Origin of the sequence: Nocardioides sp. cx-169 (genome assembly GCF_021083605.1) — a bacterium.
Taxonomy (GTDB): Bacteria; Actinomycetota; Actinomycetes; order Propionibacteriales; family Nocardioidaceae; genus Nocardioides.
In genome coordinates this window covers 1-55,462 of record NZ_JAJNRO010000002.1, presented here as the reverse complement: position 1 = coordinate 55,462, position 55,462 = coordinate 1, and the positions used below count along the sequence as shown (strand labels likewise).

Here is a 55,462-nt window from a genome sequence, read left to right as displayed (position 1 = left end):
GGACGCGGTCGTCGACACCACCAGCATCGCCTCGCAGCGGCAGAGCGCGGCGGAGAGCTTCTTCGGCAGCGTCTCGCGCACCCTCCTGACCGCGGAGAAGCGGGCAGGAGTGGAGCACCACGTGGTGCTCTCGATCGTCGGCATCGACGACGTCGGGCTGGGCTACTACCAGGGCAAGCGGTTCCAGGAGTACATCGTCGCCGAGGGCGCGGTGCCGTGGAGCATCCTGCGCGCCACGCAGTTCCACGAGTTCGCGGAGCAGTCGCTGGACTTCATGCGGCTCGGGCCGGTCTCGCTGGTGCCGCGGATGCTCACCCAGCCGGTGGCCGCGGCCGAGGTGGCCGAGGCGCTGGTGGACCTGGCGGAGGCCGGCCCGTCGGGCCGCGTGCCCGACCTGGCCGGTCCCGAGCGGTGCGACCTGGTGGACCTCTCGCGCCGCGTGGCGCGGGCCCGCAGGCTGGGCCGCCGCGTGGTGCCGCTCCGGGTGCCCGGCGGTGCGGGACGGGCGATCCGCGCGGGAGCGCTGACCTCCTCGGGGGGCGGGCCGCGCGGACGGCAGACGTTCGCACAGTGGCTGGCCGCCACCTGAGGCACTCGCGGTGAGCGGCGTTGTCGGTGATGATGTCGCGATGCGACTGCTCGGAACCGTCTCGTGACCGCCTCCGACGCGCCCGTCGAGACCGACTCCGCCGGGCGCCCCCCGAAGTGGCGGGTCGTCGGGCCCGGCCTGGTGGTCGCCGCGACCGGCGTCGGCGCCGCCGACCTGGTCGCCACGCTCGTGGCCGGCTCCAAGTTCGGCTACACGCTGCTGTGGGTCGCCGTGCTCGGCGCGGTCATCAAGGTGGTGCTGGTCGAGGGGGCTGGGCGCTACTCGCTGGCCACCGGGCGCACGATCTTCGAGGGCTGGCGCAGCCTGGGCCGCTGGACGACGTGGTACTTCGCGCCGTACATCGTGGTGTGGGGCCTGGTCTACGGCGCCACCGCGATGTCGTCCTCGGCGCTGCCGCTGGTGGCGCTGTTCCCCGACCTGTCGCTGCGCTGGACCGCGATCGCGATCGGGCTGGTCGGCCTGGTGCTGGTGTGGTTCGGCACCTACGCGGCCTTCGAGAAGGTCATGGCGGTGCTGGTCGGGATCATGTTCGTGACCGTCGTGGGCGCCGCGGTCCTCACGACCCCGAACCTCGGCGAGATCGTCCTCGGGCTGCGGCCGATCTTCCCCGACGACTCGGTGGTCAACGTGCTCGCCATCGCCGGCGGCGTCGGCGGCACGATCACCCTGGCGGCCTACGGCTACTGGCTGCGGGAGAAGGGCTGGGCCACGCCCGCCTTCATGCGGGTCATGCGCCTCGACAACGGCGTCGCGTACGCCGTGACGGGGATCTTCGTCGTCGCGATGCTGGTCGTGGGTGCCGAGCTCTACTACTCCGCGGGGATCGCCGCCGAGACCGGCGACCAGGCGCTGGTGCAGCTGTCCGACGTGCTCGACGACCGCTACGGCGAGGTCTTCGGCAAGGTCTTCCTGGTCGGGTTCTTCGCCTCGTCGTTCTCGTCGCTGATCGGCGTGTGGAGCGGGGTGAGCCTGATGTTCGCCGACTTCGTCGGCAACCTGCGCGACCTGCCGTCGGGGCACCCCGACACCCGCACCGGCGGCCGCTACTTCCGCGCGTACATGCTGTGGCTGACCTTCCCGCCGATGCTGCTCCTGCTGCTCGACGAGCCGGTCGGGCTGATCCTGGCCTACGGCAGCCTGGGGGCGCTGTTCATGCCGTTCCTCGCGATCACCCTGCTGGTGCTGCTCAACAAGCGGCGCCCCGGCGCTCTGCCGCACTCAGCGGTGCCCGAAGAGTGGCGCAACGGCTGGCTCTCCAACGGCTTCATGTCGTTGTGCGCCGTGCTGTTCCTCGCGCTCGCGGTCAACGAGCTGCGCAACGTGCTGGAGGAGAACCTGCCGTTCTGGTAGGCCTGGGTCATGAGCGCTGCGACGTACAAGGACCTGTGCATCGACGCGGTGGACACGCTGCGTCTCGGGCGCTTCTGGTCCGAGGTGCTCGCCCGCGAGCTCCGCGAGCCGCGCCAGGACGGCCTGGTGCAGCTGACGGGACCGACCGAGCGGCACCGCGTGTGGATCAACCCGGTGCCGGAGCCGGTCTCGGTCAAGCAGCGCGTGCACCTGGACGTGCACGCGGCGTCGGTGGCCGACGTCCTTGCGGCCGGCGCCACCCCGCTCGACCTCGAGTCGTTCCCGTGGAAGGTGCTGCGCGACCCCGAGGGCGGGGAGCTCTGCGTCTTCGAGCGGGAGGTCGTCCCGTCCGAGCGGCTCTACGAGCTCGGCGTCGACAGCGCCGACCCCGAGCGCGTCGGCACCTGGTGGGCCGACGTGCTGGGCTCGCACGTGGAGGGCGACCCGGGTGAGGGCTGGGTGAGCGTGCCGGTGCCGGGCGCGCCGTTCGAGAGCCTGGTCTTCGTGCGGGTGCCGGAGCCCAAGACGGTCAAGAACCGCATCCACTGGGACGTCGACACCCCGGACGTCGCGCTGCTGGCCGGCGACGGTGCGCGGGTGCTGCGCGAGCCCGACGACGACACCTCGTGGACGGTGCTCGCCGACCCCGAGGGCAACGAGTTCTGCGCGTTCGTGGGGGACTCGTGAGCGCGAAGGCGGAGCTCGCCGAGCTGCTCGTCCCCGACGCGGCCGGCTGGCGCGCCTGGCTGCAGGAGCACCACGACGACGCCCCCGGCGTGTGGCTGGTGCTGCGCAAGAAGGGCGACACCGTCACGGAGCTGAGCTACGAGGAGGCGGTCCAGGAGGCGGTCTGCTTCGGCTGGATCGACGGCCAGGGCCGACGCCGCGAGGCCGGCGGCACCTTCCTGCGCATGACCCCCCGCGGGCCGCGCAGCAACTGGTCGGTCAGCAATCTCGAGCGCGTCGAGCGCCTCGACGCCGAGGGCCGCATGCATCCCGCCGGCCGGGCCGCCGTCGACGTCGCGAAGGCCAACGGGCGCTGGGCTGCCGCCGTGGCCGCCCGCGACGCCCGGTAGCGCTCAGGCCGAGCGCGGGGCGTACATGATCACCGCGACGCCGACCAGGCAGATCGCGGCGCCGGCGAGGTCGTAGCGGTCCGGCCGGAAGCCGTCGAACGCCATGCCCCAGGCGAGCGAGCCCGCGACGAAGACCCCGCCGTACGCCGCGAGGATGCGCCCGAAGTGGGCGTCGGGCTGCAGCGTCGCGACGAAGCCGTAGATGCCCAGGGCGATGACGCCCGCCCCGGCCCAGACCCAGCCGCGGTGCTCGCGCACGCCCTGCCACACCAGCCAGGCGCCGCCGATCTCGGCGACGGCGGCGAGGGCGAAGAGCAGCAGGGACTTGAGGACTACCATGCCCCGAGTCTCCCGCGTCGCCGCGGGTGCGGCTCAGGCCGTCCGGGTCGCCCGGGCCGCCTGGAGGACCGCGGGCAGGAGGGAGTCGGCGATGACCCGGTAGCCCGCGCTGGAGGGGTGGAAGCGGTCGGGGGAGAAGAGACCGGTGTCGGTGGCGAAGGCGCGGGAGGCGCGCTGGTCCTCGTCCGCGACGTGTCCCTGCTCGGCGCGGACCGCGGCGGCCTGGCTGGTGCGCAGCTCGTCGCCGGCGGCGCGGACGGCCTCGCGGAGGAACACCGGCACGTGCGGCACGGCGCTGAGGTCCGGGGCGGGGGCGACCACGACCTCGGCGCCGGCCGCACGCAGCCGGCGTACGGCGAGCGTGAGCGCCTGGACCGCGCCGTCCAGCGGCTCGAGGTGGGTGAGGTCGTTGGCGCCGATCACCAGGACCACCAGGTCCGGCCCCCCAGGGACGCACGCGTCGACCTGGGCGGCCAGGTCCCGGCTGCGGGCGCCGGGCACCGCGAAGACCTGCGCGGTGGCCTCGACGCCATGGACGAGGAGTCCCTCGACCAGCCGAGGGGCCAGGCGGTCCCGCTCGCGGGCCGCGCCGTGGCCCCACGCGATCGAGTCCCCGAGGACGGCGAGCTTGAGCGTCATGCGTCCAGGAGACCAGACGGCTGGTGAGGAAACCCGTCCGGGCAGCCGGCCCAGGTGTCAGTCCATGCTGACAAGGGCCGCGCGCGTCAGCCCGCGGGATGAGCCGGTCGGGCGCGCGTCAGCCACGAGTAGGGTGCGAGCCATGACCAAATGGGAGTACCTGACCGCGCCGATCCTCACGCATGCGGCCAAGCAGATCCTGGACAACTTCGGGGCCGACGGGTGGGAGCTGGTGCAGGTCGCGCCGGGCATGAGCCCGGAGAACCTCGTCGGCTACTTCAAGCGCCCGCTGGAGGGCTGAGCCGTGAGCACCCCCGAGGAGCGCCTGTCGGAGCTCGGCCTGGTCGTGCCCGAGGTCGCCAAGCCCGTGGCGGCCTACGTGCCCGCCGTACGCAGCGACGACCACGTCTTCACCTCCGGCCAGCTGCCGATGCGCTACGGCGAGCTGATGCTGACCGGCAAGGTCGGGGGCGAGGTGTCGGCCGAGGAGGCCTACGGCTGCGCGCGGCAGTGCGCGCTCAACGCCGTCGCCGCGATCAAGGCCGAGGTGGGCGAGCTGTCGGCGGTCAAGCGGATCGTCAAGGTCGTGGTCTTCGTCGCCTCGACCCCGGACTTCACCGGCCAGCCCGGCGTCGCCAACGGGGTCTCGGAGCTCCTCGGCGAGGTCTTCGGCGACGCCGGCGTCCACGCGCGGTCGGCCGTGGGCGTCGCCGTCCTGCCCCTCGACTCCCCGGTCGAGGTCGAGCTCCTCGTCGAGGTCTGAGGCGCGTGCGGATTCCGCTGCCGCCGGTGCCGCTGCCCGACCACCTGGTCGAGGTCGCCCGCGAGTTCGAGGCCGGCGCCCGCGAGCCCGCCGAGCCGCGCAACGCCGCCACCGTGGTGCTGATGCGCCCGGCCGCCGACGGCCCGGAGGTCTACCTCCTGCGCCGCCAGGTCTCCATGGAGTTCGCGGGCGGCATGTGCGTCTTCCCCGGCGGCGGCGTGGACAAGCGCGACTTCGACGCGACCGTCGCGTGGGCCGGGCCGTCGCCGGGCGAGTGGGCCGCCCGGCTCGGCACCAACGAGGACACCGCGCGGGCGCTGGTCTGCGCCGCGGTGCGCGAGACCTTCGAGGAGTCCGGCGTCCTGCTGGCCGGCACGTCGGACACCAACGTCGTCGCCGACACGACCGGGGACGAGTGGGAGTCCGACCGGCACGCCCTGGAGTCGCGCGAGCTGGCCATGACCGACTTCCTGACCCGGCGCGGGCTGGTGCTGCGCACCGACCTGCTCGGCGCGTGGGACGCCTGGCTGACCCCCGTCTTCGAGCCCAAGCGCTACCGCACCTGGTTCTTCGTCGCGACCCTGCCCGAGGGGCAGCTGACCCGCGACGTGTCGACGGAGTCCTCCTCGGTCCACTGGGCGCCCGCCCGGGTCGCGGCCGACGAGGCCGACCGGGGCGAGCTGGCGATGCTGCCGCCGACGTACCTCACCTGCCTGGAGATCGGGCAGCACAGCGAGCCCGACGAGGTGCTGGCGGTGGCCCAGGGGCGCACGCTCGAGATGTTCACGCCGTCGGTCGAGCCGCTGGGCGGGGGCTTCACCCTCTCGATGCCCGACCGGCTGCGCCCGCTGGTGGCGGAGCGGCGGCGATGAGCGCCCCGGCCTGGACCGGCGGGAGCTTCGGCGAGCGCGGCCGCTGCCTGCTGGCCCCCAACCCCGGGATGATGACCCTCGACGGCACCAACACCTGGGTGCTGCGGGAGCCGGGCGCGTCGATGTCGGTCGTCGTGGACCCGGGCCCGGTCGAGGACGGTCACCTCGACCTCCTCGACGAGGCCACCGGCGAGGTGGGGCTGATCCTGCTGACCCACCACCACTTCGACCACTCCGAGGTCGCCCAGGAGCTGGCCCGTCGCAAGAGCTGCGCGGTGCGGGCCCTCGACCCGGACTACTGTTTCTCCGCGGACCCGGTGACCGACGACGAGCCGATCGACGTCGACGGCCTGCGGCTGCGGGTGGTGGCCACCCCCGGTCACACGGCCGACTCGATCTCGCTGCTGCTCCCCGCGGAGCGGACGCTGCTGACCGGCGACATGGTGCTCGGTCGCGGCACGACGGTCGTGGCCTACCCCGACGGCCAGCTCGGGCCGTACTTCGACTCGCTGGAGCGGATGCGCGCGCTGGTCTCCTCGGGCGAGGTCGAGACGCTGTGGCCCGCACACGGGCCGGTGCTCGACGAGGCCGGCGGAGTCCTCGACTTCTACGCCGCCCACCGCCGTGATCGCCTCGGTCAGGTCGAGGACGCCCTCGCCGCGCTCGGCGCCACCCTGACCCCGGAGTCCGCCGAGGACGACGAGCTGCCGCGCCGGGTCGTCGAGGTCGTCTACCGCGACGTCGACGAGTCCCTCTGGGGCGCCGCCGAGTGGTCGGTCCGGGCGCAGCTCGCCTACCTCGCCCAGCGCGCCTGAGCGCGCCGCCAGCCCAGCCGTAACGCCAGCACGAGCGCGATCGCCGCGGCGACGCCCACGCCGATGGTGATCGAGACGCGGGTCTGCGACCACGGCCAGTCCGGCTCGGGGCGCTCGACGGTCGGCTGCTCGAGGCTGACGAGGTCGGTGGCCACGCTCAACGCCGGGACGTCGGCGTCGACCCACCCCACCGCCTCGTAGGACTGCTCGTCGCCGACCCCGAGCAGCACGAGGTCGGTCTCGCGCGTCGGCTCGTTGGTGAGGTCCCCGCCGTCTCCGGCCCGCGCCAGGAGGTGCGCCCCGTCGATCCAGCGCAGCGGCACGAGGTCCCCTCCGGCGACCTCCGGGGGCAGCGGCTGCCGGGCCGGCTCTCCTCCATGGCGGAAGACGACGTAGCCGTCCGCCTCCATCCGGACCCGGACGTCCAGGACCACCTGGCCGCGCAGCTCGGCGTACTGGGTGAACGTCGCTCCGACCTGGAGCGGCACCCAGGACGGCTCGGCCGCATCCGGCGGCAGCTCGAGCATCCGGCTGTCGCCGACCACGACCACGCGGCCGTCGTCGCCGACCGCCCAGGAGAGCAGGGCGTTGCCCCGCGGCACCGAGACCGGCTCGGAGCTCGTCGCTCCGGGTGCGATCCGGCCGCCGACCTCGGTGCTGCCGCCCAGGGAGGCCGCCGTCCAGGAGGCCAGCCGCGCTCCTCTCCACACCAGCCACTCGCCCGAGGGCGACCACCCGATCCAGGTGGCCAGCACGCCCTCGCCGCCGCTGAGCGGCACCTCGCGCACGTCTCCGGTCTCGAGGTCCAGCACCCGGATGCCGCTCGGGATCCGTCGGGTGGCGGCCTCCGGTCCGATGGTCGCCCAGGCGTAGGCGAGGCTCCGGCCATCCGGGGACAGGGCGAGGCCCGGCGCGGTGGCGGCGGTGCTCATGAACGCGTCGTTGCCGACGAAGCCGGGCAGGTCGAGCAGGTGGTAGGCGCCGTCCTCGGCGCCGATGACGACGGGGAGACCCTCCTTCATCACGTAGGCCGCGGCCGCGCGGCCGACGGCGACGTCGGTCTCCACCAGGTCGCTCGTCCACGACTCGTCCTCGCCCCCGCGCTCGGCCAGGCGGGCGGGCACCGCGTGGATCCGGTCGGGCACGGCGGCGCCCGCCGGCCCCGAGGCCACGGGGGTGGCGTCTCGCTGCGGCAGCCAGGAGACGAGCCCGGCGACCAGGGCGACGGCCGCCACCGCTGCGGCGGCCCCCAGGACCCGCTCGCGGGTGCGGGCGCGCGCGGCGCGCACCCAGGTGTCGCGTGGCACCTGCGCGACGGGCGCGTCGTCGCCGATGCGGGCGAGCTCCTCGCGGAGACGGTCGATGCTCATGACGCCTCCCCGATCAGCTCGGCGAGCTCCGGCGCGAGCGTGCGCAGCCGCCCCAGCGCCTGGCGTCCGATGGACTTGACGGTGCCCGCGCCGATGCCGAGCGCGTGGGCCGTCTGCACCTCGGTGAGGTCCTCGAAGTAGCGCAGGACCAGCACTGTGCGCTGGCGCGTCGTGAGCCGGGCCAGCGCCTGCTCCAGGCTCAGCCGCAGGTCCTGGTCGCGGGCCGGGGCCGCGGCGTCGTACCCGCCGAGCGCGGTCTCCTGGAGGCGGCGCTGGCGCCACCAGGAGACGTTCTGGGTGTAGAGGATGCGCCGCACGTACGGCTCGGGGTCACCCTCGATCCGGTGCCAGGCCTTGGCCGCCTTGAAGAGCGCTGTCTGCACGAGGTCCTCCGCGAGGTAGGCGTCCCCGGTGAGGAGGTACGCCGTACGCGACAGGGCAGGGGTGCGCGCGACGACGAACGCGTCGAAGTCGTGCTGTCGGCTCACCTCTGACCCCCTTCCACCCCTGACGACGCGGACGAGGGGGGTTTCGGGGGTCTGTCGCGCGCGAGTTTCACCGCGTACCCGGTGAAACACCGGGTACCCGGTGAAACTCGTCCGCCTCAGTTCGACGTCAGCGAGCGCGCCGCGCGAGCCGCTCCACGTCCATGATGACGACCGAGCGGGGCTCGAGGCGCAACCAGCCGCGAGCGGCGAAGTCGGCGAGGGCCTTGTTGACGGTCTCGCGGGAGGCGCCGACCAGCTGGGCGAGCTCCTCCTGGGTGAGGTCGTGGTGGACGTGCACGCCGTCGTCGGCGGTGCGGCCGAACCGGTCGGCGAGGTCGAGCAACGCCTTGGCGACCCGGCCGGGGACGTCGGAGAAGACCAGGTCGGCGACGACGTCGTTGGCCTTGCGCAGGCGGCCGGCGAGCTGGGTGAGCAGGCCTCGGGCGACGACCGGGCGGCCCTCGAGCCAGCGCAGGAGGTCCTCGTGGGACAGCGAGGCGAACGTCGCGTCGGTGACGGCCGTGACCGTGGCCGAGCGCGGGCCGGGGTCGAAGAGCGAGAGCTCGCCGAACATCTGGCCGGGACCCAGGATCGCGAGCAGGTTCTCGCGGCCGTCGGAGGAGGAGCGGCCGAGCTTCACCTTGCCGTCGAGCACGATGTAGAGCTTGTCGCCGGAGTCTCCCTCATGGAAGAGCACGTCGCCGCGGCGCAGCCGCGCCTCGGACATGGAGGCACGCAGCGCCGTCGCGGCCTCATCGTCGAGCGCGCTGAACAGCGGGGCTTGACGGAGTACGTCGTTGTCCACGGATCCTCCTGTTGTCGTGTCAGGCGTGATCCTATCCGTGGGCGATGTCACAGAGAAACCGAACCCATCCCGGTCCGCACGTCATCGCCATTTCCGGGCTCGTCCGAGGCGCGCCGTAGGCTGTGCGCGTGCCAGCGCCCGAGACCCACACCGGCCTGGTCCGGCGCGCTCGTCGCATCAACCGCGTGCTGGCCGAGACCTACCCCGACGCCCGCTGCGAGCTGGACTTCGACAACGCCTTCGAGCTCCTGGTCGTGACCGTCCTGAGCGCTCAGACAACCGACCGCCGGGTGAACGCCGTCCGGCCGACTCTCTTCGCCGCCTATCCCGATCCGGTCGCGATGGCCGCGGCGCCGCGCGAGCACCTCGAGCAGATCCTCGGCCCGCTCGGCTTCTTCCGCGCCAAGACCGAGTCGCTGCTCAAGCTGAGCGCGGTCCTCGTCGAGCGCTACGACGGGCAGGTGCCGGGCCGGCTCGAGGACCTGGTCACGCTCCCGGGTGTGGGCCGCAAGACCGCCAACGTGGTGCTCGGCAACGCCTTCGGCGTCCCCGGGATCACCGTCGACACCCACTTCGGGCGCCTGGTCCGCCGCTTCGGCTGGACCGAGGAGACCGACCCGGTCAAGGTCGAGCACGCGATCGGTGCGCTGTTCCCCAAGTCCGACTGGACGATGCTCAGCCACCACCTGATCTGGCACGGCCGCCGCGTCTGCCACGCCAAGAAGCCGGCGTGCGGCGCCTGCCCCGTGGCCCGCATGTGCCCGTCGTACGGCGAAGGGCCCACCGACCCGGTGGCCGCGGCGCTGCTGGTGAAGACCCAGGGGCCCGCATGAAGCGGCTCGCGCTCGCACTCGCGCTCGTCCTGGCCCTGGCCCTCACGGGCTGCACCAAGGAGGGCGCCGAGAAGGAGCTGTCGCGCGACGTCCTGCCCGACGTGACCTTGGGCGAGCTCCAGGGCGACGGTCAGGTCGACGTGGCCTCGCTGCGCGGCCCGCTCGTGGTGCCGCTGTTCGCCAACTACTGCGGACCCTGCCGCAAGGAGCTGCCGCTGTTCGAGCGCCTCTCCCAGGAGCACGGCGACGAGGTCCGGGTGCTCGGTCTCAACTGGTCGGACCCTCAGACGGACAAGGCGGTCGAGCTGGTCGAGGACACCGGTGTGACCTTCGACGTGCTCGCCGACCCCCAGGGCGAGACCGGTGAGCCGCCCAACCCGCGCATCGGGTACCTGCCGACCTTGTGGATGGTCGACGCCGACGGCAAGGTGACCTACCGCGAGGCCGAGAGGATCGAGAGCTACGACGAGCTGCTCGACCTGGTCGAGGAGCACCTGGACGTGGACCTGTGAGCACCGAGCTTCCCGACTGGCTGCGGCCGGTCGCCGAGGGCGCGCGCACCATCACGGTCCACGAGCTGACCCGGTTCATGCCGCCGGAGGACTCCGAGCCCCGCCGCGGCGCGGTGCTGATGCTGTTCGGCGAAGGCCCGGCGGGGCCGGACCTGCTGCTGACCGAGCGGGCCCACCACATGCGCTCGCACCCCGGCCAGGTGTCGTTCCCGGGCGGGACGATCGACCCGGGGGAGACCCCCCGCGAGGCCGCGCTGCGCGAGGCGCAGGAGGAGACCGGCCTCGACCCCGCCGGCGCGCACATCTTCGCGGAGCTCCCCGAGCTGTGGCTGCCCCCCAGCAACTTCGCCGTCACCCCCCTGCTGGCGTGGTGGCGCGAGCCCAGCCCCGTGTCGGTGGTCTCGCCCGACGAGGTCCACGCGATCTACCGCGTGCCCCTGCGCGAGCTGGTCCAGCCGGACCACCGGATCGCGGTGCGCCACCCCAGCGGCTTCGTGGGCCCCGCGTTCCTCATCGGCGACGACAAGGACGTCATCCTGTGGGGGTTCACGGCCGGGATCATCTCCCGGCTCTTCGAGTTCCTGGGCTGGAACGTCCCGACCGAGGACAAGCCGCCGGAGCACGAGCTCCCGTCCTACATGCTGTGGGAGCCTGAGACCGAGGGTCCCCGCGTCCAGCCCAACACCCGCTTCCAGGACCGCACGTGAACGGGCTCGACTGGCTGCTGGTGCTGCTGGTCCTGGCCTACGCGCTCTCGGGCTACTGGCAGGGCTTCGTCACCGGCGCGTTCGCGACCACGGGCCTGCTGCTGGGCGGCCTGCTCGGGATCTGGCTGGCGCCGGTCCTGCTCGGTGACGTCGACCCGGCGCTGATGGTGTCCTTGGGGGCGCTGTTCATCGTCATCCTGTGCGCGTCCTTGGGACAGGCCTCCTTCCAGTACGCCGGCGCGAAGGTGCGCGACCGGATCACCTGGCAGCCGATGCGCGCGCTCGACGCCGTGGGCGGCGCCGCGCTGAGCGCGCTCGCCGTGCTCCTGGTGGCCTGGGCGCTGGGCGTGGCCGTCTCCGGGTCGCGCATCGGCTCGGTCACGCCGCTGGTGCGCAGCTCCTCGGTGCTCTCCGCGGTCGACCGGGCGCTGCCGCAGGCCGCATCGGGGGTGCTGCAGTCCTTCAACGACGTGGTCGGCACCAGCTTCTTCCCCGACTACCTCGAGCCGTTCGCCCCGGAGCGCATCGTCGAGGTGGGCCCGGGCCCGAGGCGGCTGCTCAACGACCCGGACGTGCTCGCCGCCCAGGAGAGCGTGCTCAAGGTGCTCGGCACCAACAGCTGCGGTCGCGGCGTCGAGGGCAGCGGCTTCCTCTACGCCCCCGACCGGCTGATGACCAACGCCCACGTCGTGGCCGGCGTCGAGGACCCCGAGGTCGTCGTCGGCGACTCCTCGGTCGACGCCGACGTCGTGGAGTACAACGCCGACCTCGACATCGCGGTCCTCGCCTTCGAGTCCGACCAGATCCCCGTGCTGCGCTTCGCGCAGTCCAAGCCCGGTGACGGCGTCGCGATCCTGGGGTACCCGCAGGACGGGCCCTTCGACGTCCAGCCCGGCCGCATCCGCGACGACCAGAAGCTGCGCTCGCCCAACATCTACGGCGACGGCACCGTCATCCGGCAGGTCTTCTCGTTGCGCGGGCTGGTGCGCCCGGGCAACTCGGGCGGACCGATCGTCACCTCGAAGGGCGACGTGGCAGGCGTGGTGTTCGCCGCCTCCGTGACCGACAAGGACACCGGCTACGCCCTCACCGCCGCCCAGGTCGCCGAGAGCGCCGCGGTCGGTCGGACCAACACCGAGACGGAGTCGACCGGCGAGTGCGCCGGCTGATCCGCGCCCCCGGCCCCCAACCACGCTGACCCGTCAGAGAGTCTCTGACGGGTCAGCGGTGGGGTCCTGCAGCTGGTGACGGGGTCGGTGCTACTTCTGGCCCTTGAGGGCGCGGGGGATCTCCTTGCCCTGGGCGATCGCCTTCTCCGGCGCCCGGACCTGCTTGACCTTGCGCACGCCGACGACGACCAGCAGCCCGGCGAGGACGACGTAGAACGCGAAGACGATCAGGAACGCCCAGTGCAGGTCCAGGCCCGAGCCGTTCCAGTGGATCAGGTAGGCGATCGCGACCGAGAGCATGATGATCGCGAGTACGGCGAGGAAGCCGGCTGCGGCGAAGAGGCCGATGCCGATGCCACCGGCCTTGACGCTCACCTTGAGCTCGGACTTGGCGAGCTGGATCTCCTTCGACACCAGCGATGAGATGTCGCGGCTGGCGTCGACGACGAGGCGTCCGATGGTGGGATCGCCGTCGGCGGGCGCCTTGACCGGTTCAGGTGACATTCGGCGTTCCTCTGGTCTCGAAGTGTGAGCCCGACCCTACCGAACCCGGCCGCGCGCGCGCCGCGTCAGGAGGGGTGGGGCTCCTGGCCGTGCTCGCCGAACACGTCGGGGACGCCGTCGCGGTCGTCGTCGCGGGTCTCGATCTCGGCGATCCGCCGGTAGGCGCGGTTGCGCAGCCGCAGCACGACGGAGGCCAGCAGCGCGGCCGTCAGCGAGCCGACCAGCACCCCGACCTTGACGTGGTCCTCGCGCGCGCTGCCCTGGCCGAACGCCAGCTCGCCGATCAGCAGGCTCACCGTGAAGCCGATCCCGGCGAGCATCGCCAGTCCCAGGACGTCGACCCAGCGCAGATCCTCGTCGAGGTCGGCGTGGGTGAACGTCGCCAGCAGCCAGGTGGCGCCCATGATCCCCACGGTCTTGCCCACCACGAGGCCGCACACGATCCCGAGCGCGACCGGGTCGCGCAGCGAGTCGGCCAGCCCGTCCAGCCCGCCGACGCTCACCCCGGCCGCGAAGAAGGCGAACAAGGGCACGGCCACCCCCGCCGACAGCGGCCGGATCAGGTGCTCGAAGTGCTCGGCGAGCCCGGGGCCGTCCTCGTCGGGGTTGCGGCGCAGCACCGGCACGGTGAACCCGAGCAGCACGCCGGCGACGGTGGCGTGGATGCCGGACTCGTGGACCAGCACCCAGGCGACCAGGGCGAGCGGGACCAGCAGCCACCCCGAGCGCACCCGCTTCTGGACCAGCACCGCGAACAGGCCGATCGGGAGGACCGCCAGCGCCAGGAACAGCAGATCCAGGTCGCTGGTGTAGAAGATCGCGATGATCGTGATGGCCAGCAGGTCGTCCACGACCGCCAGCGTCAGCAAGAAGGTCCGCAGACCGCTGGGCAGGTGCGTGCTGATCACCGCCAGCACGGCCACCGCGAAGGCGATGTCGGTCGCCGTGGGGATCGCCCACCCGCTGAGCCCGCCGTCGTCGCCGAGGTTCCACATCACGAAGATCAACGCCGGCGCGGCCATGCCGCCCACCGCGGCGGCGATCGGTACGGCGGCGCGCCGCGGGTCGCGCAGGTCGCCGGCCACGAACTCGCGCTTGAGCTCCAGGCCGACCACGAAGAAGAAGATCGCCAGCAGCCCGTCGGCCGCCCAGGCGCCGACCGTCAGGTCGAGGTGCAGCGACGAGGGGCCCAGGCGCGTGTCGCGCAGCGACTCGTACACGTCGGCCCACGGGGTGTTGGCCCACACGATCGCCGCGGCCGCCGCCACGATGAGCAGCAGCCCGCCCGTCGTCTCGGCGCGCAGGATCTGCGCCGCACGGGAGTGCTCGAGGAAGGACCCCCGCGCGAACAGGCGCGGGCGCTGCGGTGACTGGGCCATGGGCGTGCTCCTGGGGTCGACGAATCTGTTGCCGACCAGACTTCCCGGCGCTCCTCGACCAGCCTACGCGGTGCGATCAGCCCTCGTCGCCGGAGCCCGAGCCCTCCTTCTGCGAGATCAGGTCCATGACCGTGGAGTCGGCGAGGGTGGTGACGTCACCGACCTCGCGGTGCTCCGCGACGTCCTTGAGCAGGCGCCGCATGATCTTGCCCGAGCGGGTCTTGGGCAGCTCGGGGACGACCATGATCTGACGTGGCTTGGCGATGGCGCCGATCTCCTTCTGCACGTGGCGGCGCAGCTCCTCGACGATGTCCTCGCCGCCGTCGCCGGCGGAGTCGCGCAGGATGACGAACGCGCAGACCGCCTGGCCCGTCGTCTCGTCGGCGGCGCCGACCACGGCGGCCTCGGCCACCTTGGGGTGGGAGACCAGGGCCGACTCGATCTCGGTGGTGGACAGGCGGTGGCCCGAGACGTTCATGACGTCGTCGACGCGCCCGAGCAGCCAGATGTCGCCGTCGTCGTCCTTCTTCGCACCGTCGCCGGCGAAGTAGAAGCCCTGCTTGCGGAAGCGGGACCAGTAGGTCTCCTTGAAGCGCTCGTCGTCGCCCCACAGCGTGCGCAGCATGGCCGGCCACGGCTCCTTGACGACGAGGTAGCCGCCGGCGCCGTCGGGCACCGACTCCCCGGCGTCGTTGACCACGTCGACGGAGATGCCCGGCAATGGGGTCATCGCCGAGCCCGGCTTGCCCGCGGTGACGCCGGGCAGCGGGGAGATCATGATCTGGCCGGTCTCGGTCTGCCACCAGGTGTCGACGATCGGGCAGCGCTCGCCGCCGATGACCTCGCGGTACCACATGTAGGCCTCGGGGTTGATCGACTCACCCACCGAGCCCAGCAGCCGCAGCGAGGACAGGTCGAACCCGTCGGGGATCTCGCGGCCCTGCTTCATGAAGGTCCGGATGGCCGTGGGGGCCGTGTAGAAGATCGTGACGCCGTACTGCTGGATGATCTCCCACCAGCGGCCCTTGTGCGGGGAGTCGGGCGTGCCCTCGTACATCACCTGGGTCGCGCCGTTGGCGAGCGGCCCGTAGACCATGTAGGAGTGGCCGGTCACCCAACCGACGTCGGCGGTGCACCAGTAGACGTCGGTCTCGGGCTTGAGGTCGAACACCGCGTGGTGCGTGTACGACGTCCCGGTGAGGTAGCCGCCGGTCGTGTGCAGGATGCCCTTGGGCTTGCCGGTCGTGCCGGAGGTGTACATGACGTAGAGCGGGTGCTCGGCGTCGAAGGGCTGGGCCTGGTGCTCGGCGGACGCGCCGTCGACGGCGTCGTGCCACCACACGTCGACCTGGTCGTCCCAGTCGACCTCCTGACCGGTGCGCCGTACGACGAGCACGTGCTCGACGTCGAAGCCGTGGCCGGAGGCCTTCGCGCGGGCCTCGTCGACGGCCGGCTTGAGCGCGGACGCCTTGCCGCGCCGGTAGCCGCCGTCGGCCGTGATGACGACCTTCGCCCCGCAGTCGACCAGGCGCGAGGAGAGGGCGTCGGAGGAGAAGCCGCCGAACACCACGGTGTGGGGCGCGCCGATCCGGGCGCACGCCAGCATCGCGACCACGGTCTCGGGCAGCATCGGCATGTAGATGGCGACGCGGTCGCCGGTCTCGACGCCCAGCTCCAGCAGCGCGTTGGCGGCCTTCGACACCTCTGCCTGCAGATCGGCGTAGGTGATCGTGCGCGTGTCGTCGGCGGGCTCGCCGACCCAGTGCAGGGCGACCCGCTCGCCGTTGCCGGCCTCGACGTGCCGGTCGACGCAGTTGTGCGCGACGTTGAGCGTGCCGCCGGTGAACCACTTGGCGAACGGCGGGTTGTCCCAGTCGAGGACGCGGTCCCACTTCTGGCTCCAGTCGAGGCGCTCGGCGGCCGCCGCCCAGAAGGCCTCGGCGTCTGCGGTGGCCCGCTCGTAGGCCTCCGCGCCGACGTTGGCCGTCTCAGCGAGCTCTGCGGGGGGCCCGAAGGAGCGGTCCTCACGCGACAGGTTCGACAGGGTCTCTTCGCTCACTTCTCACTCCTGGGGACAGACGCTGATGGGTGGCACACGCCACACTAGGACGCTTAGGCGACGGTGGCGACGCGGGGCCACGAAAGACGCCGGTGCCGGATGGTTCCCCCCAAAGGCCACCCGGCACCGGCCGATCGTGCGGAGAAGGTCAGTGCACGATCATCTTCTCCGAGCCGGCGCCGGTCAGCGCGCGGACCTCGAGCTCGGTGTAGCGGTCCTCGGCGGTGGGCTCCTTCGAGGTGATGGTCCCGAGGTAGCCGAACAGGAACCCGAGCGGGATCGAGACGATGCCCGGGTTCTCGAGCGGGAACCAGGAGATGTCGATGCTGGTCGGCAGCAGCGACAGGTTCTTGCCCGTCGGGTCCAGCCCCTTGCCCGACACGACCGGCGAGAAGATCACCAGCCCGATCGAGGAGATGAGGCCGCCGTAGATGCTCCACAGTGCCCCGCGGGTGTTGAAGCGTCGCCAGAACATGTTGTAGATGATCGTCGGCAGGTTCGCCGAGGCCGCGACCGCGAAGGCGAGGGCCACCAGGAAGGCGATGTTGAGGCTCTGCGCGGGGATGGCCAGGAGGATGGCCACGAGCCCGATGCCGGCGGCCGCGTACCGGGTCACCTTGATCTCCTGCTCCTCGCTGGCCTCGCCCTTCTTGATGACGCTGTTGTAGATGTCGTGCGCCACCGAGGCCGACGAGGTCAGCGTCAGCCCGGCCACCACGGCAAGGATGGTCGCGAACGCCACCGCCGCGATGAGCGCCAGGAGTATGGCGCCGCCCGTCGAGCCGGCACCGCCTCCCACGGCCTCGGCCAGCAGCGGTGCCGCCAGGTTGCCGGACGCGTCGAGCTCGCCGGACTCGCGCAGGCCGGGGACGTCCAGCAGTGCCGCGGCGCCGAAGCCGAGGACCAGCGTGAACAGGTAGAAGGTGCCGATCAGACCGATCGCCCACAGCACCGACTTGCGAGCGTCACGCGAGGTCGGGACGGTGTAGAAGCGGATCAGGATGTGCGGGAGTCCCGCGGTGCCGAGGACGAGGGCGATGCCGAGACTGATGAAGTCGATCTTGCTGGTCGCCGTGGCGCCGTACTTCAGCCCGGGCTCCAAGAACGCCTGCCCGGAGCCGGAGTTGGACGCCGCCGTGCCGAGCAGGTCGGAGAGGTTGAAGTCGAACTTCGCCAGCACCAGCACGACGATGAGCGCCGAACCCGTCATCAGCAGGACCGCCTTGACGATCTGCACCCAGGTCGTGCCCTTCATGCCGCCCACGGTGACGTAGAAGATCATCAGGGCGCCGACGCCGAAGATCACGATGTTCTTGACGGCCTGGTCGTCGACGCCGAGCAGCAGCGCCACCAGGGCGCCCGCGCCGACCATCTGAGCCAGCAGGTAGAAGATCGAGACGACGACCGTCGAGGTCGCGGCCGCCATGCGCACGGGGCGCTGGCGCATGCGGAACGCCAGCTGGTCGGCCATGGTGTAGCGCCCGGAGTTGCGCAGCATCTCGGCGACGAGCAGGAGGGCCACGAGCCAGGCTACGAGGAAGCCGATCGAGTAGAGGAACCCGTCGTAGCCGCTGAGCGCGATGGCGCCGGAGATGCCGAGGAACGAGGCCGCCGACATGTAGTCGCCGCCGATGGCCAACCCGTTCTGGACCGGCGAGAACGAGCGGCCTCCGGCGTAGAAGTCGTTGGTGCCGGAGGTCTGCCGGCTGGCCCAGAACGTGATGCCGACGGTCAGCGCGACCACGGCGAGAAAGAGGATCGTGGTCAGTACCTGGTCGTCCATGTCAGCGTCCTGCCTCGTAGCGCTCGTTGAGCTGTCGGGCCAGCGGGTCGAGCTTCGACTCGGAGTAGCGGCTGTAGAGCCAGGCGAGCAGGAACGTCGTCACGAACTGCAGCAGACCGAAGACGAGGGCGACGTTGATGTTGCCCACGACCTGCTGGTCCATGAAGCCGGTGGCGTAGTTCGACATCAGGATGTAGAGCAGGTACCAGGACAGGAACGCGAGCGTCGCCGGGAACACGAAGCCCCGGTAGAGGCGCCGGAGCTCGGTGAACTCCGGGGCGGCCGCAAGCTCGTCGTAGACCGGCGCATGCCGTTCGGGTTGCGAGTGCGGGTTGACGTCTGACGTCACGAGCGGACCCCTTTCCAGCGGGATGTGATGCGCGTCACGGTAGGAGTGGAGGGCGCTGGGCGTGAGGGGTGCCGGCGCCGGCTGCGGTCAATGGGCGCGGTCCTGCGCCCAGCGGTCGGTCCGGCACGACGAACGGTTGGGCGCCCTCTGGTGGAGCGAGGAGGATCGCCTCGCCGACATCCAGTGCGGCGGGGCTACCGCGATGACCGCGTTGCCGGTCGGCCCGCGTCCTCGCAGTCGCCAACTACGATCCGTACGGACGGGCGCCGGTGCTGGCCCGGCCCGGGCAGTGGCTGGCGCCGCGACAGTACGGGTCCGGCGTACGGCGTCCGGGTGAGCGATGAGGACATGGTGCTGGTGGGAGGCAGGAGATCGACCGCGTGGACGACGCCCCGGCGACGGCCCTCCCCCTGACCTTCCGGATCGGGGTCACCGCCGCGCGCAAGGTGGGGGAGCAGGTCCAGCTCGTCGAGCGCCGCGGGGCGACCGGCCTGTGGGCGCCGGCGCCGTCGACCGAGCCCCACCGAGTCGACGACGCGTCGCTGCCGGCCGCCACCCGCGAGGTGGGCGGGTCGCCCGCACCGTTCGCCGTTGTCCAGGCCCTGCTGGTCGACCGCGACCACGTCGACTCCCGCCGCGAGCGGCTCGCCACGCTGGGCACCCGGATCGTGCAGACCGTCGTGAAGCGCGGCTACCGGCTGGCGGTGACCACGTGAGGCTCGTGACCGTCGCCCACGGCACCCGGTCCCGCACCGGCAACGAGGTGGCACGGACGCTCACCGCCCGGGCCGGTCGGCTGCTGGGCGTCGAGTCGGTGTGCTCCTACGTCGAGCTGAGCGAGCCGCTCTTCGAGGATGTCGTCGCGTCCTCCCCGCCGTCCGAGACGACGATGGTCGTGCCGCTGCTGCTGTCCACCGGCTTCCACGTCCGCCAGGACCTGCCCCGCATGGCCCGCGGCGCCGCGGGGCCGGTCGTGCTCGGGCGGCCGCTCGGCCCGCACCACCTGCTCGCCGAGGTGCAGCACGCGCGGCTGATCGCGGCCGGTGCGGCGCCCGGGGCGCGCGTCGTGATGGTGGCCGCCGGCTCATCCGACCCGCTTGCCACCGGTGACATGACTCGGGCCGCCGAGCTGCTCGCGCGCCAGTGGGGTGCGCCGGTCGAGGTCGCCACCTTGTCGGCTCTCGGTCGCCGCCCGGCCGAGGTGGTTCGGCCCGGCGACGCCGTCTCGCCGTACCTGCTGTCCCCGGGGTTCTTCGCCGACCGCGCGCGTCTCGAGTCGCTGGACGCCGGCGCGGTGTGCGTCGCCGACGTGATCGGCCCCGACCCCCTCGTCGCCGACCTCGTCGTCCGGCGCGCGCGTGCTCTCGGGGCGGTGCGGTCGGCGTAGGCGACTCACCCCCGATCCAGCTCCAGCGCCTCAGGGGTATGCAGACGCACCATGAACCGCCGGGTGTGGACGGGGACGCGAGAGGAGGTGGCGAGGGAGACCGACACCATCACCGCGAAGGCGAGGGGCACGCTCCAGGCGGCGGGCTGCTCCAGCAGCACCCAGGGCCAGCCCTTCGCGGAGCCGTCGAGCAGGGTCCACAGCACCCCGGCCCCCGAGCCGACGCCACCGGCGAACAGGCCGGCGACCGCGCCGACGTCGGTGAGGCGGCGCCACCAGATGCCCAGCAGGAGCAGCGGGCAGAACGTCGAGGCCGCGACCGCGAAGGCCAGGCCGACGGCCCGCGCGACGCCGACGTTGGGCAGCGCGAGCGCGACGACCAGGGGCACCGCGACCGCGATGACCGCGCCGACGCGGAACGCCGCCACGCCCGAGAGCCGGCGGGCGCGCAGCAGCCGTGGCGTCAGGTCCTGGCTGAGCACGCCGGCCACGGCGATGACCAGGCCGGAGGAGGTCGAGAGGAACGCCGCGAAGGCCCCGGCCGTCACCAGGCCGGCGAGCAGCTCGCCGCCGACCCCCGGCACCATCAGCCGCGGCAGCTCCAGCACGAGCACGTCGGAGCGGCCGGCGGCGGCCAGCTCGGTGGCGTAGACCCGGCCGAGCGCGCCGTAGACGGGCGGCAGCAGGTAGAAGACGCCCAGCAGCGCGAGCACGACCAGCGTCGTACGGCGGGCGGCGCGGCCGTCGGGGTTGGTGTAGAAGCGCACGACCACGTGGGGCAGCCCCATGGTGCCCAGGAACGTCGCGACGATGAGCGAGTAGGTGAGGTACAGGCCGTCGGTGCCGCCGTCCGCGAGCGGGACCGACCAGCCGGCGTCGGGGGCCATGCGGCTCCCGGGGGCGCCCTCGCCGGCCCACACGATCAGCAGCACGGCCGCCGGCAGCAGCAGGGCGGTGAGCTTGAGCCAGTACTGGAACGCCTGGACGAAGGTGATGCTGCGCATCCCGCCGGAGGTGACGTTGGCGAGGACGACCAGCCCCACGATCGCCGGCCCCAGCCACGTGGGGGCGCCGACGGCGGCGCGCAGCGTGAGGCCCGCGCCGTGGAACTGCGGCAGCAGATACAGCCACCCGATCGCCACCACCATCACCGAGCAGGTGGCGCGGACGCCGCGCGAGCCCAGTCGCGCCTCGGCGAAGTCCGGCAGCGTGTAGGCGCCGCTGCGGCGCAGGGGAGCGGCGACGAGGACGAGCAGCAGCAGGTAGCCGGCGGTCCAGCCGATCGGGTACCAGAGCATGTCCGCACCGAAGGTGAGCACCAGCCCCGCGACGCCGAGGAACGAGGCGGCCGAGAGGTACTCGCCGCCGATGGCCGAGGCGTTGAGCGCCGGCCGCACCGAGCGCGACGCGACGAAGAAGTCGCTCGTCGTCCGTGAGAACCGCAGCCCCCACGTGCCGATCAGCAGCGTCGCGAGGGTCACCACGACCACGGCGATCAGGCCGGTCACGCTCTCCGTGCTCATGGCGGACTCACCCGTCGGCCTCGCTCATGAGGTCGGCGAAGTCGCGCTCGTTGCGCTCGGCCCGGCGCACGTAGGACCAGCCGAGCACGACCAGCAGCGGGTAGACCAGACCGCCGAGCAGCAGCCAGGCCAGCGGCATCCCCCCGATGTGTACGTCGGACAGGCGCGGCGCCAGGTGGAACGCCAACGGCAGGCTGCCCACCGTGAGGACCAGCAGGGCGATCGTGCGCATCGCGAGGCGCAGCTGCTCGCGCAGCAGCGAGCCGAGGTAGACCCGGCCCAGCTGGGTCTCGTCGTCGATGTCGCCGGTGCGCGCCCGGGGCAGGTGCCGCCGCGGCGGGCCGCTCACTCGCACCCGCTCGGGGCGCCCCTCGCTCACGACTGGCCGCTCATGCTTGGCCGCGCCGCAGCAGCAGGTCGCGCAGCTCGCGGGTGTGGCGGCGGCTCACGCCGAGCTGGACGGCGCCGGGGGTGCCCGGCGGGCCGTCGACCACCACCGAGCAGCGCCCGGCGTCCATGCGCACCTCGCGCACGTGCGCCAGTGCCACCAGCAACGAGCGGTGGATCCGCACGAAGCCGGCCGGGCGCCACTCCTCCTCGAGGGTGGAGAGCGGGGTGCGGATCAGGTGTGACCCGTCGGGGGTGTGCAGCCGCGCGTAGTCGCCCTGTGCCTCCACGTGGGTCACGTCGGCCCGGTCGAGGAAGCGGGTCACCCCGCCGCGCTCGACCGGGATCTGGGAGTCCGGCCCGAGCGTGGGAGGTCGCTCGCTGCCGGCGACCACCCGCCGTACGGCCTCGGCGAGGCGGTCGGCGCGCACCGGCTTGAGCACGTAGTCGACCGCGCGCAGCTCGAAGGCGTCGACCGCGTGGGCCTCGTGGGCGGTGACGAAGACGACCGGCGGCGGACTGCGGAAGCGCGACAGCACCTGCGCGAGCTCGAGCCCGGTCAGCCCGGGCATCTGGATGTCGAGGAAGACGACGTCCACGTCGGACTCGTGCAGCGTGCGCAGGCCCTCGGCGGCGGAGTCACGGGTGAGCACCTCCCCGATGCGCTCGTCGTGGGAGAGCAGGTAGGCCAGCTCGTCGAGGGCAGGCCGCTCGTCGTCGATGACGAGCACCCGCAGCCGCGGCGCCGTCATGCCCGCACCCCCGGCGCGAACTTCGGCACCCGCACGACCACCTTGGTGCCGGCGTCGGGCGCGGTCTCGACGACGAGGCCGTAGTCGTCGCCGAAGGTGTTGCGCAGCCGGCTGTCGACGTTGCCCAGCCCGACCGAGTCCAGGGCGGAGTCGCCCGCGAGCGCCTTGCGCACCTTGTCGGGATCCTCGCCCACCCCGTCGTCCTCCACCTCGATCACGCACTCCTGCCCGCGGTCGAGCGCCACGATCCGCACGTGCCCTCCGCCCTCGACGTTGGCGAGCCCGTGGCGCACGGCGTTCTCGACGAGGGGCTGGATGCACAGGAACGGCACGGCGACCGGCAGCACCTCCGGCGCGATGCTCAGCGTGACCCGCAGGCGCTCGCCGAAGCGGGCCTGCTCCAGCAGCAGGTAGCGCTCGACCGAGCGCAGTTCCTCGGCCAGGGTCGTGTACTCCCCGTGGCTGCGGAAGGAGTAGCGCGTGAAGTCGGCGAACTCCAGCAGCAGGTCGCGCGCCCGGTCGGGGTCGGTGCGCACGAAGCTGGCGATCGCGCCGAGCGAGTTGTAGATGAAGTGCGGGCTGATCTGGGCGCGCAGCGCCCGCACCTCGGCCTCCATGGCGCGGGTCCGCGACGCGTCGAGCTCGGCGAGCTCCAGCTGGCCCGAGACCCATTGGGCGACCTCGTCGGCGGCGCGCGCGAGCCCGGCGGTGGGGGAGGGCGCAAAGGCCTGCAGGGTGCCGACGATGCGCTCCTCCACGACCAGCGGGCTGACGACCGCCGTACGCACCGGGCAGCCGGGCTGCTCGCAGTGCAGGTCCGAGCGGTCGAAGACCCGGGTCGCTCCCCGGTCGAGCGTCGCCGCCACCAGGTCGGCCGCCTGCTCGGTGTGGTGCTGGCCGGTCCCGTCCCACGCGAGCGCGGACGCGGTGTCGGTCAGCGCCAGGGCCGGGGTGCCCAGCAACGAGCGCAGGTGTCGGATCGAGCGCTCTGCCGAGTCCGTGGTCAGCCCCTCGCGCAGCGCCGGGGCCGCGAGCGACGCCCGGTGCAGCGTCCGGAAGGTCGCGCGGTCGGCCTCGGTGCCGAGATGGGTACGCCGCCACGCCAACATGTGCCCATGCTGCACCCTGCGGCGCCGTTGTCAGCGGAAGTCGATGAGGAGCATCCCGCTGTCGTCGTCGGTGGGCGGCGGGACCGGGCCGTCGGCGGGCTCGCGGTCGGGCGGGTGCGCGCCGGAGCTCGAGCGCTCCACGGTGAGCGGATCAGGCTCGGGTCGGTGCACCACGGTGGCGCGCAGGCAGCGGGTGAGATAGGCCAGCTGCATCCCGTCCATGCCGCGCCCGTAGTCGTCGTAGAGCGCGAGGACGTCGGCGACCTTGGCCTCGCGGGCCTCCTCGTCGAGCGTGATCACGTAGGAGCGCGAGCGGACGAGGTCCTGGATCGACTCCCGGTCGACGTTCTGCCAGTGCTTGAACGTCTCCTCCTCGGCCTGCTGGAAGTGCTTGGACGCCGCCAGGACGGCCGTCGGGTCGTGCTCCTGCCCCGCCGGGCCCAGGGCCCGGCCGAGCTTGCGAACCCAGGGGATTCGCTCGTCGCGGGTGTTCCAGACCAGGGCGAGGGCGCCCCCGGGCTTGAGCACCCGGGCGATCTCCGGCAGGGCGCGCTCGTGGTCGAACCAGTGGAACGCCTGCCCGGCCACGACCACGTCGTACGCCGAGTCCGAGGCGGGGATGTCCTCCGCGCCGGTGAGGGAGGTGCGCACGTCGGGGAGCCGGGCCTTGAGCACGTCGAGCATCGCGGCGTCCGGCTCGGTCGCGTGGACGTCGTGGCCGAGGGCGACGAGCTGCTCGGTGAGCTTGCCGGTCCCGGCGCCCAGCTCGAGCACGGTGAGCGGCTCGCGTCCAGCCGCCCAGGCGGCGGCGTCACGGGGATAGGAGGGGCGGCCGCGGTCGTAGACGGCGGCGACGCTCCCGAAGGAGCGGGCGGGAGGCAGGTGGTCGGTCATTGGGGTCGAGGCTACCCGCGGATAGCCTTCCCCCGTGGCTCCCGATCCCCTTGCGTGGCTGATGTCGCTGGAAGGCGTCCCCTCGGCGTACGCCGCCGTGCGCGACGGTATCGACGTGATGCTGCGCGACCGCGGCCTGCGGCGCACCTCGCCCGAGACGACCGCCGAGTCGCTGCTGCGCGGCGCCCACGCCAGCGCGGTGCTCGAGGGGTCCTCCTCCACGCTCGCGCAGGTGCGCGAGGGGGCCGGTGACGAGATCGCGCGCGCCGTCGTGCGGATGTCGACCGAGCTGCTGGGCCTGTCGCCGCTGCTGGACCGCACGCCGGCCCAGGCGTTCGCCCGGCTGCACTCGCTGGTCTCGTCGGGCTCGCTGCCCGACGAGGGGCGCGGCCGACCCCGCGACGCGGAGTCGGCCGCCAGGCTGCGCGACATCGGCTCGCTGCTCACCCGGCCGACCGAGGCGCCGGCCCTCCTGGTGGCCGCGCTGGTCCACGGCGAGCTCGTCACCGCGGCCCCCTTCGCCTCCCACAACGGCATCGTCGCCCGCGCTGCCGAGCGACTCGTGCTGGTCGCGCGCGGTGTCGACGAGAAGTCGCTGGTCGTCCCCGAGGCCGGGCACCTGGCGCTGCGAGCGGCGTACGAGTCCAACCTGGTGGGGTACGCCGAGGGCGGTGCGGCCGGCATGCACGCGTGGGTGCTCTACGCCGCCGAGGCCTACGCCGCCGGCGCCGAGGCGAGCCCGCTGCGGCGGGCGGCCGACTGAGCAGGGCTGACTGAGCAGGACGAGCATGCAGGTGGCGCCCGAGTCTCGAGGGACTCGAACGCCACCGCTGACACGCGAGCACCGGCTACCAAGCGTGCATCGTCAACTGCTGCTCCGGGTGAACCCGGTGACAGCGCCCTCAAAGAAGGGAGATCGCCGCGTGGGTACCTGGCTCGCGTGCTGCTCTTGAGTTGTCTCCCTCTGTTCTACGCCCCGGTCGCACCGGGTGCAACCGGTACAAGGGTTGACATTCGAGCGGTCTGCGAGGCGCCTGCGTAGCCCTTCACCCAGCCGCGGCGGCCGGGTCAGGCCCCGAGGCGGCGGCGGCGTGCGGTCGCCCACCACAGACCACCGGCGGTGACCGCGCCGCCGAGCGCGAGGACCGCCAGCGTCGGCTTCGCGGGGGGCAGGCGCAGCCGGCTGCGCAGCGCCACCGGACGGGTGAACACCAGCACCGGCCACCCGTTGGCCTCCGCGACCCGGCGCAGCTCGCGGTCGGGGTTGACGGCGTAGGGGAAGCCGACCGCCTCGAGCATGGGGACGTCGGTCACCGAGTCGCTGTAGCCGTAGCACTCGGCCAGGTCGTAGCCCACCTCGTCGGCGAGGCGGCGGATCGCGACGGCCTTCTCCTCGGCGTAGGCGTAGTAGTCGATCTCGCCGCTGTAGCGGCCATCCACGATCTCGAGCTGCGAGGCGATCACCCGGTCCGCGCCGAGCATCTCGCCGATCGGCTCCACCAGCTCGCTGCCGGAGGCCGACACGATGACGATGTCGCGCCCGGCCGCCCGGTGCTCCTCGATCAGCGACACGGCCTCGTCGTAGACGAGGGGGTCGACGATGTGGTGCAGGGTCTCGGCGACGATCTCGCGCACCGTCGCGACGTCCCAGCCGGCGCACAGCTGCGACATGAACTGCCGCATCTTCTCCATCTGGTCGTGATCGGCGCCGCCGACCATGTAGACGAACTGCGCGTAGGTCGAGCGGAGCACGGCGCGTCGCGAGATCAGCCCTCCGGCCTGGAAGGGCTTGGAGAAGGCGAAGGTGCTCGACTTGGCGATGATCGTCTTGTCGAGGTCGAAGAAGGCCGCGGTGGGCGCCATGTGACCATCGTAGGCGGCAAGGCAGGCCACCCATCGTGCACAGGCCCGGGTGGCGGAACGCTTCGTCCACAGATCACCGGTGCCTCGGATCGCGACGGGGGCGGTCGCGGGGACGCTGCGGCCATGACCCCACCGCTGTTCGTGACCAGTGACGAGACCCTGCTCGACGAGCTGCTGCGCCTGGCCGCGGCAGCCGGGGCGACCCCGGAGGTGGCCGAGGCGGGCACCGCCCTGCGCTCCTGGACGGCCGCCCCGCTGGTCCTGGTGGGTGCGGACGCGGCCGAGGAGACGGCGCGGCTCGGGCCCCACCGCCGCGCGGGCGTTCACGTCGTGTCCTGGGGGCCGGTGCCGCACGAGCTCTTCCGCACGGCGCTGGCGCTCGGCGCCGAGAGCGTGACCGAGCTCCCGCGCTCCGACACCTGGCTCACCGAGACCCTCACCGACCTCGGGGACGACGCACCCGCGCGCAGCCTGGTCGTGGGCGTCGTCGGTGGCTCCGGCGGTGCCGGAGCCACCACGTTCGCGTGCGCCCTGGGACAGGTGGCCGCCCGCACCGGCCACGCGGTGGTGGTCGACTGCGACCCGCTCGGTCCCGGGGTCGACCGGGTGCTCGGGCTGGAGTCGCACGACGGCTTCCGCTGGGACGCGCTGTGCCAGACCACCGGGCGGCTCAGCGGTCGTGCGCTGCGCGAGGCGCTGCCCCGGCGGGGACGGCTGGGGGTGCTGTCGTGGTACTCCGGCACGGCCGGCTCCCTGCAGGCGTTCGCGGTGCGGGAGGCGCTGTCGGCCGCGCGGCGCGGCCACGACGTGGTCGTCGTCGACCTGCCCAGGTCCACCGCGCCGCTGGTGGAGGAGGTGGTGGCGCGCTGCGACCTGGTGGTCGTGGTGGTGCAGCCGACCGTCGCGGGGGTCGCCTCGACCGCCCGCCTCGTCCCCCGGCTCGGCACCGGCCCGCAGCTGCGCCTGGTCGTGCGTGGGTCGGGGCTCGACCCCCGTGCGGTGGCTCGGGCGACCGGGGTCCCCGTGCTCGCCGAGATGTCCGACCAGCGCGGGCTGGCCGAGGCGATCGACCTCGGGCTGGGGCCGGTGCGCTCGCCGCGCGGGCGGCTCGGCCGCGCCGCCGCCGACGTGCTCGCGCAGGTCTCGGTGATGGGCCGGGCCGCATGAGCGTGGACCCGGCCGCGCTGGACCTCGTCCGCGACCGGCTCGCCCGCGACCCCGGCGAGCTCTCCCCGCACCGGGTGGCCGAGGCGCTGCGCGCCGCGGGGCGCCCGGTCGGCGACGCCACCGTGCTGGCCGTCTACGAGACCCTGCGCCGCGACGTGGTCGGCGCCGGCCCGCTCGAGCCGCTGCTGCGGCTCCCTGGCGTGACCGACGTACTCGTCAACGGGGCCGGACGGGTCTTCCTCGACCGAGGCCGCGGCCTGGAGACGACCGACGTACGGTTTCCGGACGAGGAGTCCGTTCGCCGCCTGGCGCAGCGCCTCGCCGGTGCGGGCGGGCGGCGTCTGGACGACGCCACGCCGTTCGTGGACCTGCGGCTGGGCGACGGCACCCGCTTCCACGCCGTGCTGGCGCCGGTCGCACGCCCGGGCACCGTGATCTCGCTGCGGGTGCCGCGCCGACAGGTGTTCAGCGTCGAGGACCTGATGGCGGCGGGGCTCCTCACCGAGCAGTCGGCGGGGCTGGTGCGGGCGGTGGTGGCGGCGCGGCTGGCCTTCCTCGTGAGCGGCGGCACGGGCACCGGCAAGACCACCCTGCTGGCGGCCATGCTGTCGACGGTCGCGCCGTCGGAGCGGCTGGTCCTCGTGGAGGACTCCTCCGAGCTGCGGCCCGACCACCCCCACGTCGTGGCGCTCGAGGCGCGCCCGGCCAACGTGGAGGGTGCGGGTCGGATCGACCTCAGGACGCTGGTGCGACAGGCGCTGCGGATGCGGCCGGACCGCCTGGTGGTCGGGGAGGTTCGCGGCGCGGAGGTGGTCGACCTGTTGGCCGCCATGAACACCGGCCATGAGGGCGGCTGCGGCACGATCCACGCCAACTCCGCCGGTGACGTCCCCTCACGCGTCGAGGCGCTCGCGCTCGCGGCCGGGCTCGGCCGTGCGGCCACCCACAGCCAGCTCGCCTCGGCCGTCGATGTGGTGCTCCACCTCGTGCGCGGGCGCGACGGCCGCCGTCGCCTCGCCCAGGTGGCCCTCCCGAGGCGCCACGCCGACGGGCTGGTCACGACGGAGACGGCCGTGGAGGTGGACGCCGACGGCGCCGCGCGCCCCGGGCCGGCCGGCGCGAGGCTGGCTGCCCTCCTCGACGCCCGGGCGGCATGACCCCGGTCGCCGGCTCGATCGCCACCCTGGTCGCCGCTGGGGCGATGGCTGTCGCCGCCCTTCTGCTGGTCCCCCCGGGCTCGGGCGCGCCGGGGCAGGAGCCGGGGCGGCGGCACCGGGGCGCGCGGTGGTGGGTGCTGGCAGCGGTCGCGGTGGCGCTGCTCTCCGGGCGTCTGCTCGTCCTCGCGATCCTGGCGGCGGTGGTGGTCGCCGCCGCCATGGCGCTGCTACGGGCGCGGCGCGAACGGCTGGCGGCGCGGGCCACCTCGCGCCGAGTCCTGGAGCTCTGCGAGAGCCTCTCCGCGGATCTGGGCGCGGGCCAGCCGCCGGGCGCGGTCCTGGCCCGGGCCGCGGCGGAGTGGCCGGCTCTCGCGCCGGTCGCCGAGGCGCACCGGATCGGCTCCGACGTGCCGGCGGCCTGGCGCGAGCTGGCCCACATGCCGGGGGCCGAGGACCTCCTCGTGGTCGCTGCGGCGTGGCAGCTGGCCCACCGCGCCGGGGCCGGGCTCGCGGACGCGGTCGACCGGGTCTCTCGCGACCTGCGTGCGGCCCAGTCGACCCGGCGCATCGTCGACGGCGAGCTGGCCTCGGCCCGGGCCACCGCGCGGCTGGTGGCCGGGCTGCCCCTGCTGGCGCTGGCCATGGGCTCCGGGGCCGGTGGCGACCCGTGGGGCTTCCTGCTCGGGCAGCCCGTCGGCCTGGCCTGCCTCGCAGCCGGGCTGGCGCTCGGCCTCGCGGGCCTGTGGTGGATCGAGGCGATCGCGCGCGGTGTGGAGCGGGCGGCATGACGTGGGTGGCGGTCCTCGCCGGAGCGCTCGCAGCCGTGCTGCTGGTCCCGATGAGGGTCCGGCCCCTGACCGGCGCCCCCCCGCCTGCCGAGCCGGCCGGCGCCGCCGCGACGGGCGGACTCCTGCGCTGGCGCCCGCTCCTCGCCCTGCTGGTCGGCGCCGGTGCGGCGCTCTTCCTCGGCGGCACGGCCGGGCTGGTCGCCGGTCCACCGGCGGCCGCGGTGGCCTGGATGGTGCTCGGCCGCAGCGAGCCGACCGCCGTACGACGGCGACGGGAGCGGGTGGCACGCGACCTCCCCCACGTAGTAACCCTGCTCGCGGCCGCGCTGCGGTCCGGCGCGAGCGCTGCCGAGGCGCTGCGGCTGGTCTGCCGGGCCCTGCCCGGGCCCGCCACCGAGTGGCTGCATCGCACGGCGACCCAGCTCGATCTCGGCGCCGACCCGGCGGCGGTCTGGGCCGAGGTGGCGCGCGAGCCGGGGCTGGCCCCGCTCGGCCGGGCCCTGGCGCGGTCGCAGGCCACCGGCGCGTCCGTCGTCTCCGCGATGGACCGCCTCTCCGAGGAGCTGGCACGCGACGCCCGAGGGGCCGTGGAGGACCGCGCTCGCGCGGTGGGGGTCAAGGCGGCGCTGCCGCTCGGGCTGTGTCTGCTGCCCTCGTTCCTCCTGCTCGGGATCGTGCCCCTGGTGGCCGGGCTACTCGCCACGGTGACGCGGTGACCGGCCGCCGCCCGTCCACAGGTCCCCTCTCGCGCAGCGGTCGTGCACAGGTCGGGCCCCGGCCCGGGCGAGATGTCGGCCCCGTCGCTGAGGCTCCTGCTCATCCGGCCGCAGCCCGCGGCCACGACCAGGAGGACCAGATGACGCACCGCACCCTCGCCCGCCGACGCACCGACGACGGCATCACCACCGCGGAGTACGCGGTCGGCACCGCGGCCGGTGCCGGCCTCGCGGGCCTGCTCTACAAGCTCCTCACCGGCGGGTTCGGCGACCGGCTGCTCAAGACGCTGTTCGACCACGTGCTCGGGCTCCTGGGCATCGGATGACCCGGCGCACCGAGCGGGGCGCGGTCACCGCCGAGGCGGCCCTGACCCTGCCGATCCTGGTGGCGGTCACCGTCGGGCTGGTGTGGCTGCTCGCGGTCGGCGCCGCCCAGGTGCGTGCCGTGGACGCGGCGCGCGAGACGGCGCGGGCGGCCGCCCGCGGTGACAGCGACGCCGAGGCGGTCGCCGCCGGCGAGCGGGTCGCGGTGCCGGGCAGCACGGTCAGCCTCAGCCGCCGAGACGGCACCGTCGTCGCAGTGGCCTCAGGCCGGGTCGAGGGGCCCGGCGCGCTGTTCGAGTTCCTACCCGGAGCACAGGTGCGCGCCGAGGCCGTGGCCCTCGACGAGGAGGAGGCCGCGCCGTGACCGCCCGACCCGACGAGCGCGGTGCGGCAACCGTGTTCGCCGTGTCCTGTCTCGCGCTGCTGCTCCTGCTGGGCGCCGCGCTGGGGGTGGTGACCGCACTGGTCGCCGCGCACCGCGCAGCGCAGGGAGCAGCTGATCTGGCGGCGTTGGCCGGCGCCGAGACCTTGGGGCGCGGCCGCGACCCGTGCGCCGCCGCCGCCGCCACGGCGGCGAGCAACGGCGGCGCGCTCGCGGCGTGCGCGCTCGCGGCGTGCGCGGTCGACGGCCGCGACGTGGTCGTGGAGGTGCGCGTCGAGGGGCCCCACTGGCTCGGCCAGTCCGCCGACCCGGTCGCCCGGGCGCGAGCCGGCCCGGCGGTGCGTTGAGCCGGGCCGCGCGGGCCGCCTCGGCCGGCGGTGATCGGACCCGTCAGATGCGCGGGCGGTCCCGGTCGTCCTCGTCGAGGTCGCGGCGGCGCTCGGCCTCCGCCCGGTCCAGCTTGTCGGACAGCTCGTGGAGCTTGTTGGTCTCGCGGCGCTTGGCCAGCTGGCGCTTGGCGGCGAACTTGGTGACCGAGATGCCGAAGAGGATCGCGACGCCGGACCCCACCCCCAGGAGGAACAGCAGCAGCGCGCTCACCTCGGTGCCGAGCAGCTCGACCTGGCCGGCGGCGGTCACCTCGGCGGTGAAGATGGCGGCGACGATGAGCAGCGCCCCGCCCGCGACCAGCAGGAGTCCCAGGATCAACATGGGGGGAGGCTACTCGTCGCGAGAGCCGTCGAGCAGCACCTCCAGCAGGCGGGCCGCCCCGACCTTGTCGAGGGGGCTGTTCTGGTTGCCGCACTTGGGTGACTGGATGCACGACGGACAGCCCTCGGCGCAGGCGCAGGACTCGATCGCCTCGCGGGTGGCGCCCAGCCAGGCGCGGGCGGCCTCGAAGCCGCGCTCGGAGAAGCCGGCGCCCCCTGGATGGCCGTCGTAGACGAAGACCGTCAGCTGACCGGTGTCGCCGTGCAGCGCGGTGGAGACCCCCCCGATGTCCCAGCGGTCGCAGGTCGCGAAGAGGGGGAGCAGCCCGATGGAGCAGTGCTCGGCCGCGTGCGCCGCGCCGGGCAGGTCCGCGGTCGTGAGCCCGGCGTCGGTGAGCAGGTCGTCCGGGACCGTCCACCAGACCGCCGTGGTGCGCAGCGCACGCTCCGGGAGGTCGAGCAGCTCCTCACCGATCACCTCGCCGCTGGGCTGGCGGCGCTTGAGGTAGGAGACGACCTGGTGGGAGACATCCACCTCGCCGAGCGAGAGCCGCGCCCGCCCCCAGGCCTGGTGTCGCCGCTCCTCGACGATCGTGATGTCGGTGATCTCGCGCGCCGACGTGGAGTAGCCGGGGTCGGCCCGGGACATGACGGCGACGTGCTCCTCGAGGTCGAGGGTCTCCACCAGCCAGGTCTCGCCACGATGCACGTAGACGGCGCCCTCGTGGGCCGTGCTGTGCACCCGCCCGCCGTCGACGGTGCCGACGACGCGACCGGTCTCGGCCTCGACGAGCTGCACCGGCGCGCCCCCCACCGATCGGATGTCGGTCAGGTCAGCAGCGCGTCGTCGGTCGGTCCAGAACCACCCGCGGGGCCGGCGGCGCAGCAGCCCGGCCTGCACGAGACCCTCGACGACGTCGCGCGCGGTGCCGCCGAAGAGCGGCAGGTCGGCGTCGGTGAGGGGGATCTCCTGGGCTGCGGCACACAGGTGCGGGCCCAGGACATAGGGGTTGTCGGGGTCGAAGACGCTGGCCTCGACCGGGCGCCCGAACAGCGCCTCCGGGTGGTGCACGAGGTAGGTGTCGAGAGGGTCGTCGCGCGCCACGAGGATGCCGAGGGCGTCCTGCGCTCCGCGGCCGGCCCGGCCCACCTGCTGCCACATGGCCGCGCGGGTGCCCGGGAAGCCCGCCATCAGCACGGCGTCGAGCCCGGCGATGTCGATGCCCAGCTCCAGCGCGTTGGTGGCGGCCAGGCCGAGCAGGTCGCCGGCGCGCAGCGACCGCTCGATCGCCCGCCGCTCCTCGGGCAGGTAGCCGCCGCGGTAGGCCGCGACCCGCCCCGGCAGCGAGGGGTCGACCTCGGCCAGCAGCTCGGCGGCGGTGAGGGCCACCTGCTCGGCGCCGCGCCGGGATCGCACGAAGGCGAGGGTGCGGACCTCCTCGGAGACCAGGTCGGCCAGCAGGTCGGCGCACTCCGAGGAGGCGGCCCGCCGGACCGGGGCGCCGTGCTCGCCGGCGTAGGAGGTGAACGGAGGCTCCCACAGGGCGAGCGTCACCTCGCCACGGGGAGAGGCGTCGTCGGTGACGGCGCGGACGGGCAGGCCGGTCAGCCGGCCGGCCGCGGTGGCGGGCTCCGCGACCGTGGCCGACGCCAGGACGAACGTCGGGTAGGCGCCGTAGTGGGCGCAGATGCGACGCAGCCGGCGCAGCACCTGGCTGACGTGGGCCCCGAAGACGCCGCGGTAGTGATGGCACTCGTCGACCACGACGTAGCGCAGCTGCCCGAGGAACGCCGACCACCTCGCGTGGCCCGGCAACAGCGAGCGGTGCAGCATGTCGGGATTGGTGAGGACGTACTCGCCGTGGTCGCGGGCCCAGTCGCGCTGGTCGCGGCCGCTGTCACCATCGTGGGTCGTCACCCGGACGTCGAGCCCCAGCGACGTGATGCTCGTGAGCTGGTCCTGCGCGAGCGCCTTGGTGGGCGCGAGGTAGAGCACCGTCGCCCCACGCTGGTCGCGGCTCCCGCGCGAGCGGCGTACGGCGCTCAGGGCAGGCAGCTGGTAGGCAAGCGACTTGCCGGAGGCCGTGCCGGTGGAGAGCACGACGTGCTCGCCGGCGTGGGCGGCGTCGGCTGCCTCCAGCTGATGGCGCCACGGCCGCGACACGCCGGTGGCCTCGAACGCGTCGCGCACGTCGCTCGCGACCCATCCCGGCCACTCCGCCTCGACGGCCGGGCGCGGCGGGAGGGTCTCGAGGTGGGTCAGCCGGTCCTCGCGACCCGGGCCCGCGGCCAGCCTTCGCAGGCGCTCGGATCCGCTGCGAGCGCGTGAGGAGGCGGTCGAGGTCACCGGTCCAGTGTGCCAAGGGCCGCCGACATCGTGGCGCGACGGCCGCCCGGGCGACGGTCCTGAGAGCCGGTTCGAGACGGCCGCACGCACGGACCTGTTGCTTCTTTGTGCAGGCGAGCGGTCGGCATGGTTTGATATTCCTGGCCGGGTGTCGGGCAGGCTGCCCGCGTACGGTGACGAATTCAGTGCCTGGTGGGAGAGAACGTGGATCTGACCCTTGAGACGCGCGAGGTCGGTGGGCGCACCATCGTGGCCGTCGGCGGCGAGATCGACGTCTACACCGCCCCCAAGCTGCGTGACCGCATCACCGAGCTGGTGGCCGACGGCGTCTACGACCTCGTGATCGACATGGAGGCCGTGGAGTTCCTCGACTCCACCGGTCTGGGCGTCCTCGTCGGCGGCCTGAAGAAGGTCCGTGCCCACGACGGCTCGCTGCAGTTGGTCTGCAACCAGGACCGGCTGCTCAAGATCTTCCGGATCACCGGTCTCGCCAAGGTCTTCGTCATCCACGAGTCGGCCGAGGCCGCGCTCGCCTGAGCCGACACGCCCGAGTGGCGTGGCTCACACCTTCTGTCCTTCCTGCACACGCGCGTGCGTAGACTCCGCACGTTCCGTGACCTGAGCCACACCGTCGGCTCGTACTGATCTCTTCGCAGGAGGAAGCACATGGCCGGGATTCATCCCGCTGTCGTGGACGTCTCCGGCGGCAACCTCGTCCTGGTGCTCGTCGTCGCCCTGATCGCGCTCGGCGCGCTCGCGATGGCGTTCATGTTCCGCCAGGAGGTCCTTGCTGCCGACGATGGCACCGACAACATGAAGAACATCGCCCAGGCCATCCAGGAAGGCGCCAACGCCTACCTGACCCGGCAGTTCCGGACGCTGGCGATCTTCGCCGCCATCGCGTTCTTCGCGCTGCTGGCGCTGCCCGCCGACGACATCGGCGTGCGCATCGGGCGCTCGGTCTTCTTCCTCGCGGGTGCCGGGTTCTCCTCGGCGGTCGGCTACCTCGGCATGAACCTCGCGGTGCGCGCCAACGTGCGCGTCGCCGCCGCGGCCAACCAGCCCGGCGGTCGCGAGCCGGCCATGACCATCGGCCTGCGCACCGGCGCCATGGTCGGCATGCTCACGGTCGGCCTCGGCCTGCTCGGTGCCAGCGTCGTGGTCGTGATCTTCAAGGACGAGGCGCCCCACGTGCTGGAGGGCTTCGGCTTCGGCGCCGCGCTGCTCGCCATGTTCATGCGCGTCGGCGGCGGCATCTTCACCAAGGCCGCCGACGTCGGCGCCGACCTGGTCGGCAAGGTCGAGCAGAACATCCCCGAGGACGACCCGCGCAACGCCGCCACCATCGCCGACAACGTCGGCGACAACGTGGGTGACTGCGCCGGCATGGCCGCCGACCTCTTCGAGTCGTACGCCGTCACGCTGGTCGCCGCGCTGATCCTCGGCTCGCAGGCGTTCGGCGACAAGGGCCTGGTCTACCCGCTCCTGATCCCCGCCATCGGCGCGCTCACCGCGGTCGCCGGCGTCTACCTCACCCGGCCCAAGGTCGGGGAGAGCGGCCTGACCACGATCAACAAGGCGTTCTACATGTCCGCCGGCATCTCCGCCGTGGCGTGCGTGATCCTGTCCTTCGTCTACCTGCCCAGCAGCTTCGAGGACTTCGAGGGCGTCGGCATCAACACCCTGGACCTGATCTCCGGCGTGCCGGAGGGCAACCCGGCGCTGATCGCCGCCGTGGCCGTCGTCATCGGCATCGTGATGGCCGCCGGCATCCTGGCGCTCACGGGCTACTTCACCGGGACCGAGTACAAGCCGGTCAAGGACGTCGGGCGGACCTCGCTCACCGGCGCCGCCACGGTGATCCTCTCCGGTCTCTCGGTCGGCTTCGAGTCGGCCGTCTACACGACGCTGGTCATCGGCGCCGCCGTGTTCGGGGCGTTCCTGCTCGGCGGTGCGTCCCTGACGGTCTCGCTGTTCGCGGTCGCGCTCGCCGGCTGCGGCCTGCTGACCACCGTGGGCGTCATCGTCGCCATGGACACCTTCGGGCCGGTCTCCGACAACGCCCAGGGCGTCGCGGAGATGTCCGGGGACGTCAGCCCGGAGGGCGCGCAGATCCTCACCGACCTCGACGCGGTCGGCAACACGACCAAGGCCGTGACCAAGGGCATCGCGATCGCGACCGCCGTACTCGCGGCGACCGCGCTGTTCGGCTCCTATGCCACCTCGGCGATCGATGCGCTCGAGGACGCCGGCGCGCTCGCCGACGAGGGCGCGCTCGCCGAGCTGGCCGGGTTCTTCGTCTTCGACCCCTCGGTGCTCGTCGGGGTGCTCCTCGGCTCCGCCGTCGTGTTCCTGTTCTCCGGACTGGCGATCAACGCCGTCGCCCGCGCCGCGGGCGCGGTGGTCTACGAGGTACGCCGCCAGTTCCGCGAGATCCCCGGGATCATGGAGGGCACCGGCCGGCCGGAGTACGGCAAGGTCGTCGACATCGTCACCAAGGACTCCCTGCGCGAGCTCACCACCCCCGGCATCCTCGCGGTGCTGGCGCCGATCGCCGTGGGCTTCGGCCTGGGCGTGACGGCCCTGGCCGGCTTCCTCGCCGGTGCCATCGGGACGGGCACGCTGATGGCGGTCTTCCTCGCCAACGCGGGCGGCGCCTGGGACAACGCCAAGAAGCTGGTCGAGGACGGCCACCACGGCGGCAAGGGCTCGGAGGCCCACGCGGCCACCGTCATCGGCGACACCGTGGGCGACCCGTTCAAGGACACCGCCGGGCCGGCCATCAACCCGCTCATCAAGGTGATGAACCTGGTCTCCCTTCTGATCGTCAGCGCCGTCGTCTCGTTGAGCGTCGGCGAGGACGAGAACGACGTCGCCCGGATCCTGATCGCCCTCGTGGCGACCGCGATCATCGTCGGCGCCGTCTATGTCTCCAAGCAGCGCGAGTCCACGATCGGCGACGGCTCGGGCACCCCGCCGGCACCGCTTCCGCCCCAGCCCACCATCACGGACCCGACCCGCCCCACCCCCACCGCCTAGCCCAGTCCCACCGCTGACCCGTCAGAGACTCTCTGACGGGTCAGCGGCCTAAGCGGTGAGTTTCTGACGGGTCAGCGGGGGGTGCGAGGATGCGGGGGTGCCTGAGCCCCTCGACTTCACCGGTCCGCTGCGCGACTCCCTGGAGCAGGCGGGGTTCACCTATGACGGGGTGCGCGACCTGCTCGGGAGCCAGGCGCACGACGCGTTGATGCGCAACGAGACCACCCCCGGCCGGCGGCGCACCGCGGGCGGCAGCGCGGTCGAGACGCTGGTGCGGCTGTTCCTGCTGCAGGTGCCGGTGGCGCGCGAGGCGGCCGAGCGGGCGCTGCCCGGCCAGGTCGACCGGCTGGCCACCGAGGGGCTCCTCGAGCAGAGCGTCGGCGAGGTCGCGGCGCGCCTCGACATCCGCCCGTACGCCGCCGACGACACCGACCTGTGGGTCGTCAGCGACCTGACCCCGGGGCTGGACGGCGGGCCGCAGCGGGTCGGCGCCGACCACGTGCTCGGGATCAGCGGCGCCTCGTCCTCGCTGGCCCAGCTGACCCTGCGCGAGCCGGTCGGCCGCGCCCTCGACCTCGGCACCGGGTGCGGCGTGCAGGCGCTGCACCTGGCCGCCCACAGCGACCTGGTGGTCGCCACCGACGTGAACGCCCGCGCGTTGCGGCTGACCCGCCTCAACGCCGCGCTCAACGGCGTCGCCGACCGGGTCGAGGTGCGCGACGGGTCGTACTTCGAGCCGGTCGCCGGTGAGCGGTTCGACCTGATCGCCACCAACCCGCCGTTCGTGATCTCGCCGGGCACCGGGGAGCGCCTGGTCTATCGCGACTCCGGCCTGCCCGGCGACCGGGTCGTCGAGAACATCGTCCGGGCCGCGCCCGGTCACCTCACCGAGGGGGGCTGGTGCCAGGTGCTCGCCAACTGGGTGATCTCCCGCGAGCGGCCCTGGGACGAGCGGCTCGCGGGCTGGCTGGCCGGCGACTGCGACGCGCTCGTCGTGCAGCGCGAGGTCGTCGACCCGGCGACGTACGTCGAGCTGTGGCTCAAGGACGCCGGGCTGCACGGCACGCCGGGCTACCTCGAGCGCTACGACACCTGGCTCTCCTGGTTCGACGGGCAGGGCGTCGAGGCGATCGGCTTCGGCTGGGTCAACCTCCGGGCCTCGGGCGGCGGCCCGGTGGAGAGCCAGGTGGTGAGCGAGCTGCTCGACTGGCCCTACGAGGTCGAGCAGCCGATCGCCCCCGCGATTCGGGCCTGGGGCGCGGCCGCGCACGCCCGGGTCGACGCGGGCAGCCGCCTGGTGACGCGCGAGGACGTGCGCCAGGAGACGGTGGGGCCGGCCGGGGCCGAGGACCCGGAGGCGATCGTGCTGCGCCAGCAGTGGGGCCTGCGCCGCGCCCGCCAGGTCGACACCGTGGAGGCCGCTCTCGTCGGTGCCTGCGACGGCGAGCTGACCCTGGGCCAGATCCTCGACGCCGTCGCCCAGCTCACCGACGCCGACGCCGAGCAGGTCCGCGCGACGTACCTCCCGGTCGCCGGCGAGCTCGTCCGGGAAGGCTTCCTCGAGCTCGCCTGACCGATCTCAGGCCTGCGCCACGAGCTCGGCGAGCTTGTCGGTGGCCCGGTAGCACTCCGGCACGCCGTCGACCACCGTTGCGATGGACCGCGAGTGCTCGACGCGCAGCGGCAGGATCTCCCGGTAGGCGGGGGAGTCGTACCACGCCAGGGCCGCGGCCCGGTCCGGGAACGCGATGACGACCAGGTCGCCGTCCCAGGCGCCCTCGACGGGAGTCAGGTGGCCGCCATGGACCAGGAAGCGACCACCGTACGGCTCGAGGGTGGCGTCGATCCGCTGGAGGTAGTCGATGATCGCCTCTCCCAGGTCGACCTCGCGCAGGTAGGCGACGGCGTAGGCGGGGACGGACGGTGTGCTCATGGGGCTCTCCTTCGTCGGTGGTGGAGCCCTCAGCCCACCGCAACGGTGCGCGCACCGTCGATTACCTCTGAGGTCATGGGCCCGGTGTCCCGCGCTCGCTAGCGTGGCGGCCATGAGCGCCGCCGCCGGAGACCTGCTGCGCGACTGGCGTCGCCGGCGCAACCTCTCCCAGCTCGAGCTCGCGCATCGCTGCGGGGTCTCCACCCGCCACCTGAGCTTCATCGAGACCGGCCGCTCCCGTCCGACCAGCGCGATGATCCTGCGCCTGTGTGACCGCCTCGCCGTGCCGCTACGGGAGCAGAACCGGGTGCTGCTGGCGGGCGGGTTCGCACCCGTCCACCCCGAGCATCGGCTGGACGAGCCGCCGATGGCGGAGGTGGCAGCCGCGATCGACGGCATCCTCACCGCGCACCAGCCCTACCCCGCACTGGTCCTCGACCCGGGCTGGGACCTCGTGGCCGCCAACGACGCCGTCTACGCCCTGCTCGACGGGGTCGCTGCGCACCTGCTCGAGCCTCCGGTCAACGTGGTGCGGCTCAGCCTGGCGCCAGACGGCCTCGCGCCGCGGATCGTCAACCTCGACGAGTGGCGGAGCCACCTGCTTGCCCGCCTCCGACGCGAGTACGACGCGGCGCGGGACGAGCGGATCGCCTCGCTCCTGGCCGAGCTCGACGAGCCTGGCCCGCATGCCGTGTCGCCCGGCCTCGTCGTCCCGCTGCGGTTGCGCATCGACGGCGCGGAGCTCCGCCTGCTCTCGACCACCACCGTGTTCGGAACCCCCCGAGAGGTGACCCTCAGCGAGCTCGCCATCGAGGCCTTCTACCCCGCCGACCAGGCGACGCGGCGGGCGCTGGCGGGAGCCGGGTAGCAGTCACGCCACCGCGGATCGGCGCGATCCGCGATGGCGTGAGGTACTGCTCCGGTGGCCCGTCAGGCGCGGGTCACACCTTGATCTTCAGCACCTTCTTGCCGGGCTTGACCGCGCCCGGACCGACGTACTTGATCGTCAGCTTGTGCTTGCCCTTCTTGAGCTTGAGCTTGATGACGCCCTTGCCCTTGCTCTTGGCGGAGAGCTTGAAGGTGCCGACCTTCTTCTTGCCGTCGAACACGGTGATCCTGCCGGTGGGCTTGGGCACGCCGGGCACCTTGACGGTGACCGTGAGCTTGCCCTTCTTGAACTTGCCGGAGACGGCCGAGGGCGCCTTCTTGATCGCCGCGGTCGGCTTGCTCGTGTAGACCGCAGGCGCCATGACGCCGTCGGGGTCGTCGATCTGGATCCGGTAGCTGAGCCTCTTGCCCACAGCCGAGGCCGGCACCCGGAACTTCTCGCCGTAGTTGCCCATGGTGAAGGAGTCGGCCGGCTTGCCGTTCAGGAACCACTCGATGAAGGCGTTGTCCTTGCCGAAGTCGGGCCTCCACGTGCCGAACGTCGTGGTCACGACCTGGCCGTAGACCAGCTTGCCGGTCAGCTTCGGCGCCTTCAGCATCCTCGGCGCCGGCAGCAGCAGCTGCACGTCGTCGACGACGTTGCCGGCCATCTCCAGGCCCGGGGCCCGCACCCGGCCGTCGAGGCCGACCGTCAGGGTCACCGGCGTCCCCGGGGCGTCGAAGCTGGCCAGCGGCGTGGGCTGGTAGCCCGCCTTGGTGTAGGTGAGCCGGTAGCTGCCGGGCAGGAGCATCAGCTTGTAGACGCCGGCGTCACCCAGCGGCGAGCCCGCGTCCGGGTCGGGCCCGGTGGTGCCCGTGACCTGGTGGCCCGCGGGTGTCGGGCTCACCGGGGTGGCGGTCACCGTGACGCCGCTGAGCGGTGTGTAGTCGGGGTCGTAGACGGTGCCCTTCACCGGGTGCGGCACGCTGGCCGAGGCGACGGACAGGGTCACCGAGGCGAGACCCGAGATCGGGGTGTCGTCGGCGGAGAAGCTGCCGTCGTTGGCGATCTTCACCAGGGCCGGGGTGGTCCCGCCGTAGTAGGCGCTGGTGTACGTCGTCGCGTCGTTGAGGTCGTCGACGTACTGGATCCGGTAGGTGTCGACCGGCAGGTTCAAGGTGAACGCGCCGTTGGCGCCGGACTTGGCGGTCCTGGTGGTGGCCCCGCTCATCGGGGTCGCGATCACCGTGATCTGGTCCAGCCCGGCGCCACCCTCCTTGAGGACGGTGCCGCTCAGCGCCGAGGTCGCGGTGCCCACCAGGGTGATCGAGCCGAGGTCGTTGCCCTCGACCTCGGTGTCGGTGGCGGTGACGAGGCCGTTGAGCGCCACCGTCACCGTCGCAGTGCGCTCGCCGTCGCCGACGTAGGCGCCGGCGGCGAAGCCGCGGGCGGCGGCGACGCTGATCGTGTAGGACCCGGCCTTGAGCGCCAGCCGGAAGCGGCCGTGGTCGCCCAGGTCGCCGTCGGGGCCGGTGTCGGCCGTGGCGGCGACGGTGGAGGTGCCGGCCTTCGTGGCGGTCACGGTCAGGCGGTCGATGCCGTCGCCGTTGACGTCGACGACCTCGCCCACCACCGGGTGCGGGGTGTCAGGCGACGACGGCGGCATGACGAGGTCGGGCAGCGGCGCGGGCTGACCGCCGACGCTCACGGCGCCACCCCGCGCCACCGTGACCACCGCGGGCACGGCGTTGCCGCCGAGCCAGGTGGTGTCGTAGGAGGTGGCGTCGCCGTTGGCGTCCGTGGCGCGCACGGTGTAGATCCCCGCTCGCAGCGAGAGGGAGTACGCGCCGGCCGAGTTCGTGACGGCGTTCGGCGCCACGGCCACGCCGTCCGCGTCGACGGCGGTCACGGTGATGGCGCTCAGCGGAGCCCCGCTGGTGGCGGTGACCCGCCCGCCGACCGGGAACGCCTGGGTGGGCAGCGTGACGTCGTTGAGCCGGTTGGAGGTCAGGGCGTCGGCCGGGGTGACCGACAGGGTGCCGTTGTTCGAGACGCTGATGGTCGCGGTGACGTCGTCGGAGGTGTACTTCTGGGTGAGGAAGCCGGGCGCGGAGAACTCGACCTCGTAGGTGCCGGGCAGCACGCTCACGCTGTAGGCGCCGGCTTCGTCGCCGGAGCCGGAGGTCGTGCCGGTGTGGACGCCAGAGGTGACTCCGGCGCCGGTGACCGTGACGCTGGCTCCGTTGACCCCTTCGTCGAAGGCGTCCACCAGGCGGCCGGCGATGGGGAACCTGGTGCCCTCAGCCACGATCGTCAGCGCGATCGCGCCCGTCGGGGCGTCGGTGCTGTCGACGACCACGGGGGCGTCGTCACCGAACCAGCGCGGGGAGTAGGAGGGGTGCGCCAGGTACAGCTGGTAGCGGCCCTTGGGCACCGAGAACGAGAAGGCGCCGAGGCTGTCGGTGGTGGTGGCGGCGAGCGCTTCGCTCTCGTCACCGGCGGCGAACAGCGACACCGAGACGCCGGACAACGGGGCGCCCCCCGCGGCAGCGACCGCGGTGCCGCTCAGGGTGCGGGTCACCACCGAGGTCAGCGTCACGGTGTCCAGCTCGTTGTTCTCGTACGGCTCGTCGTCGCCGGAGGCGGTGATGTCGCCCTGGGCGTTCACCTCCAGGATCTCCGCCGGGTCGCCACCGTAGGACGTCGAGACGAAGCCGCTCTTGCTGAAGCCCAGGGTGTAGCTGCCGGCCCTCGGCAGCGTGAGCGCGTAGGCGCCGTCCGCGGCGGTGGCGACGGGGGTGCCGACCGCGACACTGCCCTCATAGGCGGTCACGGTGACGCCGGAGAGCGGGTTGTCGAGCGCGTCGGTGACGATGCCCTGTGCCTGGAAGGCGACCGCGTGCGCCGGGGCCGCGACCAGCAGCTGGCTGAGTGGGAGCACCAGCAGCATCGCGAGGAGCGCGACGAGCGGGCGGGATAGATGGCGTGCGACGGACGACATGTGGGTTCCTCTGGAGGACGGTCAACGGTGGTGGACGACTGTGCACCCGCCCGATTCCAGGGCCGCACGGCCCAGATACTCGCGCACAGACGGCGCTCCCGGGGGCGCTTTCGCAGATTCCACCTCCGGGCGGCCGAACGGGGCGGAGTCGGGTCGACGCGCTACCGTGACTGGCCGTGGGCCCCTCCCCGGCCCGACACGGCACGAGGCAACGCACGAAGAAAGAGCAGCAGTGGCACACAAGTTGGTGATCGTCGAGTCCCCGGCGAAGGCCCGCACCATCGGCGGGTACCTCGGCGACGGCTACGTCGTCGAGTCGTCGATCGGGCACATCCGAGACCTCCCCAACAACGCCGCCGACACCCCGGCCAAGATCAAGGACAAGCCTTGGGGCCGCCTGGCCGTCGACGTCGAGGACGGCTTCACCCCCTACTACGTGGTGCCGCGCGACAAGAAGTCGCACATCTCCAAGCTCAAGAGCCTGCTCAAGGACGCCGACGAGCTCTACCTCGCCACCGATGAGGACCGCGAGGGCGAGGCGATCGCGTGGCACCTGCTCGACGAGCTGAAGCCCAAGGGCATCCCGGTGCACCGGATGGTCTTCCACGAGATCACCAAGGCCGCGATCCTGGCGGCCGTCGAGAACCCGCGCGAGATCAACGACGACCTGGTCGAGGCCCAGGAGGCCCGCCGCATCCTGGACCGCCTCTACGGCTACGAGGTCTCCCCGGTCCTGTGGAAGAAGGTGATGTCCGGCCTCTCCGCCGGTCGGGTCCAGTCGGTCGCCACCCGCCTGGTCGTCGACCGCGAGCGCGAGCGGATGAAGTTCCGCATGGCGTCCTACTGGGACCTCGAGGGCACCTTCGACGCCGGCGCCAAGCACGAGCAGCGGATGTTCCCGGCCAAGCTGCACTCCCTCGACGGCACCCGCGTCGCCCGCGGCTCCGACTTCGGCCAGGACGGCCTGCTCAAGGACACCAGCAAGGTCGTGCACGTCGACCGGGCCCGGGCCGAGGCCCTGGTCTCCGCGCTCGCCGACTCGACGTACGAGGTGCGCTCGGTCGAGTCCAAGCCCTACAAGCGCTCGCCGTACGCGCCCTTCCGCACCACCACGCTGCAGCAGGAGGCCAGCCGCAAGCTCGGCATGAGCGCCTCGGCCGCGATGTCGGTGGCCCAGCGGCTGTACGAGAACGGCTTCATCACCTACATGCGCACCGACTCCACGACCCTGTCGGACGGCGCGGTCAACGCCGCCCGGTCCCAGGTCCGCGAGCTGTACGGCGCCGACTACCTGCCCGACTCGCCGCGCACCTACGCCTCCAAGGTGAAGAACGCCCAGGAGGCGCACGAGGCGATCCGCCCGGCCGGCGAGACGTTCCGCACCCCGGCGCAGACCGGGCTCACCGGTGAGCAGTTCCGCCTCTACGAGCTGATCTGGATGCGCACGGTCGCGTCCCAGATGAAGGACGCCGTGGGCCAGTCGGTCTCCGTGCGTCTCGGTGGCACGGCCGCGACCGGCGAGGACGTCGTGTTCTCGGCGAGCGGTCGCGTGATCACCTTCCACGGCTTCCTCAAGGCCTACGTCGAGGGCACCGACGAGGGCGCGGCCAAGGACGACGCCGAGACCCGCCTCCCGGCCCTGGCCGAGGGCGACTCCGTCTCGGCCGCCTCCGTGACGGCCACCGGCCACGAGACCAAGCCTCCGGCGCGCTACACCGAGGCCACCTTGATCAAGGAGCTCGAGGAGCGCGAGATCGGCCGCCCGTCGACGTACGCCTCGATCATCGGCACCATCCTCAACCGCGGCTACGTCTACAAGAAGGGCACGGCGCTGGTGCCGGCCTGGCTGGCGTTCAGCGTCACCCGCCTGCTGGAGGAGCACTTCCCGCGTCAGGTGTCCTACGAGTTCACCGCCACCATGGAGACGGTCCTCGACGACATCGCCGGGGGCCGCAAGGACCGGGTCTCCGAGCTGGGCGAGTTCTACTACGGCTCCGACGACGTGAAGGGGCTGCACGCGCTCGTGCACGAGCTCGGCGACATCGACGCCCGCGAGCTGGCCACCTTCCCGATCGGCGACCCCGAGCTCGGGATCAACCTGCGCGTGGGCCGCTACGGCCCCTACCTCGAGGGCCCTGACGACGAGGGGAACCCCGCCGGCAAGCGGGCCAACGTGCCCGACGACCTGCCGCCCGACGAGCTCACCGTCGAGAAGGCCAAGGAGCTGTTCGCCAACCCGGCCGGCGAGGAGATCGAGCTCGGGACCCACCCCGAGACCGGCCTGCGGGTGGTCGCGAAGAACGGTCGCTACGGCCCCTACGTCACCGAGGAGCTGCCCGAGGACGCGAAGAAGAGCGACAAGCCGCGCACCGGCTCGCTGTTCAAGTCGATGTCGCTGGACACGATCTCGCTGGACGACGCGGTCAAGCTGCTGTCGCTGCCTCGCGTGGTCGGCACCGCCGAGGACGGCGAGGAGATCACCGCCCAGAACGGTCGCTACGGGCCGTACCTGAAGAAGGGCACCGACTCGCGCTCGCTGACCAGCGAGGAGCAGCTCTTCACGATCACGCTGGACGAGGCGCTCAAGATCTACGCCCAGCCCAAGCAGCGCGGCCGGGCGGCGGCCGCGCCGCCGCTCAAGGAGCTCGGCAACGACCCGGTGTCGGGCCAGCCCGTGGTCGTGAAGTCGGGCCGCTTCGGCGAGTACGTCACCGACGGCGAGTACAACGCCACGCTGCGCAAGGACGACACGGTGGAGTCGATCACCATCGAGCGTGCCGCGGAGCTGCTCGCCGAGCGTCGCGAGCGCGGCCCGGCCAAGAAGGCCGCCAAGAAGGGCGCGAAGAAGGCGCCGGCGAAGAAGGCCGCGACGAAGAAGGCCCCGGCGAAGAAGGCCGCGACGAAGAAGACGGCCGCCAAGAAGCCGGCCGCCAAGAAGGCGGCCAAGAAGGCCTGAGCCGCCAGCGAGCCGACCTGCGTTGGATTGCGTCGGCGGGGCCCCGTAGGTTCGGTGGGTGAGCTCGCCCGGCGTCTACACCCGCACCGGCCTGTTCGTCTGCTTCGAGGGCGGCGAGGGGTCCGGCAAGTCGACCCAGTCGCGCCGGCTCGCCGCGGAGCTCGAGGAGGCCGCCTACGACGTGGTGCTGACCTTCGAGCCGGGCGACACCGAGGTGGGCCGGGCGCTGCGGGGCATCGTGCTCAGCCCCGAGACCGGCGAGCTGTCCGACCGCACCGAGACGCTGATCTACGCCGCCGACAAGGCCGAGCACGTCGACACCGTGGTCCAGCCCGCGCTCGACCGGGGCGCCGTGGTCATCACCGACCGGTACGTCGACTCGGCGCTGGCCTACCAGGGCGCCGGCCGGCCGCTGCCGGTCGCCGAGGTGGAGCGGGTCATGCGCTGGGCCACCCACGACCTGCGGCCGCACCTGACCGTCGTACTCGACCTCGAGCCGGAGGCCGGGCTGGGCCGCTTCGAGGAGCGCGACCGGATGGAGGGCGAGTCGCTGGAGTTCCACCAGCGGGTGCGTGAGGCGTTCCTGAGGATGGCCGGCGCCGACCCCGAGCACTACCTGGTCCTCGACGCCCGCGCCGGCGTCGAGGAGATCGCCGACGCCGTGCGCGCGCGGGTGACGCCGCTGCTCGACCAGGCCGCCCGCCGGGAGCGGGCATGACCGCCGCGACCGTCTGGGAGCGGCTGGTCGGCCAGCGCCACGCCGTCGAGGCCCTGAGCTCGGCCGCCGGCGGCCACGGCATGAGCCACGCGTGGCTGTTCACCGGGCCTCCTGGCTCCGGACGCTCCAACGCCGCCATTGCGTTCGCCGCCGCGCTGCAGTGCGAGCAGGGCGGGTGCGGCACCTGCCACGAGTGCCACACGGTCCTGGCCGGCAGCCACGCCGACGTGTCGGTCGTGCGCACCCAGAAGCTCTCCATCGGCGTCGACGAGGTGCGCGACCTGGTCCGCCGCGCGGCCCTCGCCCCGGCCGGGCGCCGCTGGCAGATCATGATCGTCGAGGACGCCGACCGGCTCACCGACCAGGCCTGCAACGCGCTGCTGAAGGCGATCGAGGAGCCGACCGACCGCACGCTGTGGATGCTCTGCGCCCCCACCGTGGAGGACGTGCTGCCCACGATCCGCTCGCGCTGCCGCCTGGTCACGCTGGCCACCCCGAGCAGCAGCGAGGTCGCGTCCTTTCTGACCCGGACCGAGGGCGTCGGCGAGGCGCTGGCGGCGTACGCCGCCCGCGCCAGCCAGGGCCACATCGGCCGCGCCCGGGCGCTCGCCCGCGACGAGGCCACCCGCAACCGGCGCCGCGAGATCGTGTCGCTGCCGGCCCGGCTCACCTCGCTGGGCGCGTGCATGAACGCCGCGGCCAACCTCGCCGAGGTGGCCAAGGAGGAGGCCGACGCGATCACCGGCGACCTCGACTCCGCCGAGAAGGCCGATCTCGACACGACCTACGGCGTCGTGGAGCGCGGCCGGCGTCCCCGCGAGTACGCACCGGCCCTCTCCGCGCTGGAGAAGGCCCAGAAGACCCGCGCCAAGCGGCGCCAGCTCGACGTGGTCGACCGGGGCCTGATGGACCTGGTGTCGGTCTACCGCGACGCCATCGCCGTCGGCGTGGGCGCCGAGGGGCCCATGGTCAACGAGGAGATCCGCGGCGACATCGAGCAGATCGCGGCCTCCTCGACCCCGGAGCTCAACCTGCGGCGGATCTCCTGGATCTTCGAGGCCCGCGAGCAGATGCTGGAGTTCAACGTGCCGGTGGCGCTCGCGCTGGAGTCCATGATGGTGGCGCTCAAGGTGCCAGAGAGGGGCAGGCCATGAGCCGCACCGTGAGGGTCGTCGTCGTCGCGCTGGTCGTGCTGGCGCTGGTGGGCTCCGGCTGGCTGGGGGTGATGTACCTCCTCCTGGGCGACGACTCCGACGGGGGCTCCGCCGACCCGTCGCCGACCGTCGTCACGACCTCACCGGCGGAGGGCGCCACCGACGCCCCGAGCCCCGGCCTCGCGCCGTACTACTCCCAGCAGATCGACTGGGAGACCTGTGGGAGCGACCAGTGCGGCACGCTCACGGTCCCCGTCGACTACCGCGAGCCCGGCGGCGAGACGATCGAGCTGAACCTTCTCAAGGTGCCCGCCGGCGACCCCGAGGCCCGCGTCGGCTCGCTCGTGGTGAACCCCGGCGGGCCCGGCGCCCCCGGCACGTCGTACGCCGGGCAGGCGCGCCAGGTCTTCCGGGAGCCGCTGACGCAGGCCTTCGACGTCGTGGGCTTCGACCCGCGCGGCACCGGCCGCTCGGCACCCCTGGACTGCCTGCCCGACGACGAGCTGACCGAGTTCCTCGCGCTCGACCCGGCCCCCGACGACGCCGTTGAGGAGCAGAAGCTGGTCGACGACCTCGCGGACTTCTGGCAGGGCTGTGCGGAGCGCTCCGACACCCTCGTCGGGCACGTGACCACCGCCGAGACCGCGCGTGACATGGACGTCCTGCGCGCCGCGCTCGGTGAGGCGTCCCTCTACTACCTGGGAGCCTCCTACGGCACCAAGCTCGGCGCCACCTACGCCGAGCTGTTCCCCGACCGGGTCGGCCGCTTCGTGCTCGACGGTGCCGTCGACGTCGGGCTCCCCTCCCGTGCCCAGAGCCTCGGCCAGGCCCGCGGCTTCGAGGTCGCGCTGCGCGCCTACGTCGAGGACTGCGTCGAGAAGGGCGACTGCGTGCTCGGCGACTCCGTCGAGGAGGGCCTGGACACGATCTCCGAGCTGATCGACGACATCGACGCCGAACCGCTGCCCACCTCGGACGGGCGCGAGCTCACCGTGGGCAGCGCGTTCTACGGGATTGTGACGCCGCTCTACAACCGCGACTACTGGCGGCTCCTCGACCAGGGCCTCTCGACCGCCCTCGAGGGTGACGGCACCACGCTGATGCTGCTCGCCGACGCCTACGCCTCGCGCGAGGGTGGTCGCTACCTCGACAACAGCACCGAGGCCATCTACGCCATCAACTGCCTCGACGACCCCTACTACGTCGAGCCGGACGAGGTCGAGGCGCAGGTGCCCGCGTTCGAGAAGGTCTCGCCGACCTTCGGCCGGGTCTTCGCCTGGGGTCTGCTCAACTGCAAGGGCATCGAGGTCGCCTCCAGCGAGCAGCCCCTGGACATCCGCGGCGAGGGCGCGCCGCCGATCCTGGTGGTCGGTACCACCCGCGACCCCGCCACGCCGTACGAGTGGGCGGTCGCGCTCGCCGAGCGCCTCGAGTCGGGTGTCCTCCTCACGCGCGACGGAGACGGGCACACCGCCTACAACGCCGGCAACGAGTGCATCGACACCGCGATCGAGGACTACCTGATCGACGGGGTCGTGCCCGACGACGGCACGGAGTGCTGAGCTGCAGCGGTGCCGGTTTCGCGCCACCCGCGCGGGCTCCGTATACTTCCGCAGGCTGCCCGAGCACGACGGGGCGGCAGGCCGCCTTAGCTCAGTCGGTAGAGCGAGTCACTCGTAATGACTAGGTCGTCAGTTCGATTCTGACAGGCGGCTCCGATGCCCCGGGGACCCGAGACCTCGGGGCATTTCTGACCTGCGGAGACGCAAGCCCGACGCGTTCTATCCGGTTGCCGATAGGCGGCCGGCCCCTTGGCGGTGTCGATCGAGCTGCGGGTGACCCACATCAGCTTCCTTCTACGTGGCGAGCTCCTACTCTCGACATTGAGCAGAGACCTCCGCCTACGGGGCGACAACCCGTGCGAGCCAGCCGCCGCCCACACACGGACCCATCTCGGCAGACTCGCGGGCCCTGCGGCAGACCCGCGAGCGTAGCCGTCCTGAACCGGCAGGTCCTGGCACGTGTGCCGGGCTCGGGTGAACAGTGCCGGGCGCCGAGGCGCCACCTGACATTTGCGCGATTGCTAGGCAGAACCTCTTGCCGATACGACAGAAGGCGCTCTACTTTGGGTACGCGCACACTCTGTGAGGGCCGTCACAGACGCGACGAGGGGCCTTACCTTGGCAGATCTCGGTCAGACCGACGAAGCGCCGGCGCAGTCGCGGCTCCCGGCCGGCTCCGGCGCGCTGCTTCAGATGTCCGGGATCGTCAAGGAGTTCTCGTCCGTGCGCGCGCTCGGCGGTGTGGACTTCGAAGTGCGCGCGGGCGAGACGCACTGCCTGGTGGGCCAGAACGGCGCGGGCAAGTCGACGATGATCAAGATCCTCTCGGCGTCGTACCTGCCGGACGCGGGCACGATCACGTGGAAGGGAGACCCGGCCCGGTTCGCCCACCCGTTGGCGGCGATCAAGGCCGGCATCGCGACGATCTACCAGGAGCTGGACCTGGTCCCGGGTCTGACGGTGGCGGAGAACATCTTCCTCGGCCACGAGATCTCGGCCGGGGGATTCTCCCGGCGAGGCGCGACGAACCAGCGGGCGCGGGAGATCCTTGCGCGGCTGGGTCACAGCGAGATCGGTCCGACCAGGCTCGTGGGCGAGCTGTCGCCCGCCGGACAGCAGGTCGTGAGCATGGCGCGGGCGTTGTCGCACGAGGTCGACCTGCTCATCCTGGACGAGCCGTCGGCGGTGCTGGACCACGGCGAGGTGGAGAACCTCTTCCGCGTCATCCGCGGACTGACCGCGCAAGGCGTGGCGATCGTCTACATCTCCCACCGGCTGGAGGAGATCCGCCAGATCGGCGACCGGATCACCGTCTTGAAGGACGGCGTGACCGTGGCGACGGGCCTGCCGGCCAAAACCACTCCGACGGGGGACCTGATCAAGCTGATGACCGGCCGCTCCATCGAGTACGTCTTCCCGCAGCGCGACCAGGAGGCTGCGCCCGACGCGTCGCGCGATCCGGTCCTGCAGGTGCGCGACCTGGCGCTGGACGGGGTGTTCTCCGGGGTGGACCTGACGGTGCGGGCCGGGGAGATCGTAGGCCTGGCCGGACTGGTGGGATCGGGCCGCACGGAGATCCTCGAGACCATCTACGGGGCGCGTCGAGCCACGTCGGGCACGGTGAGCGTGGATGGCAGGAAGCTGCGACGCGGCGCCGTCGACGTCGCGGTCCGGGCCGGGATCGGCCTGGCCCCGGAGGAGCGCAAGAGCCAGGGGCTGCTGCTGGACCAGGCCGTCTACGCCAACATCAGCGTGTCGTCGCTGAAGTCCTTCCAACGTGCCGGGTTCGTCCTGCGAGGGCGTGAGAAGGCCAAGGCCCGTGAGCTGGTCGAGTCCCTGGACGTGCGTCCCCGCACCATCTCGCGCCACGTGCGCACCATGTCGGGCGGCAACCAGCAGAAGGTGGTCCTGGCCCGATGGCTGCTGCGCGGCTGCCGGGTGCTGCTGCTCGACGAGCCCACCCGCGGCGTCGACGTCGGCGCCCGCTCGGAGATCTACCGGCTGGTGCGCACCCTGGCCGACTCGGGGGTCGCCGTGGTCGTGGTGTCCAGCGAGGTCGAGGAGGTGCTCGGCCTGGCGGACCGGGTGCTGGTGGTCCGCGAAGGACGCGTCGTGCACGAAGCCGCCGCCGCCCACATCGATGAGTCCCAGGTCCTGGACCTGGTGATGGAAGGGACCCCCGCATGACCGACTCCGACACCGAGCGCCCGAGCGGTTCCACCGGCTCCACGGCGCACGACAAGCACGGCAAGCACGGCGGCGACGCCGGTGCCTCGTCTGCGGGCGATCCGGTCGACGCGCTGCCGGTGACCGAGACGACGGCGTCCCACCAGACCATGGACCCCGGCGCCGGCAAGGACGCTCAGGGTCCCGGCGGGCGCGGCGTAACGATGGCTCGCCTGGCCGACACGGGGTTCTTCCGCGTCGTGGGCCTGGTGGTGGTGCTGCTGCTGATCGTGATCGTCGGCACGATCACCGCGGGCGACCGGTTCCTGGATGCGGACAACTTCCTGACCATCCTGCGCCTGTCGACCGCGGTCGGCGTGGTCTCCGTCGGGATGACCTTCGTGATCACCGGCGGCGGGATCGACCTGTCGGTGGGTGCGGTGCTGGCCCTCTCCTCGGTGTGGGCGACCACGATCGCCACCCAGGAGCTGGCGGCCGACACCTTCTGGGGCGTGATGGTCCTGACCGCGCTCGGAGTGGGCGCCGGCGCCGGGCTGGTCAACGGCGTCCTGATCGCCTACGGCAGGGTCGTCGCGTTCGTCACCACCCTCGCGATGCTGGTCGCCGCGCGCGGACTGGCGGAGAAGATCTCCGGCCAGCGCACCCAGATCGTCTCCGACGTGCCCGGCTTCTACGACTTCTTCCGAGCCAAGCCCCTGGGCGTCGACATGTCCATCTGGCTCTTCGTGCTGGTCGCGGTCCTCGGCTGGATCCTGCTCAACCGCACGACGTTCGGCCGGCGGACCTTCGCGGTGGGCGGCAACCCCGAGGCCGCCCGCCTCGCCGGGATCAACGTGCGCCGTCACACGGTGTGGCTCTACGTGCTCGTCGGGGCGTGCTCCGGAATCGCCGCGCTGATGATCGTGGCCCGCACGACCACCGGATCCTCCACCCACGGCGAGCTCCTGGAGCTCGACGCGATCGCGGCGGTCGTCATCGGCGGCACCCTGCTCGCAGGCGGCCGGGGCACGATCACCGGCACCGTCCTGGGTGTCTTGATCTTCACCATGCTCACCAACGTCTTCACCCTCAACAACCGGGAGCCATCCGAGCAGGACCTGCTCAAGGGCGCCATCATCGTCGCCGCCGTGCTCCTGCAGCAGTGGTTGGCGGCCCGCAAGAGCACGAGCACCACCTAGTGCCGGGCCCGCCGGGCCGGCGGCTCGATCGGCACGCCGGGCACGACCAAGTCCACTGCCTCACCTCTCAGGTTCGACCCATCAAGGAGCGCGACATGTCCCTGCATCACCGCACCATCTCGAAGAAGGCCACGGCCGCTCTCGCCGTGCTCGCCGTGATCGGGCTCAGCGCCTGCACGAGCAACGAGTCATCCGACGACGACCAGAACGTGTCGGGCGGCACCTCGGAGGCCGAGGAGGGCTCGAACGACGAGGCCGGCGACACGGTCACCATCGGGTTCTCCGCCCCTGCTGCCGACCACGGCTGGATGGGGGCGATCACCGAGGCCACGGAGGCCGTGGCCGAGCAGTACGACGACGTCGAGCTCCTGATGGCCGAGGGGACCAACGACCCGTCCGTGCAGATCCAGCAGATCGAGACGTTCATCAACGACGGGGTGGACGCCATCGTGCTGCTGCCCCACGACGGCGACGCCCTGACCCCGATCGCGCTGGAGGCGATGGAGGCCGGGATCCCGGTCGTCAACGTCGACCGGGAGTTCAACGACCCCAACGCCGCGCGCGTGACGGTGCTGGGCGACAACTACGGCATGGGGGTCTCGGCGGGTGAGTACGTCTGCGAGCAGGCCGACGGCAACACCGACGCGGTCGTCGCCGAGATCCAGGGCATCGCCTCCCTCCCGCTGACCCAGGACCGCAGCCAGGGCTTCGAGGACGCTTTGAAGGAGTGCGGTCTGGACGTCGACAACCAGGTCGAGGCCTCGTTCACCGTGGAGAGCGGCTCGGACGCCGCGAACAACCTGCTCCAGGCCGCTCCCCAGATCGACTTCCTGTGGAACCATGACGACGACCAGGGCGTTGGCGTCCTGGCGGCGATCGAGGAGGCTGGTCGTGACGAGTTCACGATGATCGGCGGCGCGGGCTCGCGGCAGGTCATGGAGGCCATCAAGGCCGACAACGGCGTGCTCAAGGCGACGGTCATCTACCCCTCCACCCAGGGCGCCGACGGCCTGAAGCTGGCCCGCCTGCTCGCCCAGGAGAAGTCCGTCGACGACCTGGTCGAGGTCGAGGTCCCGCGCGTGGTCCAGCTTTACGCGCCGGTCGTGACCGCCGAGAACGTCGACAAGTACCTGGACACGGCGTTCCGGTCCTGACCCGCTGTCCCGATGACATTGCCCACCACGGCCCGCGCCGTCGCGCGGACCGTGGTGGGCACGTTCCCGTCCTGCCCTGGAGCTCCCCATGACCAGCACCTCGCCCGCCGACGCCGACCCCACGCCCTCCGGCTCGTCGTCCGCCCCGCTCAACGTCGCCATGATCGGTCACGCCTTCATGGGTGCCGCCCACTCCCAGGCGTGGCGCACGGCCGGGCGGTTCTTCGACCTGCCCCTGCACCCGGTGATGCGGGTGCTCGGTGGGCGCGACGCGGCTCGCGTCCGGGCCGCCGCCGACCGGCTGGGGTGGGAGTCGACCGAGACCGATTGGCGCCGCCTCGCCGAGCGCGACGACGTCGATCTCGTGGACATCTGCACCCCTGGAGACTCCCACGCCGAGATCGCCATCGCGGCCCTCGCGGCGGGCAAGCACGTCCTGTGCGAGAAGCCGCTGGCCAACTCGGTCGCCGAGGCCGAGGAGATGACCCGCGCCGCCGAGGCGGCCGCCGCCCGCGGGGTGCGGGCGATGGTCGGGTTCACCTACCGACGCGTCCCTGCCGTGGCGTTGGCGCGGCAGCTGGTCGCGGAGGGCCGTCTGGGCGACATCCGCCACGTTCGCGCGCAGTACCTGCAGGACTGGATCGCCGACCCCGAGGCGCCGATGTCGTGGCGCCTGGACCGCGACAAGGCGGGCTCCGGCGCGCTCGGTGACATCGGCGCCCACATCATCGACCTGACCCAGCACATCACCGGCGACACGATCGCCGAGGTCTCCGGGCAGCTGGAGACCTTCGTCAAGGAGCGGCCGCAGGCCGACCGGCACGCCGGTCTGTCAGGGTCTGCCTCCGAGGGCGCGGAACGGGTGCGGGTCACGGTGGACGACGCCGCGATGTTCCTCGCCCGATTCCGCGGCGGTGCGGCCGGGGTGTTCGAGGCCACCCGGTTCGCGACCGGCCGCAAGAACGCGATCCGGATCGAGGTCAACGGCTCGAAGGGCAGCCTGTGCTTCGACTTCGAGGACATGAACGTCCTGCAGTTCTTCGACGCCGCCGAGCCCGAGGAGACCGCCGGCTTCCGTCGGATCCTGGTCACCGAGCCCTCCCATCCGTATGTGGGCGCCTGGTGGCCCCCGGGTCACGGCCTTGGCTACGAGCACGCCTTCACCCACCAGGTGGTCGACCTCGTCGACGCCCTCTCCCGCGGCACCCAGCCCACCCCGACGTTCGCCGACGGTCTGCGCGTGCAGCGGGTGCTGAGTGCCGTGGAGACCAGCAGCGACACCCGCACCTGGCAGACGATCACCGCCTGAGCGGCAGCCCCGCCCCGGTCGCCCCGCCCGGACGTTCGGCCTGCCGGAGTCGGCAGACCCTTCTGACCACCGCTGCGCGTTACGCACCCTCGCCATGGCGAGAAGATCGACACTTATGTATTGACGCCGGGCAAATGTGCTCCATAGTGTGACGGGCATCACGGCGATTCGGCCGCTGGCCAACTCGGAAGGGCTAGGCGACGCTCCATGCCCCAGAACTCGGTGATCTCGGAGAGCGCACGCTCCCGCTCCGCCGTGAGCAGCGGCCCGCGCCGCGGCCTCGCTGCCGCCCTCGTGGCCGCGCTGGCCGGAGGCCTGATGGGCCTGCTGCCCCCTGTCGCGGCCGTCGCCGCGGCCCCGGCGGCGGCCGCTTCCGACCTCGTCGTGGACACGGCGTCGACGGAGGCGGCCCCGGCGTGGGGGGCGCCGGCGCAGGGGGGGGGGGGGCCCCCCCCCCCCCCGCCCCCAACGCAGG

The 55,462-nt window shown here is 72.7% G+C and carries 54 protein-coding genes and 1 tRNA gene (1 of these 55 cut by a window edge); 35 read left to right on the top strand and 20 right to left on the bottom strand.

The window, feature by feature from the left end; genetic code table 11:
* The 4 genes from LRP67_RS01440 to LRP67_RS01425 all read left to right on the top strand — a co-directional run.
* On the top strand, positions 1–589 hold the 3' portion of the coding sequence (locus LRP67_RS01440) for an SDR family oxidoreductase (RefSeq protein ID WP_231268352.1). Its footprint begins 152 nt before the window's first position; only the last 589 of its 741 coding nucleotides appear in the window; its start codon lies beyond the left edge, outside the window; the stop codon is at positions 587–589.
* Between the two features lie 63 nt (positions 590–652).
* The gene (locus tag LRP67_RS01435; protein WP_231268351.1) at positions 653–1,960 is read left to right on the top strand and encodes an Nramp family divalent metal transporter; all 1,308 of its coding nucleotides are present in this window, start codon (positions 653–655) and stop codon (positions 1,958–1,960) included.
* Positions 1,961–1,969: 9 nt separating this feature from the next.
* Entirely contained in the window at positions 1,970–2,647 is a 678-nt protein-coding gene (locus tag LRP67_RS01430) for a VOC family protein (protein ID WP_231268350.1), read from the top strand.
* A complete protein-coding gene (locus tag LRP67_RS01425) occupies positions 2,644–3,036 on the top strand; it encodes a YdeI family protein (RefSeq protein WP_231268349.1) in 393 nt (130 codons plus the stop codon). The genes LRP67_RS01430 and LRP67_RS01425 overlap by 4 nt, the downstream gene beginning before the upstream one ends.
* A 3-nt stretch (positions 3,037–3,039) precedes the next feature.
* Here the strand turns inward: LRP67_RS01425 and LRP67_RS01420 are convergent, their stop codons facing one another.
* Together LRP67_RS01420 and LRP67_RS01415 are read right to left on the bottom strand one after the other, a co-directional pair.
* A complete protein-coding gene (locus LRP67_RS01420; RefSeq protein ID WP_231268348.1) occupies positions 3,040–3,375 on the bottom strand; it encodes a YnfA family protein in 336 nt (111 codons plus the stop codon).
* Between the two features lie 33 nt (positions 3,376–3,408).
* A complete protein-coding gene (locus tag LRP67_RS01415) occupies positions 3,409–4,014 on the bottom strand; it encodes an SGNH/GDSL hydrolase family protein (RefSeq protein WP_231268347.1) in 606 nt (201 codons plus the stop codon).
* A gap of 142 nt (positions 4,015–4,156) precedes the next feature.
* Here LRP67_RS01415 and LRP67_RS01410 point away from each other — a divergent pair, with 142 nt between their 5' ends.
* From LRP67_RS01410 to LRP67_RS01395, 4 genes are read left to right on the top strand one after another with little or no spacing between them, the layout of a single operon-like run.
* Complete coding sequence (locus LRP67_RS01410; protein ID WP_231268346.1) at positions 4,157–4,315, top strand: DUF4177 domain-containing protein; 159 nt, start codon at positions 4,157–4,159, stop codon at positions 4,313–4,315.
* A gap of 3 nt (positions 4,316–4,318) precedes the next feature.
* A complete protein-coding gene (locus LRP67_RS01405) occupies positions 4,319–4,777 on the top strand; it encodes a RidA family protein (protein ID WP_231268345.1) in 459 nt (152 codons plus the stop codon).
* A 5-nt stretch (positions 4,778–4,782) separates the two neighbouring features.
* Positions 4,783–5,649 carry an NUDIX hydrolase gene (locus LRP67_RS01400; protein WP_231268344.1) on the top strand — a complete coding sequence of 289 codons (867 nt, stop codon included), beginning with the start codon at positions 4,783–4,785 and terminating at the stop codon, positions 5,647–5,649.
* A complete protein-coding gene (locus tag LRP67_RS01395; protein WP_231268343.1) occupies positions 5,646–6,464 on the top strand; it encodes an MBL fold metallo-hydrolase in 819 nt (272 codons plus the stop codon). Before LRP67_RS01400 ends, LRP67_RS01395 begins: the two co-directional genes overlap by 4 nt.
* On the opposite strand, the gene LRP67_RS01390 is transcribed toward LRP67_RS01395, so the two are convergent.
* From LRP67_RS01390 to LRP67_RS01380, 3 genes are all read right to left on the bottom strand, one after another.
* Positions 6,443–7,834 carry a hypothetical protein gene (locus LRP67_RS01390; protein ID WP_231268342.1) on the bottom strand — a complete coding sequence of 464 codons (1,392 nt, stop codon included), beginning with the start codon at positions 7,832–7,834 and terminating at the stop codon, positions 6,443–6,445. The two genes, LRP67_RS01395 and LRP67_RS01390, sit on opposite strands and share 22 nt — an antisense overlap.
* Complete coding sequence (locus LRP67_RS01385) at positions 7,831–8,322, bottom strand: SigE family RNA polymerase sigma factor (RefSeq protein ID WP_231268341.1); 492 nt, start codon at positions 8,320–8,322, stop codon at positions 7,831–7,833. Before LRP67_RS01385 ends, LRP67_RS01390 begins: the two co-directional genes overlap by 4 nt.
* Before the next feature lie 127 nt (positions 8,323–8,449).
* Positions 8,450–9,127, bottom strand: coding sequence for a Crp/Fnr family transcriptional regulator (locus LRP67_RS01380; RefSeq protein WP_231240913.1), 678 nt, complete (start codon positions 9,125–9,127; stop codon positions 8,450–8,452).
* 128 nt (positions 9,128–9,255) lie between these two features.
* Between LRP67_RS01380 and nth the strand changes: the two genes are divergently transcribed.
* The 4 genes from nth to LRP67_RS01360 are packed head-to-tail and all read left to right on the top strand — an operon-like array spanning position 9,256 to position 12,348.
* Complete coding sequence (nth, locus tag LRP67_RS01375; RefSeq protein ID WP_231268340.1) at positions 9,256–9,960, top strand: endonuclease III; 705 nt, start codon at positions 9,256–9,258, stop codon at positions 9,958–9,960.
* A complete protein-coding gene (locus LRP67_RS01370; RefSeq protein ID WP_231268339.1) occupies positions 9,957–10,472 on the top strand; it encodes a TlpA disulfide reductase family protein in 516 nt (171 codons plus the stop codon). Before nth ends, LRP67_RS01370 begins: the two co-directional genes overlap by 4 nt.
* On the top strand, positions 10,469–11,179 hold the full coding sequence (locus LRP67_RS01365; RefSeq protein ID WP_231268338.1) for a CoA pyrophosphatase: 711 nt from the start codon (positions 10,469–10,471) through the stop codon (positions 11,177–11,179). Before LRP67_RS01370 ends, LRP67_RS01365 begins: the two co-directional genes overlap by 4 nt.
* Positions 11,176–12,348, top strand: a complete 1,173-nt coding sequence (locus LRP67_RS01360) for a MarP family serine protease (RefSeq protein WP_231268337.1) — start codon at positions 11,176–11,178, stop codon at positions 12,346–12,348. Before LRP67_RS01365 ends, LRP67_RS01360 begins: the two co-directional genes overlap by 4 nt.
* Before the next feature lie 90 nt (positions 12,349–12,438).
* Here LRP67_RS01360 and LRP67_RS01355 read toward each other — a convergent pair whose 3' ends face one another.
* From LRP67_RS01355 to LRP67_RS01335, 5 genes are all read right to left on the bottom strand, one after another.
* A complete protein-coding gene (locus LRP67_RS01355) occupies positions 12,439–12,852 on the bottom strand; it encodes a phage holin family protein (RefSeq protein ID WP_231268336.1) in 414 nt (137 codons plus the stop codon).
* Positions 12,853–12,917: 65 nt separating this feature from the next.
* Complete coding sequence (gene nhaA, locus LRP67_RS01350) at positions 12,918–14,231, bottom strand: Na+/H+ antiporter NhaA (RefSeq protein ID WP_231268335.1); 1,314 nt, start codon at positions 14,229–14,231, stop codon at positions 12,918–12,920.
* Positions 14,232–14,307: 76 nt separating this feature from the next.
* Positions 14,308–16,290, bottom strand: coding sequence for an acetate--CoA ligase (gene acs / locus LRP67_RS01345; RefSeq protein ID WP_231268334.1), 1,983 nt, complete (start codon positions 16,288–16,290; stop codon positions 14,308–14,310).
* A gap of 148 nt (positions 16,291–16,438) precedes the next feature.
* Positions 16,439–18,073 carry a cation acetate symporter gene (locus LRP67_RS01340; protein WP_231268333.1) on the bottom strand — a complete coding sequence of 545 codons (1,635 nt, stop codon included), beginning with the start codon at positions 18,071–18,073 and terminating at the stop codon, positions 16,439–16,441.
* 1 nt (position 18,074) lies between these two features.
* The gene (locus LRP67_RS01335; protein WP_231268332.1) at positions 18,075–18,422 is read right to left on the bottom strand and encodes a DUF485 domain-containing protein; all 348 of its coding nucleotides are present in this window, start codon (positions 18,420–18,422) and stop codon (positions 18,075–18,077) included.
* A gap of 380 nt (positions 18,423–18,802) precedes the next feature.
* Here LRP67_RS01335 and LRP67_RS21725 point away from each other — a divergent pair, with 380 nt between their 5' ends.
* Together LRP67_RS21725 and LRP67_RS21720 are read left to right on the top strand one after the other, a co-directional pair.
* Entirely contained in the window at positions 18,803–19,138 is a 336-nt protein-coding gene (locus LRP67_RS21725; protein WP_231268331.1) for a hypothetical protein, read from the top strand.
* Positions 19,135–19,809, top strand: a complete 675-nt coding sequence (locus LRP67_RS21720) for a sirohydrochlorin chelatase (RefSeq protein ID WP_231268330.1) — start codon at positions 19,135–19,137, stop codon at positions 19,807–19,809. The genes LRP67_RS21725 and LRP67_RS21720 overlap by 4 nt, the downstream gene beginning before the upstream one ends.
* Before the next feature lie 5 nt (positions 19,810–19,814).
* On the opposite strand, the gene LRP67_RS01320 is transcribed toward LRP67_RS21720, so the two are convergent.
* From LRP67_RS01320 to LRP67_RS01300, 5 genes are read right to left on the bottom strand one after another with little or no spacing between them, the layout of a single operon-like run.
* Positions 19,815–21,332 (bottom strand): cation acetate symporter, encoded by a 1,518-nt coding sequence (locus LRP67_RS01320; RefSeq protein ID WP_231268329.1) that lies wholly within the window; start codon positions 21,330–21,332, stop codon positions 19,815–19,817.
* Between the two features lie 7 nt (positions 21,333–21,339).
* On the bottom strand, positions 21,340–21,711 hold the full coding sequence (locus tag LRP67_RS01315) for a hypothetical protein (protein ID WP_231268328.1): 372 nt from the start codon (positions 21,709–21,711) through the stop codon (positions 21,340–21,342).
* A 10-nt stretch (positions 21,712–21,721) separates the two neighbouring features.
* A complete protein-coding gene (locus LRP67_RS01310; protein WP_231268327.1) occupies positions 21,722–22,471 on the bottom strand; it encodes a LytTR family DNA-binding domain-containing protein in 750 nt (249 codons plus the stop codon).
* Entirely contained in the window at positions 22,468–23,580 is a 1,113-nt protein-coding gene (locus tag LRP67_RS01305) for a sensor histidine kinase (RefSeq protein WP_231268325.1), read from the bottom strand. Before LRP67_RS01305 ends, LRP67_RS01310 begins: the two co-directional genes overlap by 4 nt.
* Before the next feature lie 30 nt (positions 23,581–23,610).
* Entirely contained in the window at positions 23,611–24,474 is an 864-nt protein-coding gene (locus tag LRP67_RS01300; RefSeq protein WP_231268323.1) for a class I SAM-dependent methyltransferase, read from the bottom strand.
* A gap of 34 nt (positions 24,475–24,508) precedes the next feature.
* On the opposite strand from LRP67_RS01300, the gene LRP67_RS01295 reads away from it, so the two are divergent.
* A complete protein-coding gene (locus tag LRP67_RS01295) occupies positions 24,509–25,237 on the top strand; it encodes an oxidoreductase (protein ID WP_231268322.1) in 729 nt (242 codons plus the stop codon).
* A gap of 305 nt (positions 25,238–25,542) precedes the next feature.
* Here the strand turns inward: LRP67_RS01295 and LRP67_RS01290 are convergent, their stop codons facing one another.
* Positions 25,543–26,337, bottom strand: coding sequence for an HAD family phosphatase (locus tag LRP67_RS01290; protein ID WP_231268320.1), 795 nt, complete (start codon positions 26,335–26,337; stop codon positions 25,543–25,545).
* Between the two features lie 123 nt (positions 26,338–26,460).
* On the opposite strand from LRP67_RS01290, the gene ssd reads away from it, so the two are divergent.
* The 7 genes from ssd (at position 26,461) to LRP67_RS01255 (ending at position 31,218) form a co-directional block, all read left to right on the top strand.
* Positions 26,461–27,504, top strand: coding sequence for a septum site-determining protein Ssd (gene ssd / locus LRP67_RS01285; RefSeq protein ID WP_231268318.1), 1,044 nt, complete (start codon positions 26,461–26,463; stop codon positions 27,502–27,504).
* On the top strand, positions 27,501–28,661 hold the full coding sequence (locus LRP67_RS01280) for a TadA family conjugal transfer-associated ATPase (protein WP_231268312.1): 1,161 nt from the start codon (positions 27,501–27,503) through the stop codon (positions 28,659–28,661). The genes ssd and LRP67_RS01280 overlap by 4 nt, the downstream gene beginning before the upstream one ends.
* Entirely contained in the window at positions 28,658–29,449 is a 792-nt protein-coding gene (locus LRP67_RS01275; RefSeq protein ID WP_231268306.1) for a type II secretion system F family protein, read from the top strand. The genes LRP67_RS01280 and LRP67_RS01275 overlap by 4 nt, the downstream gene beginning before the upstream one ends.
* Positions 29,446–30,165: a type II secretion system F family protein gene (locus LRP67_RS01270; protein ID WP_231268301.1), complete on the top strand. Its 720-nt coding sequence runs from the start codon at positions 29,446–29,448 to the stop codon at positions 30,163–30,165. Before LRP67_RS01275 ends, LRP67_RS01270 begins: the two co-directional genes overlap by 4 nt.
* 140 nt (positions 30,166–30,305) lie before the next feature.
* Positions 30,306–30,491, top strand: a complete 186-nt coding sequence (locus tag LRP67_RS01265; protein ID WP_231268300.1) for a DUF4244 domain-containing protein — start codon at positions 30,306–30,308, stop codon at positions 30,489–30,491.
* On the top strand, positions 30,488–30,853 hold the full coding sequence (locus tag LRP67_RS01260; RefSeq protein WP_231268299.1) for a TadE family type IV pilus minor pilin: 366 nt from the start codon (positions 30,488–30,490) through the stop codon (positions 30,851–30,853). Before LRP67_RS01265 ends, LRP67_RS01260 begins: the two co-directional genes overlap by 4 nt.
* Positions 30,850–31,218: an Rv3654c family TadE-like protein gene (locus tag LRP67_RS01255; protein ID WP_231268298.1), complete on the top strand. Its 369-nt coding sequence runs from the start codon at positions 30,850–30,852 to the stop codon at positions 31,216–31,218. The genes LRP67_RS01260 and LRP67_RS01255 overlap by 4 nt, the downstream gene beginning before the upstream one ends.
* A 43-nt stretch (positions 31,219–31,261) precedes the next feature.
* Here LRP67_RS01255 and LRP67_RS01250 read toward each other — a convergent pair whose 3' ends face one another.
* Entirely contained in the window at positions 31,262–31,582 is a 321-nt protein-coding gene (locus tag LRP67_RS01250; protein WP_231268297.1) for a hypothetical protein, read from the bottom strand.
* 9 nt (positions 31,583–31,591) lie between these two features.
* Positions 31,592–33,928: a DEAD/DEAH box helicase gene (locus tag LRP67_RS01245; RefSeq protein ID WP_231268296.1), complete on the bottom strand. Its 2,337-nt coding sequence runs from the start codon at positions 33,926–33,928 to the stop codon at positions 31,592–31,594.
* Positions 33,929–34,132: 204 nt separating this feature from the next.
* On the opposite strand from LRP67_RS01245, the gene LRP67_RS01240 reads away from it, so the two are divergent.
* The 3 genes from LRP67_RS01240 (at position 34,133) to LRP67_RS01230 (ending at position 38,540) form a co-directional block, all read left to right on the top strand.
* Positions 34,133–34,465 carry an anti-sigma factor antagonist gene (locus LRP67_RS01240; protein ID WP_231240884.1) on the top strand — a complete coding sequence of 111 codons (333 nt, stop codon included), beginning with the start codon at positions 34,133–34,135 and terminating at the stop codon, positions 34,463–34,465.
* Between the two features lie 129 nt (positions 34,466–34,594).
* Positions 34,595–36,967, top strand: coding sequence for a sodium-translocating pyrophosphatase (locus LRP67_RS01235; RefSeq protein WP_231268293.1), 2,373 nt, complete (start codon positions 34,595–34,597; stop codon positions 36,965–36,967).
* A 97-nt stretch (positions 36,968–37,064) separates the two neighbouring features.
* Complete coding sequence (locus LRP67_RS01230; protein WP_231268291.1) at positions 37,065–38,540, top strand: class I SAM-dependent methyltransferase; 1,476 nt, start codon at positions 37,065–37,067, stop codon at positions 38,538–38,540.
* A 6-nt stretch (positions 38,541–38,546) separates the two neighbouring features.
* On the opposite strand, the gene LRP67_RS01225 is transcribed toward LRP67_RS01230, so the two are convergent.
* Positions 38,547–38,900 carry a DUF1330 domain-containing protein gene (locus LRP67_RS01225; protein ID WP_231268289.1) on the bottom strand — a complete coding sequence of 118 codons (354 nt, stop codon included), beginning with the start codon at positions 38,898–38,900 and terminating at the stop codon, positions 38,547–38,549.
* Between the two features lie 112 nt (positions 38,901–39,012).
* On the opposite strand from LRP67_RS01225, the gene LRP67_RS01220 reads away from it, so the two are divergent.
* Entirely contained in the window at positions 39,013–39,768 is a 756-nt protein-coding gene (locus LRP67_RS01220; protein ID WP_231268287.1) for a helix-turn-helix domain-containing protein, read from the top strand.
* A gap of 73 nt (positions 39,769–39,841) precedes the next feature.
* Here LRP67_RS01220 and LRP67_RS01215 read toward each other — a convergent pair whose 3' ends face one another.
* Positions 39,842–42,769: a carboxypeptidase-like regulatory domain-containing protein gene (locus LRP67_RS01215; protein WP_231268286.1), complete on the bottom strand. Its 2,928-nt coding sequence runs from the start codon at positions 42,767–42,769 to the stop codon at positions 39,842–39,844.
* Between the two features lie 232 nt (positions 42,770–43,001).
* Here LRP67_RS01215 and topA point away from each other — a divergent pair, with 232 nt between their 5' ends.
* From topA to LRP67_RS01170, 9 genes are all read left to right on the top strand, one after another.
* Positions 43,002–45,725, top strand: a complete 2,724-nt coding sequence (topA, locus tag LRP67_RS01210; protein WP_231268284.1) for a type I DNA topoisomerase — start codon at positions 43,002–43,004, stop codon at positions 45,723–45,725.
* Positions 45,726–45,783: 58 nt separating this feature from the next.
* Positions 45,784–46,443, top strand: coding sequence for a dTMP kinase (gene tmk, locus LRP67_RS01205; protein ID WP_231268282.1), 660 nt, complete (start codon positions 45,784–45,786; stop codon positions 46,441–46,443).
* Positions 46,440–47,597: a DNA polymerase III subunit delta' gene (locus LRP67_RS01200; RefSeq protein WP_231268281.1), complete on the top strand. Its 1,158-nt coding sequence runs from the start codon at positions 46,440–46,442 to the stop codon at positions 47,595–47,597. The genes tmk and LRP67_RS01200 overlap by 4 nt, the downstream gene beginning before the upstream one ends.
* Positions 47,594–49,159 (top strand): alpha/beta hydrolase, encoded by a 1,566-nt coding sequence (locus tag LRP67_RS01195; RefSeq protein ID WP_231268280.1) that lies wholly within the window; start codon positions 47,594–47,596, stop codon positions 49,157–49,159. The genes LRP67_RS01200 and LRP67_RS01195 overlap by 4 nt, the downstream gene beginning before the upstream one ends.
* Before the next feature lie 80 nt (positions 49,160–49,239).
* Positions 49,240–49,312 (top strand) — tRNA-Thr (locus LRP67_RS01190).
* A 465-nt stretch (positions 49,313–49,777) separates the two neighbouring features.
* A complete protein-coding gene (locus tag LRP67_RS01185; RefSeq protein ID WP_231268278.1) occupies positions 49,778–51,346 on the top strand; it encodes a sugar ABC transporter ATP-binding protein in 1,569 nt (522 codons plus the stop codon).
* Complete coding sequence (locus tag LRP67_RS01180) at positions 51,343–52,524, top strand: ABC transporter permease (protein ID WP_231268276.1); 1,182 nt, start codon at positions 51,343–51,345, stop codon at positions 52,522–52,524. Before LRP67_RS01185 ends, LRP67_RS01180 begins: the two co-directional genes overlap by 4 nt.
* 95 nt (positions 52,525–52,619) lie before the next feature.
* On the top strand, positions 52,620–53,678 hold the full coding sequence (locus LRP67_RS01175; RefSeq protein ID WP_231268271.1) for a substrate-binding domain-containing protein: 1,059 nt from the start codon (positions 52,620–52,622) through the stop codon (positions 53,676–53,678).
* 88 nt (positions 53,679–53,766) lie between these two features.
* On the top strand, positions 53,767–54,987 hold the full coding sequence (locus tag LRP67_RS01170; RefSeq protein WP_231268270.1) for a Gfo/Idh/MocA family protein: 1,221 nt from the start codon (positions 53,767–53,769) through the stop codon (positions 54,985–54,987).
* The last annotated feature ends 475 nt before the right edge of the window (positions 54,988–55,462 follow it).

What these genes read in the sequence shown, in the direction of transcription:
- LRP67_RS01195 (WP_231268280.1), top strand. Translation starts at nt 47,594, where the DNA reads ATGAGCCGCACCGTGAGGGTCGTCGTCGTCGCGCTGGTCGTGCTGGCG.
- LRP67_RS01220 (WP_231268287.1), top strand. Translation starts at nt 39,013, where the DNA reads ATGAGCGCCGCCGCCGGAGACCTGCTGCGCGACTGGCGTCGCCGGCGC.
- LRP67_RS01280 (WP_231268312.1), top strand. Translation starts at nt 27,501, where the DNA reads ATGAGCGTGGACCCGGCCGCGCTGGACCTCGTCCGCGACCGGCTCGCC.
- LRP67_RS01300 (WP_231268323.1), bottom strand. Translation starts at nt 24,474, where the DNA reads ATGACCGACCACCTGCCTCCCGCCCGCTCCTTCGGGAGCGTCGCCGCC.
- LRP67_RS01170 (WP_231268270.1), top strand. Translation starts at nt 53,767, where the DNA reads ATGACCAGCACCTCGCCCGCCGACGCCGACCCCACGCCCTCCGGCTCG.
- LRP67_RS01395 (WP_231268343.1), top strand. Translation starts at nt 5,646, where the DNA reads ATGAGCGCCCCGGCCTGGACCGGCGGGAGCTTCGGCGAGCGCGGCCGC.
- LRP67_RS01415 (WP_231268347.1), bottom strand. Translation starts at nt 4,014, where the DNA reads ATGACGCTCAAGCTCGCCGTCCTCGGGGACTCGATCGCGTGGGGCCAC.
- LRP67_RS01370 (WP_231268339.1), top strand. Translation starts at nt 9,957, where the DNA reads ATGAAGCGGCTCGCGCTCGCACTCGCGCTCGTCCTGGCCCTGGCCCTC.
- LRP67_RS01305 (WP_231268325.1), bottom strand. Translation starts at nt 23,580, where the DNA reads ATGTTGGCGTGGCGGCGTACCCATCTCGGCACCGAGGCCGACCGCGCG.
- LRP67_RS01235 (WP_231268293.1), top strand. Translation starts at nt 34,595, where the DNA reads ATGGCCGGGATTCATCCCGCTGTCGTGGACGTCTCCGGCGGCAACCTC.
- LRP67_RS01410 (WP_231268346.1), top strand. Translation starts at nt 4,157, where the DNA reads ATGACCAAATGGGAGTACCTGACCGCGCCGATCCTCACGCATGCGGCC.
- LRP67_RS01390 (WP_231268342.1), bottom strand. Translation starts at nt 7,834, where the DNA reads ATGAGCATCGACCGTCTCCGCGAGGAGCTCGCCCGCATCGGCGACGAC.
- LRP67_RS01430 (WP_231268350.1), top strand. Translation starts at nt 1,970, where the DNA reads ATGAGCGCTGCGACGTACAAGGACCTGTGCATCGACGCGGTGGACACG.
- LRP67_RS01200 (WP_231268281.1), top strand. Translation starts at nt 46,440, where the DNA reads ATGACCGCCGCGACCGTCTGGGAGCGGCTGGTCGGCCAGCGCCACGCC.
- LRP67_RS01265 (WP_231268300.1), top strand. Translation starts at nt 30,306, where the DNA reads ATGACGCACCGCACCCTCGCCCGCCGACGCACCGACGACGGCATCACC.
- ssd (WP_231268318.1), top strand. Translation starts at nt 26,461, where the DNA reads ATGACCCCACCGCTGTTCGTGACCAGTGACGAGACCCTGCTCGACGAG.
- LRP67_RS01340 (WP_231268333.1), bottom strand. Translation starts at nt 18,073, where the DNA reads ATGGACGACCAGGTACTGACCACGATCCTCTTTCTCGCCGTGGTCGCG.
- nhaA (WP_231268335.1), bottom strand. Translation starts at nt 14,231, where the DNA reads ATGGCCCAGTCACCGCAGCGCCCGCGCCTGTTCGCGCGGGGGTCCTTC.
- LRP67_RS01290 (WP_231268320.1), bottom strand. Translation starts at nt 26,337, where the DNA reads ATGGCGCCCACCGCGGCCTTCTTCGACCTCGACAAGACGATCATCGCC.
- LRP67_RS01355 (WP_231268336.1), bottom strand. Translation starts at nt 12,852, where the DNA reads ATGTCACCTGAACCGGTCAAGGCGCCCGCCGACGGCGATCCCACCATC.
- LRP67_RS01175 (WP_231268271.1), top strand. Translation starts at nt 52,620, where the DNA reads ATGTCCCTGCATCACCGCACCATCTCGAAGAAGGCCACGGCCGCTCTC.
- LRP67_RS01180 (WP_231268276.1), top strand. Translation starts at nt 51,343, where the DNA reads ATGACCGACTCCGACACCGAGCGCCCGAGCGGTTCCACCGGCTCCACG.
- LRP67_RS01215 (WP_231268286.1), bottom strand. Translation starts at nt 42,769, where the DNA reads ATGTCGTCCGTCGCACGCCATCTATCCCGCCCGCTCGTCGCGCTCCTC.
- LRP67_RS01320 (WP_231268329.1), bottom strand. Translation starts at nt 21,332, where the DNA reads ATGAGCACGGAGAGCGTGACCGGCCTGATCGCCGTGGTCGTGGTGACC.
- LRP67_RS01225 (WP_231268289.1), bottom strand. Translation starts at nt 38,900, where the DNA reads ATGAGCACACCGTCCGTCCCCGCCTACGCCGTCGCCTACCTGCGCGAG.
- LRP67_RS01310 (WP_231268327.1), bottom strand. Translation starts at nt 22,471, where the DNA reads ATGACGGCGCCGCGGCTGCGGGTGCTCGTCATCGACGACGAGCGGCCT.
- LRP67_RS01260 (WP_231268299.1), top strand. Translation starts at nt 30,488, where the DNA reads ATGACCCGGCGCACCGAGCGGGGCGCGGTCACCGCCGAGGCGGCCCTG.
- LRP67_RS01250 (WP_231268297.1), bottom strand. Translation starts at nt 31,582, where the DNA reads ATGTTGATCCTGGGACTCCTGCTGGTCGCGGGCGGGGCGCTGCTCATC.
- LRP67_RS01270 (WP_231268301.1), top strand. Translation starts at nt 29,446, where the DNA reads ATGACGTGGGTGGCGGTCCTCGCCGGAGCGCTCGCAGCCGTGCTGCTG.
- LRP67_RS01420 (WP_231268348.1), bottom strand. Translation starts at nt 3,375, where the DNA reads ATGGTAGTCCTCAAGTCCCTGCTGCTCTTCGCCCTCGCCGCCGTCGCC.
- LRP67_RS01275 (WP_231268306.1), top strand. Translation starts at nt 28,658, where the DNA reads ATGACCCCGGTCGCCGGCTCGATCGCCACCCTGGTCGCCGCTGGGGCG.